Source organism: Roseburia sp. 1XD42-34 (genome assembly GCF_009917385.1).
Classification (GTDB): Bacteria; Bacillota; Bacilli; order Bacillales; family Amphibacillaceae; genus Virgibacillus.
Genome location: NZ_QWLJ01000042.1, coordinates 1 through 43,493, shown reverse-complemented (window position 1 = coordinate 43,493; position 43,493 = coordinate 1). Strand labels below are relative to the sequence as shown.

The 43,493-nt window shown below is 37.3% G+C and carries 39 protein-coding genes and 1 pseudogene; 5 read left to right on the top strand and 35 right to left on the bottom strand.

Annotated elements, in window-relative coordinates; all coding sequences use genetic code 11:
• Positions 1 to 665 precede the first annotated feature (665 nt).
• From D1839_RS20510 to D1839_RS17090, 3 genes are all read right to left on the bottom strand, one after another.
• On the bottom strand, positions 666 to 833 hold the full coding sequence (locus D1839_RS20510) for a hypothetical protein (RefSeq protein WP_199690352.1): 168 nt from the start codon (positions 831 to 833) through the stop codon (positions 666 to 668).
• 393 nt (positions 834 to 1,226) lie between these two features.
• A complete protein-coding gene (locus tag D1839_RS17095; RefSeq protein WP_120381041.1) occupies positions 1,227 to 1,931 on the bottom strand; it encodes a hypothetical protein in 705 nt (234 codons plus the stop codon).
• A gap of 4 nt (positions 1,932 to 1,935) precedes the next feature.
• Positions 1,936 to 2,802 carry an ABC transporter ATP-binding protein gene (locus D1839_RS17090; RefSeq protein ID WP_120381040.1) on the bottom strand — a complete coding sequence of 289 codons (867 nt, stop codon included), beginning with the start codon at positions 2,800 to 2,802 and terminating at the stop codon, positions 1,936 to 1,938.
• A gap of 573 nt (positions 2,803 to 3,375) precedes the next feature.
• Between D1839_RS17090 and D1839_RS17085 the strand changes: the two genes are divergently transcribed.
• Positions 3,376 to 3,828, top strand: coding sequence for a CoxG family protein (locus tag D1839_RS17085; protein WP_120381039.1), 453 nt, complete (start codon positions 3,376 to 3,378; stop codon positions 3,826 to 3,828).
• Positions 3,829 to 3,837: 9 nt separating this feature from the next.
• Here D1839_RS17085 and D1839_RS17080 read toward each other — a convergent pair whose 3' ends face one another.
• From D1839_RS17080 to hpaB, 16 genes and pseudogenes are all read right to left on the bottom strand, one after another.
• The gene (locus D1839_RS17080) at positions 3,838 to 3,990 is read right to left on the bottom strand and encodes a hypothetical protein (RefSeq protein WP_158589695.1); all 153 of its coding nucleotides are present in this window, start codon (positions 3,988 to 3,990) and stop codon (positions 3,838 to 3,840) included.
• A gap of 177 nt (positions 3,991 to 4,167) precedes the next feature.
• Positions 4,168 to 5,349: a hydroxymethylglutaryl-CoA synthase gene (locus D1839_RS17075; protein WP_120381038.1), complete on the bottom strand. Its 1,182-nt coding sequence runs from the start codon at positions 5,347 to 5,349 to the stop codon at positions 4,168 to 4,170.
• Between the two features lie 623 nt (positions 5,350 to 5,972).
• Positions 5,973 to 6,764 (bottom strand): STAS domain-containing protein, encoded by a 792-nt coding sequence (locus D1839_RS17070; RefSeq protein WP_120381037.1) that lies wholly within the window; start codon positions 6,762 to 6,764, stop codon positions 5,973 to 5,975.
• A 44-nt stretch (positions 6,765 to 6,808) separates the two neighbouring features.
• On the bottom strand, positions 6,809 to 7,261 hold the full coding sequence (locus D1839_RS17065) for an antibiotic biosynthesis monooxygenase family protein (protein ID WP_120381036.1): 453 nt from the start codon (positions 7,259 to 7,261) through the stop codon (positions 6,809 to 6,811).
• 902 nt (positions 7,262 to 8,163) lie between these two features.
• Positions 8,164 to 8,304 carry a hypothetical protein gene (locus D1839_RS21425; RefSeq protein WP_353616263.1) on the bottom strand — a complete coding sequence of 47 codons (141 nt, stop codon included), beginning with the start codon at positions 8,302 to 8,304 and terminating at the stop codon, positions 8,164 to 8,166.
• 29 nt (positions 8,305 to 8,333) lie between these two features.
• Positions 8,334 to 8,688, bottom strand: a pseudogene (locus tag D1839_RS20925) (TRAP transporter large permease subunit).
• A gap of 66 nt (positions 8,689 to 8,754) precedes the next feature.
• The gene (locus D1839_RS20490; RefSeq protein ID WP_199690348.1) at positions 8,755 to 9,090 is read right to left on the bottom strand and encodes a hypothetical protein; all 336 of its coding nucleotides are present in this window, start codon (positions 9,088 to 9,090) and stop codon (positions 8,755 to 8,757) included.
• A gap of 568 nt (positions 9,091 to 9,658) precedes the next feature.
• A complete protein-coding gene (locus D1839_RS17055; RefSeq protein WP_120381035.1) occupies positions 9,659 to 10,333 on the bottom strand; it encodes a GntR family transcriptional regulator in 675 nt (224 codons plus the stop codon).
• A 92-nt stretch (positions 10,334 to 10,425) separates the two neighbouring features.
• Positions 10,426 to 10,809, bottom strand: a complete 384-nt coding sequence (locus tag D1839_RS17050; protein WP_120381034.1) for a 5-carboxymethyl-2-hydroxymuconate Delta-isomerase — start codon at positions 10,807 to 10,809, stop codon at positions 10,426 to 10,428.
• Between the two features lie 21 nt (positions 10,810 to 10,830).
• Positions 10,831 to 11,592 carry a fumarylacetoacetate hydrolase family protein gene (locus tag D1839_RS17045; protein WP_120381033.1) on the bottom strand — a complete coding sequence of 254 codons (762 nt, stop codon included), beginning with the start codon at positions 11,590 to 11,592 and terminating at the stop codon, positions 10,831 to 10,833.
• Positions 11,589 to 12,377, bottom strand: coding sequence for a fumarylacetoacetate hydrolase family protein (locus D1839_RS17040; protein ID WP_199690346.1), 789 nt, complete (start codon positions 12,375 to 12,377; stop codon positions 11,589 to 11,591). Before D1839_RS17040 ends, D1839_RS17045 begins: the two co-directional genes overlap by 4 nt.
• Positions 12,378 to 12,491: 114 nt before the next feature.
• On the bottom strand, positions 12,492 to 13,412 hold the full coding sequence (gene hpaI / locus D1839_RS17035) for a 2,4-dihydroxyhept-2-ene-1,7-dioic acid aldolase (RefSeq protein WP_286164846.1): 921 nt from the start codon (positions 13,410 to 13,412) through the stop codon (positions 12,492 to 12,494).
• A 130-nt stretch (positions 13,413 to 13,542) separates the two neighbouring features.
• The gene (gene hpaD, locus D1839_RS17030) at positions 13,543 to 14,523 is read right to left on the bottom strand and encodes a 3,4-dihydroxyphenylacetate 2,3-dioxygenase (protein ID WP_120381031.1); all 981 of its coding nucleotides are present in this window, start codon (positions 14,521 to 14,523) and stop codon (positions 13,543 to 13,545) included.
• 14 nt (positions 14,524 to 14,537) lie between these two features.
• On the bottom strand, positions 14,538 to 16,040 hold the full coding sequence (gene hpaE, locus D1839_RS17025; protein WP_183030266.1) for a 5-carboxymethyl-2-hydroxymuconate semialdehyde dehydrogenase: 1,503 nt from the start codon (positions 16,038 to 16,040) through the stop codon (positions 14,538 to 14,540).
• Positions 16,041 to 16,113: 73 nt separating this feature from the next.
• Positions 16,114 to 16,587: a flavin reductase family protein gene (locus D1839_RS17020; RefSeq protein ID WP_120381030.1), complete on the bottom strand. Its 474-nt coding sequence runs from the start codon at positions 16,585 to 16,587 to the stop codon at positions 16,114 to 16,116.
• 53 nt (positions 16,588 to 16,640) lie between these two features.
• Complete coding sequence (hpaB, locus tag D1839_RS17015) at positions 16,641 to 18,107, bottom strand: 4-hydroxyphenylacetate 3-monooxygenase, oxygenase component (RefSeq protein WP_120381029.1); 1,467 nt, start codon at positions 18,105 to 18,107, stop codon at positions 16,641 to 16,643.
• Between the two features lie 383 nt (positions 18,108 to 18,490).
• Here hpaB and D1839_RS17010 point away from each other — a divergent pair, with 383 nt between their 5' ends.
• Entirely contained in the window at positions 18,491 to 19,369 is an 879-nt protein-coding gene (locus D1839_RS17010) for a LysR family transcriptional regulator (RefSeq protein WP_120381028.1), read from the top strand.
• A gap of 254 nt (positions 19,370 to 19,623) precedes the next feature.
• Here D1839_RS17010 and D1839_RS17005 read toward each other — a convergent pair whose 3' ends face one another.
• Positions 19,624 to 20,973 carry an MFS transporter gene (locus D1839_RS17005; protein ID WP_158589694.1) on the bottom strand — a complete coding sequence of 450 codons (1,350 nt, stop codon included), beginning with the start codon at positions 20,971 to 20,973 and terminating at the stop codon, positions 19,624 to 19,626.
• Positions 20,974 to 21,230: 257 nt separating this feature from the next.
• Positions 21,231 to 21,827 carry a lysophospholipid acyltransferase family protein gene (locus D1839_RS17000; protein WP_120381026.1) on the bottom strand — a complete coding sequence of 199 codons (597 nt, stop codon included), beginning with the start codon at positions 21,825 to 21,827 and terminating at the stop codon, positions 21,231 to 21,233.
• Between the two features lie 586 nt (positions 21,828 to 22,413).
• Here D1839_RS17000 and D1839_RS16995 point away from each other — a divergent pair.
• Complete coding sequence (locus D1839_RS16995) at positions 22,414 to 23,040, top strand: metal-dependent hydrolase (RefSeq protein ID WP_120381025.1); 627 nt, start codon at positions 22,414 to 22,416, stop codon at positions 23,038 to 23,040.
• Between the two features lie 183 nt (positions 23,041 to 23,223).
• Here the strand turns inward: D1839_RS16995 and tkt are convergent, their stop codons facing one another.
• The 5 genes from tkt to D1839_RS16970 all read right to left on the bottom strand — a co-directional run bounded on the left by tkt (position 23,224) and on the right by D1839_RS16970 (position 30,142).
• Positions 23,224 to 25,224: a transketolase gene (gene tkt / locus D1839_RS16990; protein WP_120381024.1), complete on the bottom strand. Its 2,001-nt coding sequence runs from the start codon at positions 25,222 to 25,224 to the stop codon at positions 23,224 to 23,226.
• Between the two features lie 35 nt (positions 25,225 to 25,259).
• Complete coding sequence (locus D1839_RS16985; protein ID WP_120381023.1) at positions 25,260 to 26,618, bottom strand: PTS ascorbate transporter subunit IIC; 1,359 nt, start codon at positions 26,616 to 26,618, stop codon at positions 25,260 to 25,262.
• A 28-nt stretch (positions 26,619 to 26,646) separates the two neighbouring features.
• Entirely contained in the window at positions 26,647 to 26,928 is a 282-nt protein-coding gene (locus D1839_RS16980) for a PTS sugar transporter subunit IIB (RefSeq protein ID WP_120381022.1), read from the bottom strand.
• A gap of 15 nt (positions 26,929 to 26,943) precedes the next feature.
• On the bottom strand, positions 26,944 to 28,971 hold the full coding sequence (locus D1839_RS16975) for a BglG family transcription antiterminator (RefSeq protein ID WP_120381021.1): 2,028 nt from the start codon (positions 28,969 to 28,971) through the stop codon (positions 26,944 to 26,946).
• A gap of 622 nt (positions 28,972 to 29,593) precedes the next feature.
• The gene (locus D1839_RS16970) at positions 29,594 to 30,142 is read right to left on the bottom strand and encodes an NADPH-dependent FMN reductase (protein ID WP_120381020.1); all 549 of its coding nucleotides are present in this window, start codon (positions 30,140 to 30,142) and stop codon (positions 29,594 to 29,596) included.
• A gap of 671 nt (positions 30,143 to 30,813) precedes the next feature.
• Between D1839_RS16970 and D1839_RS16965 the strand changes: the two genes are divergently transcribed.
• Positions 30,814 to 31,437 (top strand): helix-turn-helix transcriptional regulator, encoded by a 624-nt coding sequence (locus D1839_RS16965; RefSeq protein WP_120381019.1) that lies wholly within the window; start codon positions 30,814 to 30,816, stop codon positions 31,435 to 31,437.
• 382 nt (positions 31,438 to 31,819) lie between these two features.
• Here the strand turns inward: D1839_RS16965 and D1839_RS16960 are convergent, their stop codons facing one another.
• The 3 genes from D1839_RS16960 to D1839_RS16950 are packed head-to-tail and all read right to left on the bottom strand — an operon-like array spanning position 31,820 to position 35,834.
• Positions 31,820 to 33,667, bottom strand: coding sequence for an LTA synthase family protein (locus D1839_RS16960; protein WP_120381018.1), 1,848 nt, complete (start codon positions 33,665 to 33,667; stop codon positions 31,820 to 31,822).
• Entirely contained in the window at positions 33,655 to 35,274 is a 1,620-nt protein-coding gene (locus D1839_RS16955; protein ID WP_120381017.1) for an aminotransferase class V-fold PLP-dependent enzyme, read from the bottom strand. Before D1839_RS16955 ends, D1839_RS16960 begins: the two co-directional genes overlap by 13 nt.
• 2 nt (positions 35,275 to 35,276) lie before the next feature.
• The gene (locus tag D1839_RS16950; protein WP_199690337.1) at positions 35,277 to 35,834 is read right to left on the bottom strand and encodes a glycerol-3-phosphate acyltransferase; all 558 of its coding nucleotides are present in this window, start codon (positions 35,832 to 35,834) and stop codon (positions 35,277 to 35,279) included.
• A 379-nt stretch (positions 35,835 to 36,213) separates the two neighbouring features.
• Here D1839_RS16950 and D1839_RS16945 point away from each other — a divergent pair, with 379 nt between their 5' ends.
• On the top strand, positions 36,214 to 37,056 hold the full coding sequence (locus D1839_RS16945; RefSeq protein WP_120381016.1) for an aldo/keto reductase: 843 nt from the start codon (positions 36,214 to 36,216) through the stop codon (positions 37,054 to 37,056).
• A 585-nt stretch (positions 37,057 to 37,641) separates the two neighbouring features.
• On the opposite strand, the gene D1839_RS16940 is transcribed toward D1839_RS16945, so the two are convergent.
• From D1839_RS16940 to D1839_RS16915, 6 genes are all read right to left on the bottom strand, one after another.
• Entirely contained in the window at positions 37,642 to 38,334 is a 693-nt protein-coding gene (locus D1839_RS16940; protein WP_120381015.1) for an OmpA family protein, read from the bottom strand.
• The gene (locus D1839_RS16935; protein WP_120381014.1) at positions 38,324 to 40,153 is read right to left on the bottom strand and encodes a MotA/TolQ/ExbB proton channel family protein; all 1,830 of its coding nucleotides are present in this window, start codon (positions 40,151 to 40,153) and stop codon (positions 38,324 to 38,326) included. Before D1839_RS16935 ends, D1839_RS16940 begins: the two co-directional genes overlap by 11 nt.
• A 135-nt stretch (positions 40,154 to 40,288) precedes the next feature.
• A complete protein-coding gene (locus tag D1839_RS16930) occupies positions 40,289 to 41,101 on the bottom strand; it encodes a YihY/virulence factor BrkB family protein (RefSeq protein WP_120381013.1) in 813 nt (270 codons plus the stop codon).
• Between the two features lie 654 nt (positions 41,102 to 41,755).
• Positions 41,756 to 41,929 carry a hypothetical protein gene (locus tag D1839_RS16925; RefSeq protein WP_158589693.1) on the bottom strand — a complete coding sequence of 58 codons (174 nt, stop codon included), beginning with the start codon at positions 41,927 to 41,929 and terminating at the stop codon, positions 41,756 to 41,758.
• A 129-nt stretch (positions 41,930 to 42,058) separates the two neighbouring features.
• On the bottom strand, positions 42,059 to 42,835 hold the full coding sequence (locus tag D1839_RS16920) for a M56 family metallopeptidase (protein ID WP_158589692.1): 777 nt from the start codon (positions 42,833 to 42,835) through the stop codon (positions 42,059 to 42,061).
• A 26-nt stretch (positions 42,836 to 42,861) separates the two neighbouring features.
• Positions 42,862 to 43,287, bottom strand: coding sequence for a hypothetical protein (locus D1839_RS16915; RefSeq protein WP_147358291.1), 426 nt, complete (start codon positions 43,285 to 43,287; stop codon positions 42,862 to 42,864).
• Between the last annotated feature and the right edge of the window lie 206 nt (positions 43,288 to 43,493).

Genomic DNA, 43,493 nt, shown 5'->3' with positions numbered 1-43,493 from the left:
CTCTTTTTAGATTTAAAATTTATTTTCATAATAGATGGTGGCTCGCGCTCTAGGCGAGCCATGGTGGTTTCTTATCTATGAACAAATTACGCATGATTGGAGGAGATCCAAGTGAAATTTGCAGGTAAGATTTTTATTTCACTTGTTATTATGGTGATCTATTATGTATAGCTTTTTCATCTAGTTCATTCATGCAATTGCTTCATACAAATGAGCCTTTATCAGATAAATTTTTAGTAAATGGACCCTGAATAGACTTATGTTATTCTCTATATTTAGCTCAGAATTTTTTTCACAAGCGATTTTCAGCTTTTCTAGCCCCCTCCATGACGTTAACCAAATACTAAATATATTCCTCCTATAGCTGCCAATAGCAAAACTAAACCAGTGAAGACTTTTTGTGGTATAAGTGATAAAATTCTAACACCTAACAAGGTACCTAATAAAATAATCGGACTCATGATCACATTCAAACAGAAAGATGAACTGCTAATTAATATAAATGCAAATAAAAAGGAACTTTAATCAAATTGACGTGATGAAAAACCATACAGTTGTTCCGATAAATCCCCTCTTTGGCACACCTTTTACTAACAAGTAGATGGTCATAATAGCACCAGCATCATTTCCTACCATCGTCGTAAAGCCACTGTGAACTCCCATGATTATTGTAAAAAATAAGGAATTTGGTAAAATCTGGTTAATCGTTCTCCAAGTCGATCACGAATGACATTTAAACTAATCATTAAGAGTACAATCGCACCAATAATTGGTTTTAGCTGACCATCATTTACTTGCTGTAAAAAATAAAAACCACTGGTGACACTTAGCAACACCCATGGAAGTATTTGTTAAATTTTCCCAAATAACATTACGACGATAATAGAACATTGCAAAGAAATCCTCAATTAGAAGCATGGGAAGTAAAACTCCAGCCGATTCCTTAGCTGAAAACACAAACATAATTAATGTAACAACTAACATAACTAAATTCGAAAGACCTGATTTGGAAATAGCCGATAAATAACGCACACAGTATAACATTTGATTAGTCGATTGCTGTTAAATAGAACAAAAGTGTATTCCTACTCATCTAAAAATTAAATAAAAAGATTCCCAGTTTTAAGAGGACGCTTTGTAGGAAGTAGGTTTGGTCATTTTATAGCAAAAAACAGAATATGTTCATACGTCAAAACTCCCTCTCCCACCTTGAAATGCCATGTTTTTTATAAAAATTTCTTTTTACGACGATAAATAATAAAAAACACCGCCACCACAACACCTGTATACGCCATGGTCCATAAATAAACACGGAAAATGCCATGAAGGTCTAATGGATCTCTCATAAGTAAAGCTAATTCTGAAACTGGTGGAAGGACAAATAATATGTATTTCCAATATCCCGGTATGAGTTGTTCTAACCCTAAAGAGGCAATGGACACAAGAAGCATTAAACTGATTCCTAACCAGGAATTTATCTTGTTCGCAATGATTGCTCTAGAAAATACTCCACTTAAGGCAATTGCAACCATTCCTAATAAACAATGTGTGGCAAATCCAATTCCAAGCTCCTGCAGCGTTACCTGCTTAGAAAACATCCGAAATACAATAGGATAAACTATGGAAATAAAAGCTAACAGAACCACAATACAACCTGCGGCTAGGTACATACTGCAAAAATATTTTCTATCGTTTCCAGCATGGAGAATGGTTACTTGTTGTTGAATCATATCTTCTGTATGGAAAAAACGAAGGGAAATCCACGCTGCAATAATATACAAATAGATAGCTGTCATCCCATAGCTTGCTAAAACGGGGTTAGGATAGATAGAATAATTGACTACTAGGATCATAATAAAAATGCTCATAGGCGGAACGTAATTATAAGATTTCATGTAAGCTATCAAATGATACACAATTAAAGCTTTCATTCCTTTACCCCCTCTCATTATTGAAAACGTCAATCTGTCTAATTTGTGTAACAGAAATGATGGAAACACCGGCTTGAATCAATTGCAAAATCATTTCATCGCTTTTTAATGGGTGTACTTTGAATATAACTTTATTTGCAAGTATTTGCATCGCATTTATTTTGGGGTTGTTGTCAAATTGCTTCAGCACTAAACAGTCAGCTGGAAGAGTCGTTTCAATCGTAACTGTGTTTTCTTTTGTTGCTAAAATGGTTTCAGTAACTTCTGTGAACTTGCCATTTCGCAATTGGAGAGTACGGTCTGCAAGCTGTTTTAAAAGTAGATGGTCATGACAGGTGAATATGATGGTCAGTCCTTTTTCCTTTAGCTCATGTAAAATGGACTCGACTTCTAATTGAGCGGTATTATCCAAACCCGATAATGGCTCATCTAAAATTAGCAGACTGGGAGAATGTAACAATGCTTGCATGATGTTTATTTTTTGCCTCATTCCTTTAGAATAGAGCTTCATTGCTTTAGAAGTTGCTTGTAAACCAAATTGCTCGAGAAGTTGGTGGGTTCTCTTTTTCGATGTTTCACGGGATAGCCCTTCGATCCTCCCTAAATGATAAAGGTAGTCAAATCCTGTAAACGATATATTTACCGAAAATTGTTCTGGTACATAGCCAATACGACAATTACCACGTTGAATAGTACCACTCGAAGGCTCCGAAATCCCAGTTAAAAGCCGAAGCAACGTGCTCTTCCCTGAACCATTCGTACCAACAATTGCTACGGCTTCACCTTGCCAAAAGGTAAAGTCGATATGATCTAAAATACAATTATTATTTACTTTTTTGGAAACACTCTTTCCTTGAATCAGTATCCCCACTTCACCGTACCCCCTTCATGTTCGCCGTTTGCTTCTACAACGATTTAAATTTGATTTTATACTGGATAACTGATACTCCATTTAGACCAAGTCTCGATTGAGTTCTCTACTTTTTGCTCATCAGCTTGTGATTTAAACGTTCGGTTTGCTTATTACTCGATCTGGCTTGTGTCTTGACTGTTCGCCTTACTCAGTTACTTGATCTAGCTGGAGGATCGCATACTTTGCTTGGTTGCTCGTTTTTACTTATGACTTGACTGTTCGCCTTGCTTATATGGCGTTGTGTACTTGCTTTAAGCTATTTCTTCTGTAAATAACCCCTGCTGTGAAAATACAAATCTCGAAATTTCCCTATTCTCCACCTAGATTGCTTCTCTTACTTTTGATATATGGTTAAATATAGCTTATTTGTGGTATAAAATAAACTATAGCTTAATAATTATTTTATATTCGCTGCTGATGGACGTTATAATTCTTTAAATGGGGCGTGAATTTGCTATTATGTTTTATTGCTGCTAAATTTTAATACATCTGTTACTAAACGCAGATAAATAAAAGGAGGAGGATAGATTTATGCCTAGTGGAACGAAGGAGGTAACCTTAAATGTGCCAATTGAGCATGTGTGGAATTTTGTTAGCAACATGAACAATTGGGCGCCATTAGTACCTGGTTATATTAATCATGAGATTATCAACGATAAGGAATCGACATGGACGTTCAAAGGCGACCTCGGTATCGTTCATAAAAAAGTACATTTAAAGGTAATTATCACTAAATGGGAAAAGCCTAATGAAGTAACATTTGACTTGAAGGGTTTAAGTGAAAAATTCACCGGTAGTGGAGCATTTAGCGCTAAGGCGATTAACGCAGCCCAGACGGAAATGACTGGGCATTTGGATATCAAAGCAGGAGGAATGATGGGACCAGTAATCAATCCAGCGTTAAAATCATTTGTTCCGAAAATGACTTCAGAATTAACAGAAGCCATTGCTCAAGAAATAACCAATCGTGAAAGTTTTTCGTAAACTTTTGGACTAAGAAAAAGTCAGGGCAGACAAGCCTGCTGTTTGCTTTTTAACTTTTGTATAAAATTCTACCAATAATTTCGTGGGTTCTTCTTTTATATCCCATACTTCTACTTGTTTATCTTTTATCCCCAATAAGTCTATGTTAAGATGATATTGCACTCTTTCCCTCTCCTTTACCTTTTGGTCTGCAACTTAAGGTTATCAAAAGAGAGGAGAATGAGTGTATTTTTTTGCATCTTTCTGCGCATTGCCACAATAAGGAGTACCACCACATTTAGTATAGAGCCTAAAAAGCGAGCGGGTTTCTCCATACATGAGAAACCCGCTTAAACATTTTTAACTCTTCACTTGACTACTATTCATATAATGGCGGATATGACCACCAACTCCAGAGAGCTTTATTTTAGCTGGATCAGCGTCTACATCCAGTTCAAAATCCGTTCCATCGTTTGGCAATTTTGCTTCAAAAATTTGTTCATATTCTTCCACACTTACTTCTCTTCTCGACGCGAGTAAATCCTGATGTTGTTTCGTGTTTAAATGGGTTTGATAATTAGTCTGCAGAAGACCCATAAAGAACTCTCCCACAGCTCCGGAACCATAACTAAACAGCCCTATTCTATCACCCGCATTTAGCTTGCTTTGATGTTCAAGCAATGACAGGAAGCTTAAATATAAAGAGCCTGTATAAATATTACCGACATGTTTATTATAAATTTTACTGTATTCCAGGTTTTCCAGTAAACGATCTTTATCTGTTTTAGTGCCTTGATCATAAATAATCCGTAAAGCCTTTAATCCCATTTTTGTATATGGAAGATGGTAACAAATAGCAGAAAAGTCACCAATGCCTAACCCTGTGTTCTGCTTAAAGGCATTCCAAATTTTTTCAAAGAAGGACAAGTACATTTCATTCGAAAGTTTCCCATCTACCTGTGCATATTCGGAATAAACCGGACGCCAAAAATCCATCACATCCTCTGTTAAATAGGCAGACGGCTCTTCAAGTGCCAAAATTTTTGGATCTTTACTAATGATCATGGCGACTGCGCCAGCACCTTGTGTCGCCTCACCACCAGTTCGAAGCCCGTATCTCGCAATATCTGAAGCTAAAACTAAAACCTTGCTGTCTGGATTTAAAGCAATATGCCCTTTTGCCATTTGAATACCGGCAGTAGCACCAAAACACGCCTGCTTTACTTCTACTGTTCTCGTATGAGGTTGTAGGTTCAGTAAATGATGAACATAAACCCCTGCTGCTTTTGAATGGTCCACGCCTGTTTCTGTACCAAATATAACAAAATCAATGGCAGCTCTATCCGCATCATCTAGAATTTCCAATGCTGCGTTGGCAGCTAATGTAACTGCATCTTGTGTAAGTGGTGCAACCGCCATTTTTTCCTGACCAATACCAATGGTGAATTTTTCAGGGTCTACGTTTCTAGCTTTCGCCAAATTATTCATGTCCACATATAAATGCGGAGCGTAAAAACCTATTTTATCAATCCCTATTTTCATAATAAGCTCCTTTACTTCATACTTGATAACACATTTCATTTAAGTGACTATTTTCACAATTCATTATAAAAGTTGTACCATAGTACATCATAATATAATCTATTATTAAACACAATATTGTCGCTTCCATTTTTCGATCGAGCTAACAGAGTTAAGCCTTTCACTTTTATGGATTAAAATTAATTGAACAGCGCGAGACGCCGTTTAACAACGTAGCAATTGGAACGAATCAACCGAGATAAAGGAACCCACTAAAACCGAGGTATCCCGACGTCTGGTCGGCAAGTCCAATTTTAGTCGACCTTCCTCTTAGAGACGAACCGATAATGCCTTATTGTAGGGCTCATTTCTAAAGTCCCATCGTTGCTGGGCTCATGCGCAGGACGTGGGCTTTCGATTATTTCGTTATTCACAAGCACCTCATTTTATGCTTTCTTATCCTATTAAAAACAACCTCCCCTTTTAGAAAACGTTGGGGAGGCGGAGAGTGAAATTAACAATCTGCCTCTACTTTTGTAATAGGAATCTCCAGTGTAAATGAGGAAAATTTTCCAGACAAAAAAGCTCAAAAAGCAGAAGGAGACGCTCAAGTAGTTGTCGCCTGCTGCTTGTTAAAGTGTAACCTATTTATCCTCCCTCTCCTTATCTATATAATGCAACGCCATCTTTACATTTTTAAACGTGTTTATATCTTTAAATGTATCCTGAATAATCACCGTTTTTAAAGCCATATCAGGACGAATGCCAGCAAATAATAATTTTTTACCCATTAATAAAATAAATTGGTGTATCTTTAATAGTCGTGATACCGTATATGTATCTACTTCGTGTAGACCAGATAGGTCAATAATAATATATTCTTCATTGGCTTGTTCCATATAGGTAGATATATTTGCCATCATTGTCTCCATCCGTTGATCATTCATATTTCCAATGAGCGGCAAAACTGCTACATCATCGCGAATCGGTACAATAGGCGTTGACAGCTTTTCGATTTCTAACAAACTATTTTGTAATAGTCGTTCGCTCTCCTTCTCATTGGTCACATCTTTTTGCACTCCGACAAAGTAATATTTTTGTTCTTCTTCCACCCACATCGGGTCAATCGATAACTCATTCCAAAAGCCTGTCCCGTCTTTCTTATAATTATATACCTGTATGGTAATCGATTCATTTGCTTGTATTGCTTGACGAATCCGCTCCAAACTGTAAGGATCTGTTTCTGTTCCTTGCAAAAAGCGGCAATTTTTCCCGACTACTTCATTTTCCATATACCCAGTCAATTCTGTAAAACCTCTGTTTACAAAAATAATCGGATTTTCCTCTAAATTAGGATCAGTAATAATTAATCCAACTCCAGTATAGTTTAATGCTTTTTCAAATAAATATAATTTTTCATGTCGTTTATTTACCATACTTACAGTCCTCTTTCGTTCATAATTTGCTATTTCTCTATAATTTAATAAATATTTGGTCGATACAACTTGTGATAGGGCTTGTCTTTTAGAACACCTGCCTCTTGGTCAATCCCTTGCTGGGTTTTTCTTTTTCTATGTGCATGTTGGTAGGCAGTGGATGCCTGCCAGTTTCGAAAAGCCTCCTCTGTCTGCCACTGAGTCAAGACTATATATATGTCATCTTGCACTGGGCGTAATACGCGAATCGCAATAAATCCCGGCTCATTTTCTATTAATCGAGGCCGGTTTAAAAACCGTTCTTCAAAACGTCTCCTTTTTTCATCATGAATAGGAATACAATTTAAAACGGTAAGCCCCTCTGTTTGTAAAGTATTTGCTTGATCTATAATTTCATATTTCTTTTTTTGTGTTTCCGAAGCAATCCAAATGTTGTTTCCAATTTCATTTATAGATAATGGTTGCTTCCCGTTTAGCTCTATTATGTTTACTTTCACCGTCTAGCAGCCTCCCTTACAGTTCTTAATTTCAGCATAACATATTTTCACAAAGCTTTAGCAAAATAATTAAGTCACAGCAGTTTACATAAGGTGGACTTGATAGGGTATGTTATGTTATGTTTCGTTTCTAATAAAGCAAATTTCAATGAAGAAGGGTGGAGTGGATGCTCCCTCACGGCTTAAAGTGGAAACAATGACTAACATCTTAGGGCCGCCTAAAAAATTAAAAATACTTTTAATACGCGCGCTACGTCATTACCACAGATTCCCTTGTCCTTAAAGCTATGTAACAAGCTAGACAAACATGATCATACTCGTAAGTACGGGAAAATTTAAAAACCACCGAAAGCTATAATGCTATATTTAATGAGAATATTAGTTTCTAAAACTTCAAGTACGAACAAAGAATCGGCGATCCCGCTTAGCAACGTAGCGAATGGAACGAATCAACGAAAGATAAAGGGAACCTTCCATCAGCGGGGGTTTCTTCCTCCCCCGTTGACGGTTAGTAACGCCAGGGTATGACTTAAAGACCTCTTACGAAATAGGGGATTTAGGTGCTGTTACCTCCCGCTTCGACTTGTTCCGCTCACATCTTCCATTCTTAGACCGTGGGAGTCTACAACGCCTTCTTACGGGATAAAGGGACCATGCCACTAAAACTGGGGTATGCCGACGTCTGGGCGGCAAGACCGTTTTTAGTCGTTCTTCCTCTTAGAGACGAACCAATGAGGCCTTATCGAAAGGCGCATTTCTCAAGTCGCATCGTTGCTGGCCGATGAAGCCGGACGTGACTATCCGGTTATTTCGCTATCCACAAGCACCTTATTTGATACTTTCTTATCTTACAAAATAAAAAGAAGTTCTCATGTTCTGAAAGAGCTCCTTTCGCTAATCATTTATCTCATTAAGCTCGGTAAAAAAGTGACAAAGGAAGGAAAGACAATGAGGATCAGGAGGCAAATTATCATCCCAGCAATCATCGGGATAGCGCCTTTAAAAATGGTTTGTACAGGTATATCTGTAGCAACTCCTTTAATTACAAAAATACTAATTCCAAGTGGGGGTGTTAATGAACCGATTTAATTGCCATTACCATAATGATACCGAACCAAACACCGCTAAATCCCAACTCTAAAATAATCGGATAGATAATGGGAATGGTAAGCACAATAAGTGACGATCCTTCAATCAAACATCCAAGCAAAAACAATGCCAACAAAATAGCAATTAGAATAACATATGGGTTCCATTCCAAATGACTGACTATACTGGTTAGTTGCACTGGTAGTCTGCTAATCGTTAAAAACTGGCGTAGCACCAATAAGAATTAAAAAAATATATGCTGTCAATTTTACGGATTCATTAAAAGCAAGTTTTAGCCAGTTCCAATTCAATCTTCTTGAAAGAAAAGAAAAAAGCATGGCCCCCATTGCGCCTACTCCAGCCGCTTCTGTAGGTGTAAAAACCCCACATAAATTCCGCCAATACTAATTAGAAATAACGCTAGAAATGGCCAAATACTCTTTATCGTATGGAGTTTTTCCCTTGTTGATCCCTGTTCTGATCTTACAGGTGCCAATGAAGGGTTCTTCCTCACAAGCAATACAACAATGAATATAAAAATGATCATTTGGACCATGAGACTTTTCTTTCATTTCATTACCAATCGCTCGAAAAACATCTGTTTGTATCGGATGACTCCCTGGTAAAAAGTGCGAAATTACCAAATGGTGCTCAGAGTTAGTGGAAGCAATCCCTTCTGAACGCGCAGCCAGAATAAATAATACTACAATCCCTATCAACACCCTTATTTTACGAACCATCATTTCACCTCCATACAAAAAACAAAACAAGACAACGCTTACAATAGTGCGTATTATGTTTTCATCCATAATCACGAATAATTATGCATTTTTATATGCGAATAAATTATATATGAAATCATATATAATTTAAAAGTATAGTATTTGGTTACTTATTAAATATCCCCTTACACGTTGATAGTAATGGTCTATTCAACCAATATTTTAAGACACCTCCAACAATATATAAGGGGAAGTGAGCAAAAGATTATAGCTTTTTTTATCGTTCACAATCGAATTATCCATCATTAGAAAAACTTGGCTTGTCGCCAAGCCTTTGTTTTTCTTATACTATAAACCAAAAAATCTTATACTTTCCTATAATGGAACAAAGGCGCAGAGCCCCGGTTAGCAACGTAGCTAATGGAACGAAGCAACTAAAGTTTTAGAAATCATGGTAAGGACACGAACCAATGATGACTTATCGTAGGGCGATTCGTGAAGTTGCCTAGTTGCTGGGCTCATGGGCCGGACGTGGCTTATACAGTTATGTTATTATACACAAGAGCTAATTTTATACTTTGTTATTTCATAAAAAAGCTTCTCCATAAACATGCTGCTGACTTAAAAATGAATCTTTCGTATTTAATTTATGGTTTCTCGCTGCCTTCTCAATCGTTTCAAATTCCTTATTTTGGCTTAGTAAATGGATTAACTGCTTATGTTCTTCAATCGAAGCTATTGCTCGTTTTGGATGGAATGCGGAACCTGCTCTGCGGATGGAATCTAGTTTTCTCCATAATCTATGAATTTCTTCAACCAAATAGGTATTGTTACAATAGCGATAAATTAAATTATGAAAATCACGATTTAATTGACCAAACGCTTGAAAATCAAACGCTTCTATTGCCTCCTTCATTTGTTGATTTTTCATGGTTAACACCGCTATTTTCCCCTCTGGAATACCATGTTGGCTGCTTAACGCTGTTGCGTATCCTTCCATGACAGCTAGAACGGAGAGTGTATCTACATATTCATGCTTATTAATCGGCGTCACTACCGGACCAATATTGTTTTGGTAATCAATGAGCCCTTCCGCTTCTAATTGCCGAACCGCCTCCCGAATCGGAATAGCGCTTGTAGATAGTTCTTTCACTAATTGATTAATCACGATACGTTGTCCTGGTGCATAGTGTCCTTCAATAATCCGCGACTTCATATAATCATATGCTTTTTGCTTTTTAGTAATCGGTTTATTTTCCATAGTGGATATATCATATACTAAATGATATATGATGTCAAAAAGGGTTGTTATGATGCCATAACTCCGATTATTTTATTTTCGCTTGATAAAACCTACTTTGGATAGCGATGATGAATATTGTTTAGTTTATACGTTGGGAAAGTAAATTCATATAATTCGAGTGAGATGGCTAGGTAACGCACTTTAAAAACGGCAGTTAAATGATCTGTCATTGCTGTAAACAAATCATCGCAAAGCCGTTTTTTTTCAGCCTCCGTCCGCCCTTTTCCTAATTTTAAAGTCGCATGGATAAAGGCATCATCCTCAGTACCATCAGCAATAAGATAATCTTCTAATACGATTGCTCTGGAGCGAAGACCCCCAATTGGAATAATGACATGATGTGATAATAACGCCTGATGGGCGATTTTTAACAAATTCGCTATATCTATTTCTTTCCGAAGATTTGCTGTATACTCGATAATCAAATGTGGCATTGCATTGGCTCCTTTACTAGTTCAACTGTTTTGCAACGCTTCTTCACCAACTACCGTATTTACCAAGCGACCGACCCCTTCAATTTCAGTTACGACTTCATCTCCGACTACTGTATCGACTGATCCTTTTGGCGTTCCTGTTAAGATGATATCCCCGGGATATAATGTCATAAAACTACTTAAGTACTCGATTAATTGCGGTATACTTAAAAGCATATCTGCAGTTGTACCATCCTGTGTTTTCTTTCCATTAATGTAAGTTCGCAGAGTTAAATTCATCGGGTCATGTATATCTTCCTTATCAACAAGCCACGGACCTATAGGTGTGCAACCATCGCGATTCTTCACACGCAAGTTTGGGCGGTAATAATTTTCTAAGTAATCGCGAATGGCATAATCATTCGCTACCGTATAACCTCTCACATAATCATAAGCTTCTTCTTGTTGAATATGCTTTCCTTGTTTGCCAAGCACCACCGCTAATTCACATTCATAATGCATAAATGTCACGTCATGTGGGCGAACTGTCTTTCCTTTGTGGCCAATTAACGTATTCGGACCTTTCAAAAAGACAAGCGGGTCCTCTTGAACTGCTGAAAAAGATAGTTCCTTTGCATGATCCGCATAGTTTAATCCTAACGCAAAAATGGTATTCGGTTGTACAGGTGGTAACCATACTACTTCATCTTGTGTCACTAATCTACCATCAAGCAGTTGAACATCATCATCGATGACGGTTGCCTCTTGAATAGACCCATCGTATGCTACACGTGCATGATTCATAATCTCCCTCCCACACTCGCTTTCTCTATGTCAATGGTATTTTCAAGCACTCCTATCTGGTCTATTTCAATATGGATGTGGTCTTTCGCTTTTACCCGTGGTGGGTTCTCTGGAACACCGACTAATAACACATCTCCCTTTGTAAGCGTCATAAACTCCGTTACGTCAGCAAGTAGTTTTTCTACTGTACGGACAAGCTGATTCGTATTACTTTTCTGCTTCAGTTCTCCGTTAACTAATACGCGAATTTCTAATGCATTTGGATTATGAACAGCAGTTTTTGACATGATCCATGGACCAACAGGACAAAAACCATCGCGCGCTTTTTCTTTTACTGCCGGTCGATAAACACTATCGTGCGGAATGCTAACATCGTTGACAATCGTATATCCTTCCACCACATCTAAAGCATGGAATTCATCGATTTTGCTAGCCGTTTTTCCAATTACCACTCCTAAGGCAGCGCCTATTTCCAATTCCTGCTCTTCTTCTGGAATGGGGATGATAGATTCTGGAGCAATAAGCGTATTCTTCGGTTTTATATATAGAACGGGAGCTTTTGGTGGTGCTTGATATGGCGCCTGATGCATTGTCTCTTTTGATTGAATATAGGCGTTGCGATAATTTAATAGTGTACCGTATACAGTTCCAGTTATAGGAATATCGAATGCCAAATCTTTATTCTTGTATGAGCTACCGTTTATCCATACCTCCTGTTTATTCAAATTCACTTTTCCTTCCTGTAACGGTTGTATTCCTGATAATTTCATATATACCGTCTGCAACGTTTTCACCATCCTAATTCATTGTGCATGATTTTAAAAATGAATGGAAGCAATCCCCAGATAAATTTGTTCATTTGAATAATCTTATATAATGTATATTGAAAAGTACAACGCTCACGTATGCTGTAATACCTTTCCGTAGTCAACTAAAGTTTGATGAATCTCTTTTTGTAATGATTCAGAGGGAATATCCATTGGCAAGCGTAGTACAGGTTCAACTTTCCCCATCATGCCAAGTGCCGCCTTTACTGGAGCTGGGTTCGTATCTTTAAACAATACGTCATTTAATGGCATTAATTCAAAATGCAGGTCCTGCGCACGCTTGATATCTCCTTCTCCCCAAGCATTATGCATCTCAGCTACCTTTTTCGGCTCCACATTAGATGTCGCACTAATCGAACCTGCACCACCAATGGTAAGCATCGGATAACAAAGCAGTTCAATACCTGAAAACAACAAAAAATCTCTGCCGCAATAAAGTAATACACGATTCACATGTTCAAAGTCTTTATTCGATTCTTTTACACCAATTATGTTTGGACAATCTTCGCTTAGTCTGGCTAATGTCTCCACTTCCATATTTACCGCTGTCCGACTAGGTATATTATAGACAATAATAGGTATATCGACCGTATCAGCTATTGTCTTGAAGTGCTTATATAGAGCCTGTTGGTTTGGTTTATTATAATATGGAACAATTATCATTGCTGCGTCTGCACCAATTTCCTGGGCTTTCTTTGTTAAATACATCGTTTCGTCATGATTGGTAGAACCCGTTCCTGGAGCAAATGGAACTCTGCCGTTGATTGCCTGTTTAGCATTTTCCATGACGTAGACACGTTCTTCTAGCGTAAGTGAGCTTGGCTCTCCTGAGGTGCCTGTAACGGAAATAGCATGTGTTCCATTGTCCAGCTGGTATTCAATTAATTCTGCTTGTTTCTCGTAATCTACTTCATAATTCGCTTTAAACGGAGTAATTAATGGGGCGACTGATCCCCGCAAGCGTTGTTTAATCTCTTCATATTTTTTAACCAAGTGAACCATCCTTTCTAAGTGAGTGTTTCAAAATACGGATGAAGCAAAATGGTAACTAATTGTTTGAGCATGGAAGAATGAGGTCCGATAATATGCCTTTTTATTTCCTTCCCTGTACATCTGAGATACGTTACATTACAAATTGTGGCTTACTTTTCTTCAGTTTTGGTTCCTGTAACGGCAATTTTTGTCCTGTCCGTATATCTAGTACTTCAGAAGCCTCATCAAACCAACAGTCAGGTGCTTGATGGCCCCAAAACGTTTGCCTCATCGGGTCATCTAAATCCCATTTAATTGGCTTAAAGTCGGGATCACTCGTTAGGTAATCTCCATTGTATAATTCAATTCGATGACCATCCGGATCTCTAACATATAAAAAAAGAGCATTTGAAAGCCCATGTCGGCCAGGTCCTCTTTCTATATTCGCGCTATATCCTGCAGCTGCCAGTACATCACAACCATCAATGAGACTCATTGGATCTTTCAACCAATAACCAATATGATGTAGACGTGGCCCGATACCATTCATAAACGCCACATCATGAACGGAAGGCTTACGATGAAGCCAAGCGGCCCAAACCTTCCCTTGTTCTCCTTCTGTATACTCCGAACACGCAAAGCCGAGCTTCTGTACGTAATAATAATAAGCTGATTCGACATCACGTACCATGCAATTAAAATGATCAATTCGTTGCACTTTGGCTCCCTTATGCAAATCATAACGCTGCAATAATCGCTCTACAGTCTCCATTTCCGCATAAAATTCCAGAGGTATACCAGTAATATCCTGAACACGAAGCGTTCTGCCTATGGCGTGCTGCTCTCCTTTTGGCAGCCACTTTACTTGTCTGCCTTGGCTGAGAAACAGCTTTTCTAGTTCGTCCAAATCATGTTCACGGGTCACTTTATAGCTAATCACTTCCACAGCTGGTTCTGTTGCCTGTTTTAGCCATAAGCTATGGTGGTTATGTTCTTCCAAACCGCGAAAAAATATATTTTCGCTATCCGCTTCTGTTACCACAAATCCCAACGTCTCATAAAACGAACGTGACTTCTCTAAATTGGTAACATGCAGAACAGCACGGCCTGCACGTATAATATTAAAATCCATCCCATGGCCCCTTTCTATTTCCCAAACTGTGGTATGTGATGATCCTTTAATGCAACATGAACAATCTGTGTTTCTGTATAAAAATCAAACGCATAATGCCCGCCTTCACGTCCTATACCACTATGCTTAGATCCTCCGAATGGCGTGCGCAAATCTCTTACATTTTGAGCGTTAAGCCATAACATCCCTGAGTTAATTGCTTGAGCAACTCGATGACCGCGCTGGATGTCTTTTGTCCACACATACCCTGCCAGCCCGTAGCGGACATCATTGGCCAGTTCAATCACTTCTGCTTCATCAGTAAAGGTCATTGCTGCTATAACCGGTCCAAAAATTTCTTCCTGCACCACACGCATATCATTTCTTGCATGTAGTAGCAGGGTCGGAGGAATGAAATTACCTTTACTATTAGGCACACTTCCACTAACCACTTCACACCCCTCTTCTTCCGCAATGTTTAAATAACGCTCCACATTTTCATAATGTTGTCGATGAATTAACGGGCCTACTTCTGTATTTATGTCTAATGGATCACCAACTGTTATATTAGCAATCCGCTGCTTTAATTGTTCAATGAATGTTGGGGCAATCTTTTTTTGCACATACAAGCGGGAATTAGCTGTACAACGCTCCCCATTAAATGAGAAAATTCCCCATGTGCAAGCGTCTAACGCCCTTTCCACATCCGCATCTTCAAACACGATAATCGGAGACTTTCCGCCAAGCTCCATGGAAAAACGTTTTAAATGATCCGCTCCATTTTTCATAATTTCGGATCCTGTTGTCGTTTCACCTGTAAATGAAATTAATGGCACATCTGGATGGGCTACAAGCGCTGCACCAGCTGTTTCTCCATAACCATGGACAACATTAAATACTCCATTCGGCAGACCTACCATGTCAATTATTTCTGCTAGCCGATTTGCTGTAAGCGGTGACCATTCTGCTGGTTTTAGTACAACCGTATTCCCAGTAGCAAGTGCTGGAGCAAGCTTCCACGTTTCCAGCATAAATGGTGCATTCCACGGGGTAATTAAACCAGCCACCCCTACAGGCTTTTGAATAGTGTAATTTAAAAAATCATCATCTACCTGATATGCTTCTCCTACCATTCGTGTCGCAACCATCTCGGCATAAAAGCGAAAATTATACGCTGCTCTACTCACCATTTTTTTGGTTTGACTTATCGGCAGTCCTGTATCAAACGATTCCAGTGGCGCGATTTCGTCAATATGCTCATCAATGGCATCGGCAATTTTGTAAATATAGGCTAATCTCTCCTTTAATTTAAGTTTTCCCCATTCTCCATAAAAAGCTTTTTTTGCAGCTTTCACAGCCTTATCCACATCTGCTTTTTCACCTGCAGCAACTGCATTGATCGTTTCGTTCGTAAAGGGACTCATATTTTTAAACACGTCCTGAGAATGTGCATCAACAAACTTCCCATCAATATAATGTTGAACAGCCTTTACTGCCTGTTTCATTTCCTCATGCTGTTCCGCAATTTGATTTGCCATTACTCCTCCGCTCCTTCATTAAAAATCAGTAGATTGTATATAAAATAATATATGATTTATATGGCGGTTTCATTTACACATATTCTGCAGGCTCATACTTTCCATACTGTCCTTTGTAAAACGTTAATGGATTTCCATTATTGGAGTGAATGGCTTCTACCCTTCCAATAAAAAGTGTATGATCACCTACTTCAAATGCTCGATCTACTTCACATACAACAGAAACAAGTGCATCTTGAATAATAGGCACACCTTCCAGCAAATCGAACGGAACCTCTTCGTATTTTTTCACTTGATTTGCAAAATGCATGGAAATATCCTGTTGTGTAACCGATAGAACATTTACCGCAAATTTTTCGGATTGGTAGATTTTCGTTAGCATATTTGCTTGGTTGTCTATGGATACCGTAATTAATTTTGGCTCTAAAGAAACAGACATAAAAGCGTTTGCTGTCATGCCATGTATTTCTTCTTCTACTTTAGTTGTAATTACTGTTACCCCAGTAGTAAAACAACCCATTGCATTTCGGAAAGCTCTACTGTCCATATAGATTAACCTCCTGTCAGTTCATAAAATAACTCCCTCATTGGCAACCGCACCTAAATCTGTAATTTATTCATATTTTGGTTGTTTAAAAACTCTCTAACGTGAGCTTTATATGTTTCTTTGTCATAGTTATCGAAGTAAGCCATTCCCATTTTAATTGGATCGCCAAAGAAATAATATTCATAATGTGTTTGCCTGCTTCCAAATGCACTCATCGTTAAATCCCATGCTAAGCGGAAAATTTGCACACGCTCATACCCTTCCACATTTTTTCCTTGCATGGCGCGGTGAAGAATCGGACCAATCTCCTCATGTGCAAAATCTGCCTCGGTTGGTATCCCCATCATCCCAGAAGCGCCAAGAATACGAATGATTTCTATCATCCGTGGATACACACGTGGGAACCAATTCCTTGCAGCATCAAGTGCTGCAAAATCAGGTGTCATCATACCCCACTTATCAAGCTTTGCATTGTACTCGGCACGAAACAAATGAGATTTCATTGTTTCAAGCGTTAACATAATTTCCGTACCTTTATCTTTCACGTGCTGAAAGCCGTCAATACCGATAGAATCCATTAAAGTCAGTACAACCCCAAGTAAAAATTCTGTTTTTGCAATGTTTTTAGCAACTACTTGATGGGTCATATGAACAACGGCATTCGTTTCACCAAAAGCGCGATTGCAAATCGATGAATTCTCCAATACAAAAATACGGTTCCATGGAACAAGCACATGATCAAAAGCGACAATGGTGTCGCCTTCTTCAAATTGATAACCTAACGGGTGGTCATATGGGTTATTACTATATACAAAAGATTCACGACTTAAATATTTTAGCCCTGGCGTATTATTTGGTAGGGCGAATGCTAGAGAGTAAGGATCATCCAATTCTCCTGACTTTTTAACAGTCGATGGAAACACTAAAATTTCGTCTGTAATAGCACCTTGTGTCGCTAACAATCGTATCCCATCAACAACAACCCCATCATCATTTTTTTCCACTACATGTAACGCCACGTTAGCATCTTTTTGTTCCGCTTGTATCTTTGCTCGATTTACCTGTGGATGGATTAATGTATGTGTTAAGCTAATGTCGTTTTCCCTGGCAAATGCTGCGTAGTTTTTAACATTTGCAGCAAACATAGGATCACCCTCGGCGTAGAATTCGCTTGCCTGCCCCATCGCCATCACATCTGCATTCAAATAATCGGGCGATCTTCCCATTAATCCTTTTGTAAAGCTTTGCCATTCCATGATAGCTTCTCTGCGCTCAACTAATTCGTCAACCGTTGTTGGCACCATAAATGTTTTGCTTACTTTATCTCCTGTAGTTGGGGATGTATACAACATTTTATCAGGCTTTTCATATTGTAAATCATACAATTTTGCCATGGATTGAATGACGTTTTTAAATGCTGGATGTTCTGTCACATCCACGACTCGTTCCCCATGAATATACACATTATTATTGGCTTGTTTTAACCGTTGAATATATTGCTGTCCTGTTTTCGCTGGCATAGTTTCCCTCCTTGCATATTTTAAAAGCGCTTTCACAATATGCGTGCTATATTTAGGTAATTTTCTGAATGATACCTTTAATTAGAATAATATCATAATTTTTGCTATATTCATAATATCTATTTATTTAATAAACTATATAAAAATGATATACTTTTTGACAATGGCAACTAATATATATAAAATCATATACAATTATCCAGTGTTGCATAGTACATATATTTTTTTGGTTTTAAATTGCATCAACAGTATTTGGACACCATTCGTTTATGTTGTAATACACAAGCTTATCTCAGAACAAAGGCTAGAATCTTTTTGAAAAACAGCTTCCGTTGAGATTACATTCTATTTGGAATTTAATGTGTACAAAAGGGGGGAAACAATTGGATTTAAGACAGTTACGGTATTTTCAGGCTATTGCAAGAGAAGGGCAAATTACTCGTGCTGCAAAAAAACTGCATATGGCTCAACCACCGTTAAGCCAAAGTCTTAAAGCATTAGAAACAGAGTTGGGTGTAAGATTGATGGAGCGTAATGGAAGGAAAATGGAGTTAACGGATGCAGGTGTCACTTTATATCAAAAAATAAATCACTTATTTGATTATATGGAAGAAACGATGACGGAAGTAAAAGACATTGGCGGTGGGATAAAAGGGACTCTTTCCATCGGCTGTGTAAAAACATGCTTTCCACAAATACCCAAAAAGCTCAAGTACTATCACAATAAATATCCACACATTCAATTTCAGCTAAGAGAAGGAGATTCTTATTCACTTGCAGAACAATTGCTCCAACGAACGATTGATGTTGCCGTTATTCGATTACCGCTTGAGATGAAAACGTTCGCCTCCCTCTCCCTTCCAACTGAAAACTATGTAGCAGTAATTCCAGAAAATTGGTCCACTGTTTCAGAGACCATCACGATCAATGAGTTAAGTGAATTTCCATTACTTTTACTACATCGTATTAGCGGGCGAGGGCAATATGAATTAATCGTGGAACAATTTGAAAAACACCATCTTTATCCAAACATTGTTTGTGAATGCCCTGATGTAGACATGATATTACAGTTGGTTAGTGAAGAAATGGGAGCTTCCATCATTCCAGAATCCACACTTCAAGGGCACCATTTGCACGGACTAAAACCATTGACCATTAAAGACCACACGTTTACTTCTCACTCGGCAATTATTTGGCTTAAGGACCGTTATCTGCCCAAAAGTGCTAGACAATTTATTGAGTTGTTTGTAACAAAAAAATGATCCTTCGATCAGTCGAAGTTTTTTCCATCTAAACTAATTTGAAACGGAGCAAGCAAAAATCCTAAATTCCCTGGTAAAAGAAAAACACCATCTCTGTATCAAGCCTCCTGCGCTTGACATCATACAGATTAATAAATTGGAAAATTATTTACCATTATTCCTCATTGCGATTTCCTAGTACCGTGTGTAACTCTTGATGGAAAAGTTGCAGACGTCGTGTATCCGGGATAAATTTAACGAATCATGGTTTCATACTATCTATTACTGTTCGTTAATTTTCCCGGAAGCTTTAACGCCATAGCAAATACGAACACGGAAAAAATCAAACAAATAATGGCAACCAAATGCAAATTTTCATAACCTACCTGTTGGTTAAACATGATTCCTAATAAACTGGAAGATAAGATGGCACCCATATATCTGCTCGTTTGAAATAATCCCGAAGCTTGTCCTGTATCCTCTGGTCTTACATTTTCATATAATGCCGTCTGCATGGAAATATTGTTAAATCCGTTACTAGCACCTAAAACACTCATTATTACGAGCAACCAGCCTAACGAAGAAGTTTCATGGTACGTTAATAATAATCCTGTACCGATTACCAGTAAGCCTATCCCTATCACTGCTGGTAATTTCGACCCTAATTTATCGATCATACGCCCTGCCAATGGTGCAATAATAACGCCAAAACCGGCAAATGCTAGCATAATAATCCCTGTCTGTGTTTCGCTATAAATAAGGGCCTGTTGAAGAAAGATTGGGAAACCGAAAAAATAACAATAATAAATGAGATTAATACTCATAAATTGCCCATAAACCATGGTTACCTTCGTATTCTTCTTTAAACTGGTCACATCCATAAATGGTGCTCGGTGCTGTTGTTCGAATTTACAAAAAATTCCCGCGGTTATCAGGAAGGCAAAGAGTGCCCACCAGCGAATATTTCCCTCCTCAAACGAAAGCAAAAACAAAATAAGGCTCGTTATGGATACAATAAATAAACCAATTCCAATAAGATCTATCTGCTTTAAAGCAAGGTTTTCTTTCGTTTTCGGTAAAATAAATATAGCTAAAAGAAACGACAGCACGATAAACGGAAAATTAATGAAAAAAATGGCTTGCCAATCCCAAAAATCAATGAAGAAACCACCAATGGATGGCCCAAAGGCTGCCGATGTAGATGCGAATATAGACAAAATTGCAAGTGCCCGTCCTTGTCCTTTTGTAATATGCGTCCGAATCATACTCATACCACTAGGAAATAAAGTGGAACTGCCAATTGCCTGCAATGCTCGACAAGCTAACAAAAAAAGAAAATTCGGAGAAAAAGCCGCTAGCAATGAAGCCAATGCTACAAGCATTAATCCAGTCATAAATAACCGTTTTGGACCAAACATATCACTTAGTTTTCCCATCACTGGCTGACCTGCTGCACTTGCTAAATAAAAAATAGAAATTAGCCATGAAGCATGTACAAATGATAACGTAAAATCCTCCTGAAGACGTGTAACTGCAACCGCGATCATGGATGAGTTTAGTGGGTTCAATAATGTCCCTAACCCAATTGTAATAATAAACAACCAGCGTTTCTTTTTTAATTCCACCATGTAATCACCAATCAATATGTATTTACAGTATAAATGAAAATAAATTTTTCAAGCATCAGCTTGTTCCATTACTTCGTTCAAACGTTGTTAGAAAATTGTATCGTATTGTAGATGGAAAAGAAAACATTAAGCCGCGGCTTTTTTAATCACCACGGCACATTTGTTAAGCCAATCCAATAGTTAATAGTCGTTTCTACTATTAAAGTTTCAATAACATGCCACATGTCGCACGTCTTCTCCCCCATTTCACACACTTATTCGAAAGCTTGCAGTTGTTTTTGTAAATCATGTAAAGACAGTTCCAATTGTTCCATCATCATTTCCATGCCTTGCTTTAAAGGCAGTTCTTCAGGTAGATAGATTGGTTCTCCAAAAATGATTCGCGGTTTTACTCGTTTAAAAAGGTCTTTCAAGTTATTTGGACCTTGATAAGCAACTGGTACGATGGGAACTTTAGCATATCCCGCCATCGTAACTGCTCCCCTTTTTAGTGGGACTTCCTCACTTGTTCTTGTGCCACTAGGAAATACGCCAACAACTTCCCCTGCCTTCAATAGCTTCCTTGGTGTTTTTATCGCACTTGGTCCAGGATTTTTTCTATCTACAGGAAACGCATGCAATTGTTCCATAAACCACTTTAAAAATCGCGACTGAAACAGCTCTTTTTTAGCCATATAATGGATTTTAACAGGTAGCATACTAACTCCGAGCCACAAGATATCTACCCAACCTGTATGTGTACAGGCAAGTACAAAACCACCCGATACATTCGTATTTTCTTTTTGATACACCTTTATTCTTCCAAATATGCTGAGAATTATTTTTAAAGCATTGGCACAAAAATAGTACATGTCCATAATCTCCTTCTATGTTGCATTTATATGACTTCATTTTAACATATAGTTTTAGTATCTGGTACTAATTAGGGATTATTTTCTCCCTAGCTAAATGTGCTGCGATCTCCCACTTAGATTTATTGCAGTACAAGATTATCCAGCTCCTCATATGGGAATCTTGCAGCAACTTATACGCAGGATAAAAAAGAAAAGCTGTAGATGCAGCTATTTTAGGTACGTTTTTCATCAAAGACAAATTGGTATCTGCATGAATTGAATGGTTATTCAGCCTGACAATCCTTTTATAATTGTTCGGCTTTTGCTATATCATGTTTTCTTAAGTGCCAGCCACGTTTTCACTAAACAGAACATACATTTTGGTGTACAATGGATAAGGAGTTTAAAGGTCTGCTTGCTACTACATTTTCCAAGCATTATTTCTTACTTCTAAGAAAAAATATTATAGGGCGATTTCGTGAAGTCGCATCGTTGCTGGGCGATGGATGCAGACGTGGCGATGCGGTTATTTCACTATCCCTAAAGCACATCATGTGATAGTTTCTTATACTATTAAAAAAGCGCTAGAAAGGAGGATACTTACATGAATGGTACAACGCATGCAGCAATTGGTACGGTAACCGGCTTTATAATCGCAAACAACTTACAAAGTCCTCCTGCTGAAACGGCTTTACTCGTTAGCATAGGGACAATTTCAGCATTAATACCAGACCTTGATATTGATGGAAAATTACGCGGCAAAATTACATTATCGCATAAACTATTTCGGACGATTACACAAGTTATCGGGCTTTTACTTGTCATCTATAGTTTTTATGAAGGAGAAGGGATGAAACAATGGATAGGAGCTGGCAGTGGATTTGCGTTGCTTTCTATTTCCATTCGCCTTAAACAAAAGCATATGCTCACCATTACAGGCGTAGGTGTCATCATTGGCGGATTAGCATTAGAGGAACAATGGCTGCTGTTATTAGGGATTTATATTATGATGGCTTCATTTGTAGCTCATAGAAGTTATACACATTCAATTTTAGGTGTTATATTTTTTGGATTTATTGCTTTTTATTTACATCAGTCGCTGCGGATAGAAGGGGTGTACTATACATGCCTGATTGGATATATTACCCATTTGGTTGCAGATAGTAAGATTTTACCATTTAATAAACGTGGTGTTAAATTGTTTTTACCATTTTGGCATAAAGAATTTTAAAGTTTTTCAGTCTATATCAACACCATAGAAAATCCGACACAGATATGATTACTGTGCGTCACTACTTAAGGATGTGATAACAAGCATTCTTTAACATAAAACGAGTTTTGTAAACTGCTCCAAAATTAACACGGGATACTTCGAAAATACCGACCATCCAAGTATCCCGTGTTTACTACTGTTCTATAAAAGACCTTTAAAGTTTTTCACTACATTTTCTACCGTAAACCCAAACTGCTCGATAACCTGTTCTCCTGGACCAGAAACACCAAATGAATCAATACTCATTACTGCACCTTTACACCCCGTGTACTCCTTCCAGCCGACCTTAGACCCCATTTCAATCGATAGCCGAGCTTGCAAACTACTTGGTAAGACACTTTCTTTATACTCCTCTGTTTGCTTATCAAATAAATCCCATGAAGGCATACTGACAACATTGACAAAGATACCTTCAGCAGAAAGTGCATCTTGCGCTTTTAATGCCAAATGAACTTCAGAACCGGCAGCGATTAGAATACCTTGTGGTGCCTCTTTCGCTTCTGAAATAACATAGGCTCCTTTGGCAACACCAATTTGTCCATTTTCTTCTGTTGCCTTTAATGTTGGTACATTTTGACGGCCAAGCACAAGAATAGTTGGACGATCCTTTTGCGCTACAGCAATTTTCCACGCTTCTTTCGCTTCATTTGCATCAGCTGGTCGGATCACAGTAATATTTGGCATTGCTCGAAAAGAAGCTAAATGCTCAACAGGTTGATGGGTTGGACCATCTTGTCCCACTGCTACACTATCATGTGTAAACACATATGTCACTGGAAGCTCCATTAATGCAGATAGGCGAATAGCTGGACGCAAGTAATCAGAAAAAACAAAGAATGTACTTACAAAAGGTTTGAGATAGTGACGCGCCATTCCATTAGCAATGGCTCCCATAGCGAATTCTCGAACACCGAAGGAAATGTTTCTCCCAGCATAATCTCGTGCTGTTAAATCAGCAAATGCTTGGAGCCTTGTTTTCGTTGAAGCATTTAAATCTGCAGACCCCCCGACTAACTCTGGAAAATGGTTTGCTAAAGCTTGTTGTACTTCACTTGCGGAAACACGGGTAGCAATTGTATCTCCATCCTTATAATCAGGTAATTCTTCATCCCAATTTTCTGGTAACTCTCCGTTCATAATCCGCTTTAATTCACCAGCTAGTTCAGGGTAAGCTTGCTCGTATTGTGTAAACAATTCATTCCACTGCTGCTCTTTTTCTTTCCCATTTTCTTGAATACTACGAAAATCTTCATATACTTCTTCTGGTACATAGAAGTCTTCCTCATAGTTCCATTTATAAAATGCTTTTGCCCGTTTAATTTCTTCTATACCGATAGGATCGCTATGCGCATCGCTTTTCCCTTCAATAGTAGGGGCGCCGTAACCAATTTTTGTCTTAATTTCTATAATGGTCGGGCGATCTTCCTCCGCTTTTGCTTCCAATATTGCTTGTTTAATTCCTTCTACATCATTACCATCTTCCACATACAAGTATTGCCAATGACAAGATTCAAATCGCTGCTTGATATCTTCTGAAAATGATAATGCCAGTTCTCCATCCAAGCTAATATCATTGGAATCATAGAGAACAATTAGGCGTCCTAATTTTAAATGCCCTGCTAAAGAAGCAGCTTCATAAGAAATTCCTTCCATCAAATCACCATCACCACATATGGTATACGTATAATGGTCAACAATCGGATAGCCTTCACGATTATAAGTCGCAGCTAAATGCCTTTCGGCTAGCGCTAAGCCCACGCAAGCAGGTATACCTTGCCCAAGTGGACCTGTAGTTACTTCTACCCCAGGTGTAACTCCAAATTCTGGATGACCCGCTGTCTTACTACCTAATTGTCTAAAGTTTTTTAATTCCTCCAACGGTAGCTCATATCCAGATAGATGTAATAAACAATAATGCAACATAGAGCCATGTCCTGCAGATAAGACAAATCGATCACGATTGAACCAGTCTGGATTTTGAGGGTTCATGTTCATTACATGTTTCCATAGACTGTATGCCATTGGTGCAGCTCCCATTGGCATACCTGGATGCCCATGCTGTGCCTTTTCTACACTATCAATGGTAAGTGTGCGAATCGTGTTAATAGATAAATGAGCTACGTTTTTCTCTGATTGTGTCATGGATGATTCCTCCAGTTAGTTTATATATTTCTTTACTATACATTTTCTGTTGATTCTTTTTTCTTGCCAAAAGGAATGAGCATTAATCCTAAAATTACCATTAAGCTAATTACAATTGCGATTGGTCCTCCATAGTTTGCGAGTGTTCCAAAGAAGATTCCAGAAACGCCAAAGTCTGCATCAGAGAAGGTTGTATTAGCAAACCCTAATTCTCCAAGAACTGGCAATAAAAATACTGGTAGAAACGAAATAATTATGCCATTGACAAACGATCCAGCGACAGCGCCTTTAATTCCACCAGTTGTATTTCCTAAAACGCCTGCTGCTGCTCCAGTAAAGAAGTGAGGGACTACTCCAGGAAGGATAATCGTTGTCCCTGCCACAAACATAACCGCCATACTGAATATTCCGCCAATAAAGCTACTGAAAAAACCAATTAATACGGCATTTGGTGCATATGTGTAAATAATTGGAACATCAAGCGCCGGTTTAGCATTTGGTACAATCTTCGTAGAAATCCCTTTAAACGCGGGAATAATTTCTGCTAATACGAGACGAACTCCAGATAAGATTATAAATACACCAGCAGCAAAGCTACCACCTTTCATTAAAGAAAATACAAGATAGTTTGTTCCATCACTTAATTCTGCTTCGATAAAGGTAGAACCAGCGAAAAACGCAACAATAACGTACATGACAATCATTGTTAATGCGATACTTACAGTACTGTCACGTAAAAATCCAAGACCTTTCGGAAAATTAATATTTTCCGTTGATTGCTCTTTACTTTTCTTGAATAATTTTCCAGTTAAACCACTAATAGCATAACCAACAGCACTAAAATGTCCTAAAGCAACATTATCATTGCCAGTTAGCTGTCTCATAAATGGTTGTAAAATAGCAGGAGATAGTGTCATAACAATTCCTAATGCAACTGCTCCTGCAACAATTAATGGTATCGTATCAAATCCTGCTACTGCCATAATTACAGCAAACATACATGCTAGGTAAAGTGTATGATGGCCTGTTAAAAAAATATACTTATACCTAGTAAACCGAGCAATTAATACGTTTACAATCATTCCAAAAAACATAATTAATGCAGTATTTGTTCCATATTCATTTAAAGCCAATGCAACGATGGCTTCATTGTTCGGTACCACTCCTGATACATGAAATGCTTCTTGGAACATCGCACCGAATGGAGACAGACCTTGCTCTAAAATCCCAGCTCCTGAAGCGATGACAATAAAACCAACAAATGTTTTGATAGCACCTTTCATGATCTCAGATAAATTCTTTTTCTGGGCTAATAAACCGATTAGTGCAATGGCAGCAACTAATATAGCTGGCTGGCTTAAAATATCGACTAATACACTTAAGAATCCATTCATGGGAGTCATCCTTTCTTTAAGTGAAGTTTTAAATTAGATTTTTTTCTTTCGCTACTTTGGTGACTTTGTCCCTCAATTCATCCATATCAATAATGTTGTTGAGCACTACGACTTCGCCTAAGTGAGCACCTCCTTCAGCAATATCTTTTGCTAAAAAGTAGACATCTGCATCTCCAGGAGCGGCTGAGCTTAAATCAGAGTGAGACACCTCTACCCCTGTGATACCTAATTCCTGCAATATTTGTTGAATATTCATTTCTACCATAAAGCTTGTTCCTAAACCTGACCCACAAACTGCTAGAAATTTCATTATTTCCATCTCCTTTTATTTGATGATCTGTATAACTTCCTGAGGTGTTTGAGCAGACTTTAAAGCTTGTAGCGTTGAACTATCAGAAAGCAACTTGGTTAAATGCGCTAACGCTTTTAGATGTGCCTCATTATCAATGGCTGCTAGACAAATAAAAACATCAATTTTATGTTCCTCTTTATCCAACAACTTCACTGGTGTTTTTGTTCTTAAAAAAGACATCCCTAAATTTACAACACCTTCTTCAGGTCGTGCATGCGGTATAGCAATACCATTACCGATATGAATATAAGTTCCTACTTCTTCAATCTTTTTATTCATAGCTTCAATATATTCTGGTTTAATTTTATGTGCTTTTAGCAAGGGTTCAGCTGCTTTAGCCACAGCGGCCCTCCAATCTAAAGGTTCTTCTGTAAATTGGATCATATCTTGTGTTAGTAGTTCTGAGAGCATTGGTTTATAACCTCCTATATCTGTATGACTTAGGTGAATAACATCCACAAGTTCTGAAAACAGGTTTTTTTCGTCTTTGATTTCCGTGTATTTGGAGATCACTTCCATAATTTGATCCATTGAAAAATCGCAGTTATTCAAATTCGGAAATTGTTTCATTACGGATTCGATTAAATAATTTTTTTCTATCTTTGAGAGCAACGGTTTCACAGCAAAAACTGGCTTTGATGACTCAACCTCTACTGTTGAGAATATTAAGTCATAGCTCGATAAAGGGATCGAGCATACTTGCTCAACTGTGTGCACCCTGGAAAAATGTATACTTGGAAACATCTCTTTTAATTGGGCGCGTAGCATGATTGATGAACTAATACCATTTGAACAAACAATTAATGCATGAATTTCAGTTGTGTTTTTATGTCTATTTCTTTCAAGATATCCGCCAAAATGAAGCGTAAAAAAACCAATTTCTTCATCACTAATTTCCTTTTTGGTCCATGTCGATAGAGGGGCTAGCGACTGCTTTACAAATTGGAATAAATCTACATACTTTTGTTTGATTTCTGATGTTAAAGGATTCACAAGCGGGATTTCGAACATGATTCTAAAAAATGCCGGTACTAAATGATTATATAAACTTTGTTGTAGATAGGTTTTATTCTTTATCGGAAGTAGTGTGTTCTTTTCAAACGCCTCTATAATTTGCGTGGTTAAGTTTGCTAAAAAAGGATTTTCCTCCAATTCTGCTTCCCGCATTGCAATTAATAATTGGAGCGTTACATAATAGTCTTCTTCAGATGCAGCATCTGGAAAAAGTTGTTCTGCTAATCGTTGCGTTTCCTCAAAGATACGTTGTGAACACAGCAATTTCTTCTCATCTTCTAAAAATAAAGGTATGCATTTTTTATTTCGAATTCGGATTAATGTGAGGTGGAAAATGACTTCTGTTTTCCTATCTTTTACAAGATGAATGTTGTAACTTTGTAAAAATTCATTTACAGTTATATGCGTATCCACATAGTAGTTTTCCTGTTTCCATGATTTTAATACAAGTACAATCATTTCTTTACCTAGTGACTTTGTGAGCAAGTAGTTCAAGCAAAAGCTTGCTAATCTTCTTTTTGCCATTTCCGTACCAGTGAGATGGTATCCATCTTTTCTTGTATATTGAAAAATGACACCTCTATCTTTACAGAGATCCTTCACTTTTTTTACATCCGTTAATGCTGTATTCTTACTCACTTGCAACATTTGCTGATAATGGTAGTTGGAAACAGGCTCCCTGCGGATAAACGTATATAAATAAATTAAATATATCCGTTCCTCTTCGGATAAAACGATGTGCTGTATCGAAATATCCAAAGGGGCACCAGCCTGAAGCAGACTTTTCACTTTCTCATCCACAATAAAACGCTGATCGAGTAGTTTGATTGGCTGCATTTTCATACTTTTTAGTGTGTCGTTCACTTTTTCCAGATCGTAGTAAAATTGTCGTTCCGATAAATCCAATTTTCGCGTGACCTGAGAAATAGTAATCTGATCATGTGTAATGATTTCTTCAAATAGTTTAAAAGATCGTTGATCAAACAACTTCGCCCCTCCTTTAATAAAATTGTAATCCGCTTACAACATTGGTTCAATAGCCTTTGAGCCCAAACTATGTAAGCTGTTTCACTTGTCTATTGTGCTCTTTTTAGCAAAAGTTATGAAATACCCTTTAAATTACTCCCTTTATCAGTGAACTTTCTTGCTTACCAATTTGGTAGCAACGCGTAAAATGGTCGATAAAGTCCACTTATACTTTTTAGATTTCACTGTTATGCTTGAAGGGACATTCTTACAGCACCTTTTTACCCTAGCTACAACGGACACACCATTTATGATAGGTGGATTCCAATCATTCTCCTACTATCAAGTGAATCAACCATTGGGCAGGTCCCTTCATCCCCCAATGGTTGTTAGTATCATAAGGATATGACCTTAAGGCTTCTGAACGAGTCGAGGATTTAGATGCAGTTATCTTCTGCTTATTCCGTACACACTTTCCAACTCTTGCAGTGGGAGACTTAGAACTAGAAATAACATTGCTTCCAAACAAAAAAGCATTTCCTTTTATACGTTGGAAACATATAAAACAGAAATGCTTTTAACAGTATCGATGGACTAAAAAATGAATGGTTTATTTTGCTACACAGATGTATGTAAAACCAAACTAGTTAATGCTTTTGCTTTGTTCACGCTGTTTGATTTCAATCATTTCTTTAGCTAGTTTACCTATTCTTTCTTTTACATCTTGATCAATAATTTCATTATCATCATTAAAACAATCGTTGTTAATAAAAACACTACAAGTAGGGATAATTCCTTTTAAATAAGCAAGAATAGGCTTTAATTGATATTCCGATACGAGAAAATGTTTATCAGATCCTGCAGTAGTAACAATTCCCGTAACTTTTGATTTAAAAGCATCTACTGGAAAATGGTCTAGCAAATTTTTTAATGCCCCCGAAATAGATGCCTGATAAATAGGCGAGCCAAAAACAATCATATCAGCAGCTAATACAGTATTTACTACCTTCCACGTATCCTTATTATAGTAAGCTAAAGGAGCTCCTTTAACAAACTCTACATCATATTCTTTTAAGTCCATTAACTCTGTCTCAATTTGTTTATCAACTCGTCTGGCTGCAAGTAAAACGTCATGTACTGCTTGCGACGTTTTTTCACCAACTAATGAACCAGCTACTCCGACAAGTTTCACAGCTGTCCCCTCCTGCGTTTTAGAAATAAGATATGTCAATAAACGAAATGAAGTTTAACCACATGGCATTTTAACACAGAAATCATTCTATGTATGCATTGCATTTATTATACTTATTGGTATAATAAGTATGCAAAAAGAATAGCTTACGTTACATATAATAGCAAATGATTTGCTTGCATTATAATAATTGTATTAGTTTCAAAATTTAAAATAATGCTCCTATTCCTCCTTTGCAAACGATGAATCTTTTATATAATCATTGAATAAAGTCGAACTTCTTGTTAGGGTGAGTTTTCCCTATTAATCAAAGTAGAACAAAAGCTAATTTCAGGTGTTATTGCTCCTCCCATGATCGACAATAAACGTTCCAAACGATTCAAACACGTAGGTACCGTTTCCTTCTGTTTGTGCCCTTTTACCTCAACTCAGACTTAGATAGAAATGTCTTATGGAACCTTACATTCAGGGTAAAGTGAATTTCAATCAGTAGAGGTTTTCATTCATCCCCCACTAATTGTTAGTACCGTAATGGTATGATCTAAAGGCTGCTTACGTAAGAGGGGTTTTACGTGCTGTTATCTCCCACTTAGACTTATTGCCGTAGAGATTTGTCCAACTCCTGAAATCGGAGTATTACAGTACCTTATATACGAAATAAAGGTGATTCTATGAAGCGAAAAACAACGAAAGACAAAATTTTATATCTTTTAAAGAAAGAAGGCAAGCTAACAGTTGGAGACTTTATACAACATCTGCAAATTACAGATATGGCTATACGAAAGCATTTATCTACCATGGAAAAAGAAGGGCTTATTTCCTCTGTGGAAATGAAGCAGCCAATTGGCAGACCAATCCAACAATACATTTTATCCGTAAAAGGTGAGCGGTTATTTCCGAAAAATTATGAGACACTAAGCATCGAATTTCTAAACGATATTCAGACGATTTACGGCGACAAGGCAATCCAACAATTATTTGATAAGCGTAAACAGCGCTTAAGCAAAGAATATGCCGTTCACCTGCAACATAAATCGCCAGAAGAAAAAATGCGTGAACTTAAGAGGCTGCAAAACGAGAAAGGGTACATGGCGGAATATAAACAAACTGGTGCTAAAACTTACGAACTTGTGGAGCATAATTGCCCGTTACTAGCGATTGCTCAATCATTCAAAATAGCTTGTCATTGTGAGACTGCTACGTTTCAAAGCGTGTTGGAGACAGAGCAAATTAAAAGGATTAGCTGTAAAACAGAAGGAAATGATCACTGTCGTTTTTCCATTATCTTTTCGTGACAAGCCTCCCCTTTCCTAAACCGTCTACCGCGGCGCTACCTAGTGCGAAATGCGCACCGTTAATGACTTAAGTGATATTGCACTTCTTTATGGCTACAAGTCACCTTGTTGAGCTAACCATATTGGTATGGTTTGTCTTTTTTTATGCTATATCGAAGTACTCCTTTTCATTTAAAAAGAGGGGTCACTCTTCCCCTCCCACTACTATTTTCTATAAAAAGGAAACCTTCCATCAGTCGACCCATGGTATGCCCTAAAGGCCACCGCTTACGAAAAGGTTATTTTAGGTGCTGTCACCTCCCACTTCGCCTTGTTCCGCTCGCATCTTCCATTCTTGAAGTGGAAATTTTACAGCACCTTATACGGGATAAATATCATTGTGTTATTTTCCAATAAACCGAAATAAATCCCCAAGAATTATTTGATCAGAAGCATGCAGCTCCTTTCGCGCAGCTTCTAAATACGTTGTGCATTTATTTGCGCTAACGGGTTTTTTCGCTTGTTTATTAAAACAACGACCATTTAGATAAGCATAATCATTCGTCACGATACTCCCATCTCGAAAAACGACAGGAGCCTCATTATCTCTTGTAAATAAATTCCGGCTAAAATTCATCTGTTCCTTATCTGGTATACCCATTAATTCTAAAACAGTAGCATGGATATCAACAGTTCCCCCTACTGTTTCAATCGTTTTCCCTTTTTGATGCGGCACATGTATGATTACTGGCACCTTTTGTAACTCCAGATGGTTTAAAGCTGTCTCTTTCTGACCTAATAACTCATGCACACCAGCTTCGTATTTTTGGGAAATGCCATAATGATCGCCATAAATAACAAATATCGTATCTTCATACATTCCTTTTTCTTTTACCAATTCGAAAAATCGTTGTATCGCTTGATCTTCATAGCGGACGGTTGTAATATATCGGTTCACAACCTCTACAGAAGTATCAGCTGGTCGAATCATTTGGTCCTCTTCCTCCAATAAAAATGGAAAATGGTTGGTCAATGTCAGAAAATTAGCTAAATAAGGCTCGGACAGCTCTGATAAATGGTTCATGGATTGTTCAAAAAAAGGAATATCTTTAATCCCGTAATTGACGGAGTTTTTTTCTGTCACGTCATAGTCTTTTTTCGAGAAAAACGTACCAAAGCCCAATGATTGATACATTTCATCCCTATTCCAAAAGGAAGCGTCATTTCCGTGAAAAGCGGCAGCTGTATAACCATCACTTTCACGTAAAATATGCGGTAAAGATTGAAATTGGTTAGTTGGTCTACGCACAAATACAGAGCCGCTCGGGAGAGGATATAATCCGGTATTAATCATAAATTCCGCGTCTGATGTTTTTCCTTGGGCTGCTTGATCATAAATATTATTAAAATAAAAACTATCACGAATTAACTCATTTAAAAAAGGCGTCACTTCTTCCCCGTTTACTTTTTGATTAATAACGAAATTTTGGGTAGACTCCAAACTAATGAAAACAATATTTTTCCCTTCAGCTATTCCAAATTCTTGAAAAGATTCTTCTTTTCCATTCCCTTCCATATACGATTGAACTTCTTGTACATCTGTTTCATCTGCAAATGCTTTCGTTATCGGTGCTTTCACGCCAGTTGCCAGATTGATCAGTTGATAATTATATAAGCCAAGGGATTGTACGAGCTCGTCCCGATCGTATCCTGTTTGCAGTAGATGTGGGTTTTGAATAAGTGCAATCGCAAATGTAAACAAAGTGAACGCCAAACCAGTAAACAAGTATTTTTTCTTATTTGGAATTAACGGTTGTTGCTTCTCTCTTTTCAACTTAAATACGACATAACCAATTATTACAACATCTAAAAATAACAGAATATCAAATGGTGAAAACAACTCTACTGTACTTGGACCTAATCCCCCTACATTATTCAATTGCAAAAAAACTGACACCGTAACAAAATCAATATAAAATCGATAATAAAGCACATTTGCGTATAACAAGCCCAACATCAATAAATAGATTATCAATAAAGTAACTGGAGATAGTTGCTTTCTCCAAAGGAAACCAATACCAAACAATAGCATAATAATTCCAATTGGATTAACAAAAACGATGAAAACATCGAGCCAAGAATACAGTGATAATTGAAAACTAGTAAAAGAAATGATGACTGTTTTCAACCATAAAAGGATAATGAACGTAACTAGTAAATTTCTTTCTAAGAACAGACTTAACTTCCGCATCGACTGATCTCCTTCGCCTTTGAAAACTGTTGATACATCTCAACAATGATCTTTATGCCCTTTAGAACATGAGGCACATGCTGCTGACCCATAATAGCCACTTGAAACCAGTTTTGACTTAGTAAATAGCCACTTTCATAGCTTACATGGACACCCTTTTGTTTTAAAGCATCACCGAATTTCCTTGAGTCAATCATCTGATGTAAACAAATCGTTATAATACCTGGTGAATAATTTTCCCCTGTTAATACTTCCATACCTGCTTTTTGAAATTCTTGACAAATGTCCCGGAACAATTCAGTTCTTTCTGGCTGTATCTGTTGTAATGCAGCTTGTAAGGCGAACAGTCCATTAGAAGAATGCGTATATGGTATACTGCTATTTATTTGATACTTCCCAAGATCTAGATAACTAGGAATCGACTCGTTTGGCAACAGCTTTTCCTGATGAAACACTATTGCCAATCCAGGGTAAGATCCGAGACCTTTTCCACTAACCGTACTAGCCAAATAAACGGATGTTAAATCAATTGCCATAACACCAACTGTACTACATGCGTCCACGCATAAACGCACTTCATACTTGTTACAAAGCTGTGTTAATTTTTCCAACGGATAAACGTACCCCGTGGACGTCTCACAGTGTACCGTCCACAACCAACCAATTTCACGATGTTTCTCCAATGTTTGTTCAATTTCAGCTAAAGATATGGGCTTACTCCAAGGCTTTGTAATCGTGTAGTAAGATAGATTAAATCGTGAAGCATGATTGATTAACCGCTCGCCAAACTCGCCATTTGCTAACACTAATCCTTTGCCTGAAATAGTTGTTAATTGAGCTGCAACCATATCATTAGCAAGCGTCCCTGTACCTACGGCGATCTCGGCATACTTGGCTTTCGTTAATCTACTTAGCTGCCCTTGTACATTTTTCATTACGTTATGTACTTCTTCAGCACGATGGGAAACTGCTTTATCCCCCCATGCTTTTTTTACCTCATTCGATACTTCAACAGGACCTGGTAAAAAGTTATAATGATGTTGTTGCTTTTCCTTTCGAAGCATGCGTTCAAATAATTTAGAAGCACGCGCAAAGCTTTCCTTCGTTAAATACATGGGCTGATAAGGTGCTTTTTCTGTTCCCACTAGCGGCCCGAAAGCCTGAAATCCTAAATGTTTATATAGTTTTGTTTGTCTTAGCGTTCCGGAAATAACCGCCATATTAAACCCTTTTTCTAAACAATAATCTACTAACCTTTCACAAAGCCCATAGAAAATACGGCCACCACGATATGGTTGTTTAATAGCCAGTAATCGTATTTCACAAGGAACAGCCCACTTTGGTAAGAAATCATCTAAGTTATTCAGTTTTTGATCCAGTGAAAAAGGTCGCTGGTCATTAACAGAAATCATTCCGATTACTTCATCGTTTCGCTTTGCAATGATATATGTATTTTTTTCGTTAAACCGATCTACCAATCTATGCTCATGATTTGTTTCGTGTTGAGGTATTTCTTCGACAAACGTCTCATAGTTTAATCGATAGATTTGTTCCAGTTCTTCTGCCAAATCAGCTATTTTATATTCAACAGATAATGATTCTTTCATAATTAGTCCCCATTTCTATGCATAATTGCAACAATAGTCAACATAATAAAAAACGTTGTTGCTAATTCCATATTTCTATCAAGTAATAATAAGCCTACAGGTATTGTGCAAAATCCAAGCATCGCAACAAGTCTGAGATTTTTGTAGATTTGATATCCAATTAAAATGGTAACACCGCAAACAAGCAAAGGGATCGGGGCTAGTACGAGTGCTGCAGCTAAGTAGACAACGACTCCTTTCCCTCCCCGAAATCCTAGTTGAACAGGCCACAAATGTCCAAACAAGAGCGCAATTGCCATACATGCTATTAAAGTAGCGTCCATTTCCAAAATATTTGTAGCTATCATTAAGGGGATAATCACTTTTATAGCATCTATTACTACTGTAAAAATAAATGCGGAACGACTAAAAACTCTCCCAGCATTTCTGGCACCCGCGTTTGTACTGCCTAATTCTCTAATGTCTTTTCTATAGTATAGCTTTCCTATATAGTAAGCGCCATTCAAACAACCAAATATATACGCAATTGCAATCGAAATTATTCCCTGCAGTGTTATCACTCCACATCCAACATATATAAATATACTCTTTTCATTTTAACATTATAATCCAAAAAAATTTAGTTTCCCAAATTTATTTTTTTATAAAGTTGGAACATTGATTTATATAGGGTTTACGTGGATTTGATTATATACCACTTTTGTAAAACACTCCATCTGCTTCATTGATAATAAACTCCGTTTTTTGACAGAATATAAAACGAAGCATGGTTGGAAAGATCAGCCCTTTCATTTAAAATGCTGACTTTATACATGCTTATATTGAAACAGTCATGAATCTCTAAACCATGCAAATGTTCCTATTTCCTATTATATTTTAGTTGGATTATGTTCTGTTTTTATGTACTCTTAAATTAGAATTAAAAAGGAGGAATATCCAATGAGTCAGACTATTCCACAAATCACGCTTTATGATGGAATCAAGTTGCCGGCAATTGGTTTTGGTACGTATAAATTAAACGGGAGTGATGGTGCAAATGCGATAACAAGTGCTATTAATCTCGGATACAGACTAATTGATACAGCTTACAACTATGAAAATGAAGGCACTGTTGGCGAAGCTATTCGTCGCAGCTCCACCCCTAGAGATAATCTTCTTATTACCTCTAAGTTACCAGGTCGTTACCAAGAATATCAAAAAGCGCTAACAGCTATTCAAGAATCCTTATATCGTGCAAGCCTTGACTATTTCGATCTTTATCTGATTCATTGGCCTAATCCTAAACGGGATATGTATATAGAAGCTTGGCAGGCATTAATAGATGCAAAAAAATGGGGGCTTATTCGTTCGATCGGTGTATGTAATTTCTTACCAGAACACATGCATCGATTGAAAGAAGAAACGGGCGTTAAACCAAGTATCAATCAAATTGAATTACATCCATTTTTCAATCAGGAAAAACAACGCAAGTGGCACGAGGAAAACAATATACAAACGCAATCTTGGAGCCCATTAGGGCGCGCAAGCAGCGTACTGGAACAAGAAACGATTCAACAGATTGCTGCTAAACATCAGAGAACGGTTTCCCATATCATTTTACGTTGGCATTTTCAGCTAGGCTCCATTGCCATTCCAAAGTCATCATCCTACCAACATCAACTGGAAAATATTTCAATTTTTGATTTTTCATTAACTGATGAGGAGATGCAAGCGATTAAAGCATTGTCACACACTACAGGTAGATTAAAAGATCAAGACCCAGCAACATATGAAGAATTTTGATGAAGATAAAAACACAAATACCGATAGTGTTAAACGTTTCATACTATATGAAATAAAGCAAGCTTTTTCTATTTGAAAGAGTAGCATCATCGCTAGAAACACATTTTATGTCTGCGTTACGACGTAGCTTTCTCGTTCTTGAAAAAGAGGAGCTTTTTTAAGAACGAGTTTAAGTATCGCATATTTCTGTTCCCTCCTCCTGCTCCAATTGTCAACATGACAATCAACTGAATCAGGATGAAGGTGCCTGAAGAACTTGCATAACTTACAATAAATAGTGCGTTACGATATCTTGGATCCGAGAAAAGGCTAGATGCCGGGACAATAGAATTTTCACCAAATTAAAATTCAATTATTTAGAAGTGAAGGAGCCTGCAAATAACCCGCTTTGGGAACTTGTTTTTCCTTCCGTGGGGTGGCTGTAGAGACCCATAGTGCTAGCCTTTCTCTTGCCTTCCGTATTTTTTTGAAAGCTATAAGAATGCCTAAAGTCCTAACCGTTTTGCTTGCTAAGATTTTATTAACTAAAAATATTGTTACTGGCTTTTGATATTTTAAAGGGAGACATCGATTTTACCTGCAAACCTAACTTCCTAGGATTTCTCTCGTTTTATCCAGTATTTCTTCATCCTTCAAGCGAAATTTGAATTCCACTCGACGGGAAGCTTCCGCGCTATAATTTCCGTTTTCGTCTGTTCGTGTATCAGAAAAGGATTTACTATTAACAGTTAGCTTATCCGCTAAATGCTTTTGAATGTTTTTATACGGGAAATCATTACTTAAGATATATGAAGCAACACTATAAGCCCTATTTTGAGCTAGCTGTAAATTATACAAATACGAGCCATCTCGATCCGTATGCCCTTCAATAATGATTTCAGCAATATATTTTTCGTATCCATCTTGTAGTAAAATATCCAAATATTTGGGTACGAATTCATCTAAAAAGGTATACGAGTCAGACTTTAACTCATGCTTATCATAGGCAAACAAAATTTCCGTACTCAAAATGATCGCACCTGTTTTTTCGTCTACCTCAACTCCTAAATCAGAGCCGCTAAATTCTTCTTTTAAATCTTGAACTAATTTGGCTCGAACCCCCATAATTTGATCTAGTGTTTTTTTCATTTCCTCTATTTGTAATGACTTGATAATCATCATAGCAACGAAAATTAAAATAAAACAAAGCAAAATCGTTGTGAGTAGATCCGTAAACGATGGCCAAAAATGTCCTTCATCATGGTTCTGCCTGAATAATCGCTGATACTTAGTATTCATTTTGATTCAACCTTATAGCATTGTTTTGGGCATAGTTACGTTGAGTAAATGCAGCTAATTGCTGATTTAGCATCTGGATTTCCCTCTGTAAATCTTGAAAGCTTTGTTGCATAACCCTTGCTTGATTTTGTTGCGCTGAATCCGCCATTCTGCGTAATTCATTCCATTCAGAACGCAATTGCTGATTTGTTTCGCGCATGGAAGCTTGTAATGCCTGCCCAATCTGCTCCAGACGTTTCCCTAAAGAATCTTCTAAGTTATGTACATAATTTGCTAACGTATCCTTTAATATATGCACACTGTTATCCCACTGGTTCTCTCGTTGGTGAAAGGCTTGTGTCATTTCGGAGATAGTTCGATTGATCTCTTGAAACAATTGGCCATTTTTCATAGCCATTTGATCAAAAGAACTCGCCGCTTCCTGCATATGCTTTTCAAATGTCATCGTATTCGTAGCCTGTGATTGAATGTGCTGGCTAAATGTACGATTAAATTCTTTTAATTCTTGAAAGCGGTCAGACAGTAAATGTTTATACTCCGCCTGCGTTTGATGAATGACTTCAAGAGCGTTCGGCAGCTGTGTTAAAGAATCTCCCATTTTATCAAATTCTCGGGATAACTCATTTAGTTGCTGGATAATACCCGTTAACTTCGTTGACAGATCCGTCCCAAAAATCGATTTAAATTCTTTATTCTGCATATCCATCTGGTCAACAAGCTGCTTCGTTTTTTTACATACAGTTGAAAACGCATGTTGCATCGAAGCTTGCTCGTCCAGTAAAGAAGAAGTAAACTGTTTCATATCTTCCACAGATGCTTCAAAACTTTGGATGCCATCGATTTGCGAAGCAGTTGTTTCTGTTATCCTCTCATACGTCTGTTCAAATGCTTTCATCTGCCGTTCACTATAGCTGTCCATTCGTTTAAAATACGTAAATAAGGCTGAGAAATTTTCATTTAGGTTTTTCGTACCATTATCAAAACGATCTGTTACCTCGTGCATATCAGCAAATAAGAGTCGGAACGAGTGCAGATTATCCGAAAGCCCGTCATTAAAAGCAGCTAAATTTTCAGCTGATTGTTCCAGGCTTGATATGTAATTTTGAAAACCTGCAAAAGCAGCTTCTATCGTTTTAAAGGATTGTTGGTTTGTCTGTTGCAAATGCTGAATGGATTCATTGATCGTTTCGGAACTTGCAATTAATCGCTGGATGCCATTATCCTTTGCTCCTTCTAATCGTGTCTCTGTCATTAGCATAATATCTGTGAGCATAAATTCGGTATTAAGCACTTTAAGCAAAATCGTCATTACTAAAGAAAACCCCATTCCGACAATACTCGTATAAAACGCGACATCAATCCCCGCTAATACACTTGCTATCCCTGAAACAATATCATTTCCCTCTAAATTAATACTGCTTAAAGAAGTGGTTAAGCCGATAAATGTCCCGAGCACTCCAATTAAAATGAATACAGACACCGTCATTTGCACCATTTTAATTAGACTGACAACAGGAACATGAAACATACGCCAATTGGAAAACTGTTCTTGCACGTACGTCTCTACCTTGACCGTTTCTTGTTGTTGCTTCGTTGTGTATTGTTCTTTTAATCCTGTTAGTGGATCGATATCCATACGACCAGCCGATTTAAGATAGTTACGAACTCTTTTCAATTTATTGTAAATAACAAGATGAATCATTACAGCAACTGCAAACATTGCAAACAATATTAAAAAAATAAATTCGATCACGGAATGACTTAAAATCGCCTCTACCCTTTGTTCTGTCATAAATAATTCCAGAATAAATTCCACCATAGACTCTCCTCCTACTGCTCATTCCACTCTTTATACTTAATAGATATTCAAAGCAAGTACTATTCATGAATGTGGAAAAAGGAATCTATAGTTAAATTATTTTTCATGCCATAAAACGCTAGCTTTACAACCATCTCATTTATTGGGTTCGCTAGGAAAAATAATCGTGTTAACTAATCCACCGATAATGATGATCATTGCTGACATGTAGAACCAGACCATTAATACAACAATGCCTCCTAACTGACCGTAAAAAACAGAATAATCGTTTTTACTGACAAAGGAAGCAAATTGTATCGAAATGATTTGCCATCCAATCGTAGCAACTAACGCCCCTGGAAGGACGTGTTTCCCCTTGACATTTTTATTCGGCGTGAAATAATACAGAATAATGAAAAAAGTGATAATTAAAAAGCTTCCTACTCCCCATTGTACAAAATCCCATAGCCGCTGAAAACTTTCGTTCGAAAAAATATCCGCTATATAAGTTCGTAGCATTCTCTCCAAAACAGGAATAACTACAGAAAATAAAAAGATAACCATAAAACCAATGGTAAGCAATAGTCCTTGTATGACCTGTTTCACCAAACTTTCCTTTGCAGGTACGTTATACGCGATGTTAAGAATTCGCTTCATCGATTGGAACCCCATAGAAGCAAGCCATACGGAAATAAGTAGACTAAAGGAGAGAAACTGTTGACCTTGTTTTGTAAGCAAATGGTCCAACGTGCTTCTAATTAGCAGATATGATGCCTCCGGTGCGTATGGTTCAATTAGTCTTAAAATATAATCTTCACTCAATGGCAAAAACGGTAGTAGCGAGTAGATCACAAAGAGAAACGGAAAAACAGATAGGAGGAAATAATATGCCATTTGTGCTGAAAGATCATACACTTTATACTTCAAAAAGCGATGTCCAAGTTCACTAAAGAAAGTAAAGATAGACATAATTCAACTCCTTCCATAGTTGGTCTATCTTATTTCTTTCCGTTTACTATTTTTTTATCCGAAATGTCACTTTACTAAAAGCCAAATATCAACTAGGAAATAAAGCTAGGAGGATGTAGGATGTATGAAACTGCCTGTAACTACCCAATTTCAAGTTATACTCTTACATTAACGACTTCTCAGTAATTTAATTGCTACTGGACCACACCATTATTAAAAGCGTTTTATATAACAATGTTCTAAATCAAAAAAATAGAAACGAGATATGCATTCCTTAAAAAACCACTTAAAACATCAAAATCGCAAGACTATTGGCAATTGGTTTTTATACGAATATTCACTATTAAACAAAATTGTTTGAGAATGGACAGAGAAACAATCCGATTTTCCAACCATCCTGTTTCTCTTTTATAAATATTTAAAAGAAATACTAAAAGGAAATCCAACTAATAAATAAACTACTGTTTGGATTGTTTTAATCTTTCAATTTTCAGGAGAATAACCTCCTAAACTAAGAATCAGCACAAAAAAACAACCCTATTGAGGTGAATTTGGGACAACATCCTACTATAATGATATTAATTGCATTTTCAACTATTAAAAGCAGGTGATTTTTTCTAGGAGTGGTTTAAAAAGTCCCTTCCTCTTGAATTCTCAAATGGAATAATATAAAAAATTCACCATTACAATCAAGATAACTGAACTGACATACAGCGCCCAAATATCCCGTTTTGATTTATGAGTTTGGCCTATAATTCTCAACTCCTTCCATAAATGATACGTTGAAAACAAACAAATAATCGCTGATACAACACTCATTTCATTCATATAAACCCCTCATTTTGCAAGGATTAATATATAGATTCATTCTTATAATGATTTTAGGAATGTTTTAAGAGAGGCACTAATATCCTACTATATTCACCGGTTGACATTGGAACAGTACCTTTCCCCATTCTATTTGCTGCGCAAAAAATCAGGGAGTGATTCTTTAAACCTGGCAGCTATCCATGATTTCCAAGTTCTGCTCCAATCTTGTTCTTTATGTAGCTGTTGTATTCGCCAGTATAATGGAGGGTGTGGCAAAAATTGAAACTCTAAAAAACGTAATATCCAGTTACCTCTATCTACGGTTGATCTACTCCTAAGTAATGGCTCGTCAACGCTATATTGTAAAGTCTTCTCTGTTGCTTTATCTTGAGAAACCGCCAATTCTTCTAATCCTGATGCCATCTGCGATCTCCCTCCTTCTAATAAAGTTGCTCCTAAGAAATCAGCTCTTATTTCTGCCCACTGAGCAATAATAGATAAACAAATTAGATTAGTTATCATGAGCAATTGGAGCAATATAATTATGAAGAAGATATGGTCTGTTAATAATCGCAGTTTATCAAAAAAGAAATATACCAAAATAACCAAAACGATTAAGATAGCCATTCTGCCAATTTGATTGATCATAACATCCTGTTTTTTAACATGTATCGTCTCATGGGCTAGAATGGCCTGCACTGCTGATTCGGATAATTTCGCTGTTTCGCTTGTCAACATGACCGTCCCTTTTCCAATATGCATACCAGTTGCTAAACCATTGTATTCTGGAGAATCAATGATATACAATCTGGTATCCGCTATTCCAGCTTTATAAAAAATTTCCTGGGCAATATCATAGATCTTTCCTGTCGTTACTTTTTCTGCGTCGGAAGCATTAATAAGCATTCGGTCGGCAATATACATATTAAATAGCCACCACAGAAAAACAACTAGGATGATGACATACCAAGGTGCATAAACCAAATTAACATAATCAATAACCCAGTATATGCGGCAACTCCTTTTACCGCGATTGCGTAATAACCCTTCCATAGTAATCGTTTGATATTACTTAGATGCCAAACGGGGAGAATAACCTTTTCTTTTTCTATTTGCTCCTGTTTTACAAAGCTTTTCCAGTACAAATACCAATATTCAGGATGTTTTGGAGTAACATAAATATTTTCACCTGGAAAAGACAAACGCACTACTGTCGAAAATGCAGTCGTATAATCTTTTTGCTCAGCTAGGAACATAAAGCTCGGATGCAGTCTTAATATATCGGGTTTGGTTCCCTTTTGAATTGTTAGTATGTCCTCGATTGGCAGTTCCCTTGCCTCAAACAGAGAAATAATAATGAGTTTCTCTTGCATCATATAAAGCTTTGCGCAAAAATAATCAGCTAATCGATTTATAAATGGTGGAACCATAAAAAGCAAATAAAAACCAAGGAAATACTTCAATGTTATGACGCAATCTGGAGCAATTAAAAAGACAATCACTGAAGGGAGTATAAACTATTTTGTGTAAATGGGAATTGCACACAATAAAATATACAGGCTTTACGTGGAGAAGCGGGCGT

Bases quoted from the DNA above. Each gene is read 5' to 3' on its own strand.
- D1839_RS16935 (WP_120381014.1), bottom strand. From the start codon at position 40,153: ATGGTGGAATTTATTCTGGAATTATTTATGACAGAACAAAGGGTAGAG.
- D1839_RS16980 (WP_120381022.1), bottom strand. From the start codon at position 26,928: ATGAAATTTCTAGCAGTTTGTGGGTCAGGTTTAGGAACAAGCTTTATG.
- D1839_RS17055 (WP_120381035.1), bottom strand. From the start codon at position 10,333: ATGGAAAATAAACCGATTACTAAAAAGCAAAAAGCATATGATTATATG.
- hpaE (WP_183030266.1), bottom strand. From the start codon at position 16,040: ATGGCAAATCAAATTGCGGAACAGCATGAGGAAATGAAACAGGCAGTA.
- tkt (WP_120381024.1), bottom strand. From the start codon at position 25,224: ATGACACAATCAGAGAAAAACGTAGCTCATTTATCTATTAACACGATT.
- D1839_RS17020 (WP_120381030.1), bottom strand. From the start codon at position 16,587: ATGGACAGTAGAGCTTTCCGAAATGCAATGGGTTGTTTTACTACTGGG.
- D1839_RS17070 (WP_120381037.1), bottom strand. From the start codon at position 6,764: ATGGTAAATAAACGACATGAAAAATTATATTTATTTGAAAAAGCATTA.
- hpaB (WP_120381029.1), bottom strand. From the start codon at position 18,107: ATGCCAGCGAAAACAGGACAGCAATATATTCAACGGTTAAAACAAGCC.
- D1839_RS17085 (WP_120381039.1), top strand. From the start codon at position 3,376: ATGCCTAGTGGAACGAAGGAGGTAACCTTAAATGTGCCAATTGAGCAT.
- D1839_RS16945 (WP_120381016.1), top strand. From the start codon at position 36,214: ATGAGTCAGACTATTCCACAAATCACGCTTTATGATGGAATCAAGTTG.
- D1839_RS20490 (WP_199690348.1), bottom strand. From the start codon at position 9,090: ATGGTTCGTAAAATAAGGGTGTTGATAGGGATTGTAGTATTATTTATT.
- D1839_RS16940 (WP_120381015.1), bottom strand. From the start codon at position 38,334: ATGAATACTAAGTATCAGCGATTATTCAGGCAGAACCATGATGAAGGA.
- D1839_RS17095 (WP_120381041.1), bottom strand. From the start codon at position 1,931: ATGAAAGCTTTAATTGTGTATCATTTGATAGCTTACATGAAATCTTAT.
- D1839_RS16925 (WP_158589693.1), bottom strand. From the start codon at position 41,929: ATGAATGAAATGAGTGTTGTATCAGCGATTATTTGTTTGTTTTCAACG.
- D1839_RS17000 (WP_120381026.1), bottom strand. From the start codon at position 21,827: ATGTACTATTTTTGTGCCAATGCTTTAAAAATAATTCTCAGCATATTT.
- D1839_RS16965 (WP_120381019.1), top strand. From the start codon at position 30,814: ATGAAGCGAAAAACAACGAAAGACAAAATTTTATATCTTTTAAAGAAA.
- D1839_RS17045 (WP_120381033.1), bottom strand. From the start codon at position 11,592: ATGAATCATGCACGTGTAGCATACGATGGGTCTATTCAAGAGGCAACC.
- D1839_RS16985 (WP_120381023.1), bottom strand. From the start codon at position 26,618: ATGAATGGATTCTTAAGTGTATTAGTCGATATTTTAAGCCAGCCAGCT.
- D1839_RS16955 (WP_120381017.1), bottom strand. From the start codon at position 35,274: ATGAAAGAATCATTATCTGTTGAATATAAAATAGCTGATTTGGCAGAA.
- D1839_RS17075 (WP_120381038.1), bottom strand. From the start codon at position 5,349: ATGAAAATAGGGATTGATAAAATAGGTTTTTACGCTCCGCATTTATAT.
- hpaD (WP_120381031.1), bottom strand. From the start codon at position 14,523: ATGGATTTTAATATTATACGTGCAGGCCGTGCTGTTCTGCATGTTACC.
- D1839_RS16960 (WP_120381018.1), bottom strand. From the start codon at position 33,667: ATGCGGAAGTTAAGTCTGTTCTTAGAAAGAAATTTACTAGTTACGTTC.
- D1839_RS17050 (WP_120381034.1), bottom strand. From the start codon at position 10,809: ATGCCACATTTGATTATCGAGTATACAGCAAATCTTCGGAAAGAAATA.
- D1839_RS16920 (WP_158589692.1), bottom strand. From the start codon at position 42,835: ATGTATATTGCCGACCGAATGCTTATTAATGCTTCCGACGCAGAAAAA.
- D1839_RS16995 (WP_120381025.1), top strand. From the start codon at position 22,414: ATGAATGGTACAACGCATGCAGCAATTGGTACGGTAACCGGCTTTATA.
- D1839_RS16930 (WP_120381013.1), bottom strand. From the start codon at position 41,101: ATGTCTATCTTTACTTTCTTTAGTGAACTTGGACATCGCTTTTTGAAG.
- D1839_RS16915 (WP_147358291.1), bottom strand. From the start codon at position 43,287: ATGATGCAAGAGAAACTCATTATTATTTCTCTGTTTGAGGCAAGGGAA.